Annotated in this window: 60 protein-coding genes and 1 riboswitch (2 of these 61 running past the window's edge); of the genes, 51 read left to right on the top strand and 9 right to left on the bottom strand. The window is 36.1% G+C overall.

The features are described from left to right. Positions 1 to 434, top strand: partial view of an acetate uptake transporter gene (locus LY60_RS04025; RefSeq protein ID WP_019227167.1) — the 3' portion only. The gene continues 127 nt to the left of window position 1, outside the view; the window shows 434 of its 561 coding nt (coding positions 128-561); the start codon falls outside the window, past its left edge; it ends in the stop codon at positions 432 to 434. 53 nt (positions 435 to 487) lie between these two features. On the opposite strand, the gene LY60_RS04020 is transcribed toward LY60_RS04025, so the two are convergent. Then, positions 488 to 1069, bottom strand: a complete 582-nt coding sequence (locus LY60_RS04020) for a CAP domain-containing protein (protein ID WP_145080337.1) — start codon at positions 1067 to 1069, stop codon at positions 488 to 490. Positions 1070 to 1292: 223 nt separating this feature from the next. After that, positions 1293 to 1368: riboswitch (cyclic di-GMP riboswitch) on the top strand. 44 nt (positions 1369 to 1412) lie between these two features. Between LY60_RS04020 and LY60_RS04015 the strand changes: the two genes are divergently transcribed. The 4 genes from LY60_RS04015 (at position 1413) to LY60_RS04005 (ending at position 4146) form a co-directional block, all read left to right on the top strand. Then, positions 1413 to 1610: a MerR family transcriptional regulator gene (locus LY60_RS04015; RefSeq protein ID WP_145080334.1), complete on the top strand. Its 198-nt coding sequence runs from the start codon at positions 1413 to 1415 to the stop codon at positions 1608 to 1610. A gap of 10 nt (positions 1611 to 1620) precedes the next feature. Continuing rightward, on the top strand, positions 1621 to 3090 hold the full coding sequence (locus LY60_RS04010) for a phosphodiester glycosidase family protein (protein WP_145080332.1): 1470 nt from the start codon (positions 1621 to 1623) through the stop codon (positions 3088 to 3090). A 322-nt stretch (positions 3091 to 3412) separates the two neighbouring features. Continuing rightward, a complete protein-coding gene (locus tag LY60_RS17960) occupies positions 3413 to 3568 on the top strand; it encodes a hypothetical protein (RefSeq protein WP_019227163.1) in 156 nt (51 codons plus the stop codon). 95 nt (positions 3569 to 3663) lie between these two features. After that, a complete protein-coding gene (locus LY60_RS04005) occupies positions 3664 to 4146 on the top strand; it encodes a universal stress protein (RefSeq protein ID WP_145080329.1) in 483 nt (160 codons plus the stop codon). A gap of 88 nt (positions 4147 to 4234) precedes the next feature. Here the strand turns inward: LY60_RS04005 and LY60_RS17955 are convergent, their stop codons facing one another. Next, positions 4235 to 4405 (bottom strand): hypothetical protein, encoded by a 171-nt coding sequence (locus LY60_RS17955; protein ID WP_019227161.1) that lies wholly within the window; start codon positions 4403 to 4405, stop codon positions 4235 to 4237. Positions 4406 to 4535: 130 nt separating this feature from the next. On the opposite strand from LY60_RS17955, the gene LY60_RS04000 reads away from it, so the two are divergent. From LY60_RS04000 to LY60_RS03990, 3 genes are all read left to right on the top strand, one after another. After that, complete coding sequence (locus tag LY60_RS04000; RefSeq protein WP_145080325.1) at positions 4536 to 5222, top strand: M48 family metallopeptidase; 687 nt, start codon at positions 4536 to 4538, stop codon at positions 5220 to 5222. A 176-nt stretch (positions 5223 to 5398) separates the two neighbouring features. Next, complete coding sequence (locus tag LY60_RS03995) at positions 5399 to 6754, top strand: uracil-xanthine permease family protein (RefSeq protein ID WP_145080323.1); 1356 nt, start codon at positions 5399 to 5401, stop codon at positions 6752 to 6754. A 354-nt stretch (positions 6755 to 7108) separates the two neighbouring features. Beyond that, positions 7109 to 8584: a sodium-dependent transporter gene (locus tag LY60_RS03990; protein WP_145080320.1), complete on the top strand. Its 1476-nt coding sequence runs from the start codon at positions 7109 to 7111 to the stop codon at positions 8582 to 8584. A gap of 73 nt (positions 8585 to 8657) precedes the next feature. Here LY60_RS03990 and LY60_RS03985 read toward each other — a convergent pair whose 3' ends face one another. Then, positions 8658 to 9038: a DUF2512 family protein gene (locus tag LY60_RS03985; protein WP_145080318.1), complete on the bottom strand. Its 381-nt coding sequence runs from the start codon at positions 9036 to 9038 to the stop codon at positions 8658 to 8660. A gap of 166 nt (positions 9039 to 9204) precedes the next feature. Here LY60_RS03985 and LY60_RS03980 point away from each other — a divergent pair, with 166 nt between their 5' ends. After that, entirely contained in the window at positions 9205 to 9372 is a 168-nt protein-coding gene (locus tag LY60_RS03980) for a CDIF630_02480 family spore surface protein (RefSeq protein ID WP_145080315.1), read from the top strand. Positions 9373 to 9418: 46 nt separating this feature from the next. Here LY60_RS03980 and nifJ read toward each other — a convergent pair whose 3' ends face one another. The 3 genes from nifJ to LY60_RS03965 form a co-directional block, all read right to left on the bottom strand. Further along, complete coding sequence (gene nifJ / locus LY60_RS03975; protein ID WP_145080313.1) at positions 9419 to 12943, bottom strand: pyruvate:ferredoxin (flavodoxin) oxidoreductase; 3525 nt, start codon at positions 12941 to 12943, stop codon at positions 9419 to 9421. 426 nt (positions 12944 to 13369) lie between these two features. Further along, entirely contained in the window at positions 13370 to 15970 is a 2601-nt protein-coding gene (clpB, locus tag LY60_RS03970; protein WP_145080310.1) for an ATP-dependent chaperone ClpB, read from the bottom strand. A 78-nt stretch (positions 15971 to 16048) separates the two neighbouring features. Beyond that, positions 16049 to 16897 carry a YitT family protein gene (locus tag LY60_RS03965; protein WP_145080307.1) on the bottom strand — a complete coding sequence of 283 codons (849 nt, stop codon included), beginning with the start codon at positions 16895 to 16897 and terminating at the stop codon, positions 16049 to 16051. A gap of 361 nt (positions 16898 to 17258) precedes the next feature. On the opposite strand from LY60_RS03965, the gene LY60_RS03960 reads away from it, so the two are divergent. Genes LY60_RS03960 through LY60_RS03920 form a run of 9 tightly spaced genes read left to right on the top strand, consistent with a single transcriptional unit; the run spans position 17259 to position 25873 of the window. Further along, positions 17259 to 17576, top strand: coding sequence for a hypothetical protein (locus tag LY60_RS03960; RefSeq protein WP_145080304.1), 318 nt, complete (start codon positions 17259 to 17261; stop codon positions 17574 to 17576). A gap of 1 nt (position 17577) precedes the next feature. Next, positions 17578 to 18609 carry a V-type ATPase subunit gene (locus tag LY60_RS03955; protein ID WP_145080302.1) on the top strand — a complete coding sequence of 344 codons (1032 nt, stop codon included), beginning with the start codon at positions 17578 to 17580 and terminating at the stop codon, positions 18607 to 18609. Positions 18610 to 18637: 28 nt separating this feature from the next. Continuing rightward, the gene (locus tag LY60_RS03950; protein WP_145080299.1) at positions 18638 to 20623 is read left to right on the top strand and encodes a V-type ATP synthase subunit I; all 1986 of its coding nucleotides are present in this window, start codon (positions 18638 to 18640) and stop codon (positions 20621 to 20623) included. A 50-nt stretch (positions 20624 to 20673) separates the two neighbouring features. Next, complete coding sequence (locus LY60_RS03945) at positions 20674 to 21117, top strand: ATP synthase subunit C (RefSeq protein ID WP_145080296.1); 444 nt, start codon at positions 20674 to 20676, stop codon at positions 21115 to 21117. 27 nt (positions 21118 to 21144) lie between these two features. Next, positions 21145 to 21453 (top strand): V-type ATP synthase subunit F, encoded by a 309-nt coding sequence (locus LY60_RS03940; RefSeq protein WP_145080293.1) that lies wholly within the window; start codon positions 21145 to 21147, stop codon positions 21451 to 21453. 8 nt (positions 21454 to 21461) lie between these two features. Then, entirely contained in the window at positions 21462 to 22100 is a 639-nt protein-coding gene (locus tag LY60_RS03935) for a V-type ATP synthase subunit E (RefSeq protein WP_145080291.1), read from the top strand. Then, on the top strand, positions 22093 to 23862 hold the full coding sequence (locus LY60_RS03930; RefSeq protein ID WP_019227146.1) for a V-type ATP synthase subunit A: 1770 nt from the start codon (positions 22093 to 22095) through the stop codon (positions 23860 to 23862). Before LY60_RS03935 ends, LY60_RS03930 begins: the two co-directional genes overlap by 8 nt. An 11-nt stretch (positions 23863 to 23873) precedes the next feature. Continuing rightward, positions 23874 to 25259: a V-type ATP synthase subunit B gene (locus tag LY60_RS03925; protein WP_145080288.1), complete on the top strand. Its 1386-nt coding sequence runs from the start codon at positions 23874 to 23876 to the stop codon at positions 25257 to 25259. Between the two features lie 2 nt (positions 25260 to 25261). Next, positions 25262 to 25873, top strand: a complete 612-nt coding sequence (locus tag LY60_RS03920) for a V-type ATP synthase subunit D (protein WP_145080285.1) — start codon at positions 25262 to 25264, stop codon at positions 25871 to 25873. Positions 25874 to 25980: 107 nt separating this feature from the next. Here the strand turns inward: LY60_RS03920 and LY60_RS03915 are convergent, their stop codons facing one another. Genes LY60_RS03915 through LY60_RS03905 form a run of 3 tightly spaced genes read right to left on the bottom strand, consistent with a single transcriptional unit; the run spans position 25981 to position 29177 of the window. Beyond that, on the bottom strand, positions 25981 to 26892 hold the full coding sequence (locus tag LY60_RS03915; protein ID WP_145080282.1) for a ribonuclease Z: 912 nt from the start codon (positions 26890 to 26892) through the stop codon (positions 25981 to 25983). Between the two features lie 53 nt (positions 26893 to 26945). Next, positions 26946 to 27914: a hypothetical protein gene (locus tag LY60_RS03910; RefSeq protein WP_145080279.1), complete on the bottom strand. Its 969-nt coding sequence runs from the start codon at positions 27912 to 27914 to the stop codon at positions 26946 to 26948. A 48-nt stretch (positions 27915 to 27962) separates the two neighbouring features. Next, the gene (locus LY60_RS03905; RefSeq protein ID WP_145080276.1) at positions 27963 to 29177 is read right to left on the bottom strand and encodes a nucleotidyltransferase; all 1215 of its coding nucleotides are present in this window, start codon (positions 29175 to 29177) and stop codon (positions 27963 to 27965) included. A 163-nt stretch (positions 29178 to 29340) separates the two neighbouring features. On the opposite strand from LY60_RS03905, the gene cobU reads away from it, so the two are divergent. The 33 genes from cobU to rpsU form a co-directional block, all read left to right on the top strand. Next, on the top strand, positions 29341 to 29934 hold the full coding sequence (gene cobU, locus LY60_RS03900) for a bifunctional adenosylcobinamide kinase/adenosylcobinamide-phosphate guanylyltransferase (RefSeq protein ID WP_145080273.1): 594 nt from the start codon (positions 29341 to 29343) through the stop codon (positions 29932 to 29934). Continuing rightward, positions 29916 to 30650: an adenosylcobinamide-GDP ribazoletransferase gene (gene cobS, locus LY60_RS03895; protein WP_145080269.1), complete on the top strand. Its 735-nt coding sequence runs from the start codon at positions 29916 to 29918 to the stop codon at positions 30648 to 30650. Before cobU ends, cobS begins: the two co-directional genes overlap by 19 nt. Before the next feature lie 2 nt (positions 30651 to 30652). After that, complete coding sequence (locus LY60_RS03890; RefSeq protein WP_145080266.1) at positions 30653 to 31258, top strand: histidine phosphatase family protein; 606 nt, start codon at positions 30653 to 30655, stop codon at positions 31256 to 31258. A gap of 42 nt (positions 31259 to 31300) precedes the next feature. Then, complete coding sequence (locus LY60_RS03885) at positions 31301 to 32497, top strand: acetate/propionate family kinase (protein ID WP_019227137.1); 1197 nt, start codon at positions 31301 to 31303, stop codon at positions 32495 to 32497. Between the two features lie 75 nt (positions 32498 to 32572). Further along, the gene (locus LY60_RS03880; RefSeq protein ID WP_145080263.1) at positions 32573 to 33076 is read left to right on the top strand and encodes a YceD family protein; all 504 of its coding nucleotides are present in this window, start codon (positions 32573 to 32575) and stop codon (positions 33074 to 33076) included. A 12-nt stretch (positions 33077 to 33088) separates the two neighbouring features. Next, positions 33089 to 33268, top strand: a complete 180-nt coding sequence (gene rpmF / locus LY60_RS03875; RefSeq protein WP_019227135.1) for a 50S ribosomal protein L32 — start codon at positions 33089 to 33091, stop codon at positions 33266 to 33268. 93 nt (positions 33269 to 33361) lie between these two features. Then, complete coding sequence (gene plsX, locus LY60_RS03870; protein WP_019227134.1) at positions 33362 to 34360, top strand: phosphate acyltransferase PlsX; 999 nt, start codon at positions 33362 to 33364, stop codon at positions 34358 to 34360. After that, positions 34357 to 34596, top strand: a complete 240-nt coding sequence (gene acpP / locus LY60_RS03865) for an acyl carrier protein (RefSeq protein ID WP_019227133.1) — start codon at positions 34357 to 34359, stop codon at positions 34594 to 34596. The genes plsX and acpP overlap by 4 nt, the downstream gene beginning before the upstream one ends. 146 nt (positions 34597 to 34742) lie before the next feature. Then, positions 34743 to 35456 (top strand): ribonuclease III, encoded by a 714-nt coding sequence (gene rnc, locus LY60_RS03860; RefSeq protein WP_145080260.1) that lies wholly within the window; start codon positions 34743 to 34745, stop codon positions 35454 to 35456. After that, entirely contained in the window at positions 35449 to 36525 is a 1077-nt protein-coding gene (locus LY60_RS03855; protein ID WP_145080257.1) for an elongator complex protein 3, read from the top strand. Before rnc ends, LY60_RS03855 begins: the two co-directional genes overlap by 8 nt. A gap of 8 nt (positions 36526 to 36533) precedes the next feature. Continuing rightward, positions 36534 to 40094 carry a chromosome segregation protein SMC gene (smc, locus tag LY60_RS03850; protein WP_145080254.1) on the top strand — a complete coding sequence of 1187 codons (3561 nt, stop codon included), beginning with the start codon at positions 36534 to 36536 and terminating at the stop codon, positions 40092 to 40094. 109 nt (positions 40095 to 40203) lie between these two features. Further along, the gene (ftsY, locus tag LY60_RS03845) at positions 40204 to 41133 is read left to right on the top strand and encodes a signal recognition particle-docking protein FtsY (protein ID WP_145080251.1); all 930 of its coding nucleotides are present in this window, start codon (positions 40204 to 40206) and stop codon (positions 41131 to 41133) included. Between the two features lie 224 nt (positions 41134 to 41357). Next, positions 41358 to 41705 (top strand): YlxM family DNA-binding protein, encoded by a 348-nt coding sequence (ylxM, locus tag LY60_RS03840; protein WP_145080248.1) that lies wholly within the window; start codon positions 41358 to 41360, stop codon positions 41703 to 41705. Positions 41706 to 41711: 6 nt separating this feature from the next. Continuing rightward, positions 41712 to 43070 (top strand): signal recognition particle protein, encoded by a 1359-nt coding sequence (gene ffh, locus LY60_RS03835; protein WP_145080245.1) that lies wholly within the window; start codon positions 41712 to 41714, stop codon positions 43068 to 43070. Between the two features lie 112 nt (positions 43071 to 43182). Beyond that, complete coding sequence (gene rpsP / locus LY60_RS03830; RefSeq protein ID WP_019227126.1) at positions 43183 to 43446, top strand: 30S ribosomal protein S16; 264 nt, start codon at positions 43183 to 43185, stop codon at positions 43444 to 43446. Between the two features lie 11 nt (positions 43447 to 43457). Then, a complete protein-coding gene (locus LY60_RS03825; protein ID WP_019227125.1) occupies positions 43458 to 43688 on the top strand; it encodes a KH domain-containing protein in 231 nt (76 codons plus the stop codon). A gap of 24 nt (positions 43689 to 43712) precedes the next feature. Beyond that, a complete protein-coding gene (gene rimM / locus LY60_RS03820) occupies positions 43713 to 44213 on the top strand; it encodes a ribosome maturation factor RimM (protein ID WP_145080242.1) in 501 nt (166 codons plus the stop codon). Further along, entirely contained in the window at positions 44210 to 44926 is a 717-nt protein-coding gene (trmD, locus tag LY60_RS03815) for a tRNA (guanosine(37)-N1)-methyltransferase TrmD (RefSeq protein ID WP_019227123.1), read from the top strand. Before rimM ends, trmD begins: the two co-directional genes overlap by 4 nt. A 101-nt stretch (positions 44927 to 45027) precedes the next feature. After that, on the top strand, positions 45028 to 45375 hold the full coding sequence (rplS, locus tag LY60_RS03810; protein ID WP_019227122.1) for a 50S ribosomal protein L19: 348 nt from the start codon (positions 45028 to 45030) through the stop codon (positions 45373 to 45375). Positions 45376 to 45419: 44 nt separating this feature from the next. Beyond that, complete coding sequence (gene ylqF / locus LY60_RS03805; RefSeq protein WP_145080238.1) at positions 45420 to 46280, top strand: ribosome biogenesis GTPase YlqF; 861 nt, start codon at positions 45420 to 45422, stop codon at positions 46278 to 46280. Between the two features lie 102 nt (positions 46281 to 46382). Beyond that, a complete protein-coding gene (locus LY60_RS03800; protein WP_145080235.1) occupies positions 46383 to 47015 on the top strand; it encodes a ribonuclease HII in 633 nt (210 codons plus the stop codon). 10 nt (positions 47016 to 47025) lie between these two features. Then, positions 47026 to 47448, top strand: a complete 423-nt coding sequence (locus tag LY60_RS03795; RefSeq protein WP_145080232.1) for an acyl-CoA thioesterase — start codon at positions 47026 to 47028, stop codon at positions 47446 to 47448. 93 nt (positions 47449 to 47541) lie between these two features. Further along, positions 47542 to 48207 carry a deoxyribose-phosphate aldolase gene (gene deoC / locus LY60_RS03790; RefSeq protein ID WP_145080229.1) on the top strand — a complete coding sequence of 222 codons (666 nt, stop codon included), beginning with the start codon at positions 47542 to 47544 and terminating at the stop codon, positions 48205 to 48207. Positions 48208 to 48292: 85 nt separating this feature from the next. Further along, complete coding sequence (locus LY60_RS03785) at positions 48293 to 49399, top strand: BMP family lipoprotein (protein WP_145080227.1); 1107 nt, start codon at positions 48293 to 48295, stop codon at positions 49397 to 49399. Between the two features lie 242 nt (positions 49400 to 49641). Beyond that, a complete protein-coding gene (locus LY60_RS03780) occupies positions 49642 to 51186 on the top strand; it encodes an ABC transporter ATP-binding protein (protein ID WP_145080224.1) in 1545 nt (514 codons plus the stop codon). Further along, on the top strand, positions 51164 to 52267 hold the full coding sequence (locus LY60_RS03775) for an ABC transporter permease (protein ID WP_145080221.1): 1104 nt from the start codon (positions 51164 to 51166) through the stop codon (positions 52265 to 52267). The genes LY60_RS03780 and LY60_RS03775 overlap by 23 nt, the downstream gene beginning before the upstream one ends. After that, positions 52264 to 53217, top strand: a complete 954-nt coding sequence (locus tag LY60_RS03770) for an ABC transporter permease (RefSeq protein ID WP_145080219.1) — start codon at positions 52264 to 52266, stop codon at positions 53215 to 53217. Before LY60_RS03775 ends, LY60_RS03770 begins: the two co-directional genes overlap by 4 nt. An 87-nt stretch (positions 53218 to 53304) precedes the next feature. Then, positions 53305 to 54801, top strand: coding sequence for a helicase HerA-like domain-containing protein (locus tag LY60_RS03765; protein ID WP_145080216.1), 1497 nt, complete (start codon positions 53305 to 53307; stop codon positions 54799 to 54801). A 15-nt stretch (positions 54802 to 54816) separates the two neighbouring features. Then, positions 54817 to 55245 (top strand): RrF2 family transcriptional regulator, encoded by a 429-nt coding sequence (locus tag LY60_RS03760; RefSeq protein WP_145080213.1) that lies wholly within the window; start codon positions 54817 to 54819, stop codon positions 55243 to 55245. Between the two features lie 19 nt (positions 55246 to 55264). Next, on the top strand, positions 55265 to 55621 hold the full coding sequence (locus LY60_RS03755; protein WP_145080210.1) for a YraN family protein: 357 nt from the start codon (positions 55265 to 55267) through the stop codon (positions 55619 to 55621). Between the two features lie 75 nt (positions 55622 to 55696). Next, on the top strand, positions 55697 to 57028 hold the full coding sequence (gene mtaB, locus LY60_RS03750) for a tRNA (N(6)-L-threonylcarbamoyladenosine(37)-C(2))-methylthiotransferase MtaB (protein ID WP_145080207.1): 1332 nt from the start codon (positions 55697 to 55699) through the stop codon (positions 57026 to 57028). 22 nt (positions 57029 to 57050) lie between these two features. Then, entirely contained in the window at positions 57051 to 57392 is a 342-nt protein-coding gene (locus LY60_RS03745) for a histidine triad nucleotide-binding protein (RefSeq protein ID WP_145080204.1), read from the top strand. A 105-nt stretch (positions 57393 to 57497) separates the two neighbouring features. After that, positions 57498 to 57671, top strand: the 5' portion of a protein-coding gene (gene rpsU / locus LY60_RS03740; protein WP_019227108.1) for a 30S ribosomal protein S21. Its footprint extends 12 nt past the window's final position; the window shows 174 of its 186 coding nt (coding positions 1-174); its start codon is at positions 57498 to 57500; the stop codon falls past the right edge of the window.

Genomic DNA, 57671 nt, shown 5'->3' with positions numbered 1-57671 from the left:
CAATGGGATTTGCATTGGGCGGAGCAGCTCAAATCATTGCAGGAATAATGGAGTTTTTGAAGAACAATACCTTTGGAGCCACAGCATTTACAGCTTACGGATTTTTCTGGTGGTCGCTTATATTTATTTGGATCAACCCTTTTGAAGGAATAAAAGCAGCCGATGAAAAAAGTATGGGATTTTACTTGCTGCTTTGGGGTATATTTACAGCATTTATGTTTATTGGAACTTTGAAACACAACCGTGCCACACAAATTGTATTCTTATCACTTGCAATACTGTTTTTAATGTTATCAATAGGAGATTTTACAGGAATCCACAGCATTAAAATTGCTGCAGGATGGGTTGGAATTTTCTGCGGATCATCAGCAATATATACTTCATTGGCTCAGGTTGTAAACAACGAATTTAAAAAGCAAATAATGCCTTTATAATATAATAAAAAAAACTGCGCTGTTGGCGCAGTTTTTTTTATATCTGTTAGCAATTATTTGTCATCTCCGGTAAACATTTGAGTCCAAAACGTTTTTCCGCTTGCGTCTGTCCAGTATCCCACACCTATATAAATAAATTCAGGTGAAAGTATATTTGCTCTGTGTGAAGGTGAACCCATCCACTGAGAAACAACTTCTTCAGGAGTGTCTTGTCCTGAGGCTATATTTTCACCCCATGCAGAATAAGTTACGCCATATTTTAACAACATATCTCCGGCCATCCCGTAAGTGGGAGACTGGTGTGCAAAATAATTGTTGTCTGCCATATCCTTCGATTTTAATCTTGCCACGTCGGATATTTTTGTATTGAAACTGAGTGCAGACAAACCGTTTTTTTGTCTTTCAACATTAACAAGCTCTGCTACTCTTTTTTCATAAGAAGAAGAACTTGAAGGAACAACTGAAGGATCTGCTGATGGATTAGCTGACGGTTCAGTGGTGTTGAAATTGTAGAAATTGTCTAGGTTGAAATTATTCGGGTTAAAATCGTTCCAGTTAAAGTTTGAAAATGCAAGTGCCTGCACTGGTGTCAATGCAAGAACTAAAGTTAAAGCAAATGCCGATACTTTTTTCATACATATTCTCCTCACTTAATATTAAGCTGGCAAAACAAATAATTACTACATGAAACTATTAAAAGTTTCATAGTTATTATTGCAATTAAAGACATAAATATAATGAGCAGTTGTTTGATAATTTGACTAATAGTGACAATTGTAATCATTATAATTTTAGAAAATTTACCTTAATTTACAAATTGTATTGACAACGTTCGCCAAGAAGACTATAATTATGACAAATTCATATTGGCAAAACAGGCGAAAGTCTGTGACGCAAAGCTAAAGGGCCTTTAAAATGGCAGCCAGCTGCAGTTTGCATTGCTATTGAATGGCAATGCTATTTTTTTTGAGGTGAAAAATGGACTTCATAACAATAAAGGATGCGGCATTTTTGTGGGGAGTTTCTCCAAGAAGAGTTCAATTATTATGTGCAAATAAAAGAATTGACGGAGCAGTAAAATTCGGAAGAGACTGGGCAATACCAAAAAATGCTGAAAAGCCTGCTGACGGGAGAATTAAGTCAGGTAACTATAAAAATTGGAGAAATAAAGAATAAGGAGATGAATATGAAATTTTTAAAATGTGTATTATGTTTAACATTAGCTTCTGTACTATTATGCAACAATCCAACTTATGCTGCAACAAGCTCGTACCAAAACACTAACATAAATGGAATAAACATTAATTATATTAACATACAAATGAATTCAAACATAAAGACGGTAGTGTTAAATGCAGGCAACCAGATGAATAGTTCTGATTCTCTTGAAAACATGGCAAAAAGCTCAGGAGCTTTTGCTGCAATAAACGGAACTTATTTTGAAGCTTACAATGGTACTCCTGTTCCATGGGGAACAATAATCAAAAATGGAAAAATAATTCACATTAGCAATGGCGGATCTGTTGCTGGAATTACTTCAGGAGGCAAATTAATCATAGACAGGCTTTCTTTTGATTTTGAAGTATACATAAACGGCAAATTCAGGTCAATACCGTGGAGAATAAATCATCCAAGCACTGAAGCAGATGCAATAACAATTTTTACTCCTGAATATGGTTCCACAGTCAAGCTTCAACCAGGAGCCAAGGCAGCCATAGTAAAAAACGGAAATGTTACTGAAATCTCCTCTACAGATTTTATAGTTCCAAGTGGCGGATTTGCTGTAGTATATAATCAATCAGTTGTTTATTTGCTTGATGAGCGTTTTAAGACAGGGGATGAAGTTTATTACAAGGCGATCATAAAAACAACATTTACAAATGCTGAAGACTGGAATGATGTTGTAAGTGCACTTGGTGCAGGTCCAAGCTTGATTATCAACGGAAACATTACTGCCGATGGCCCTGCAGAAGGATTTTTTGAAGCGAAAATCAACACAAACAGTGCAGCCAGGTCATTTATAGGAACAAAGTCCGACGGTACAATAACAATTGGAAACATGGGATCGGCTACAGTGAAGAGTGCAGCAGAAACTTTGAAGCAAATGGGATTTGTAAATGCCATGTGCCTTGATGGAGGTGGTTCAGTAGCTCTTTACTATCCTGCATCAAATGTTTCAACTTCCGGAAGAAAAATAAACAACGGACTTGCGTTTGTTGAGGAAAAAATTACAGGTATCACTGCAGTGCCAACATCTTCAAAGGTATTACTTGATGGAAATGATGTAAGTATTGAAGCTTATAACATTGATAACAACAATTATTTCAAGCTTAGGGACATTGCAAAGATTCTTGATGGAAGCGAGAAAAGCTTTAATGTTGAGTGGGACAACAGCAAAAATGCAATAAATATAGTGAAAAATAAAAAATACAGTGCAGTTGGTATGGAGCTTGCTTCATCTAATGAAAAAAGAAATAAGAGCGCTGTAAAATCAAGCTCTGAAGTTTATTTGAACGGGGAAAAAATCACTCTTACTGCTTACAATATTGACGGTAACAACTACTTTAAACTTCGCGACATTGCGGGAACATTGGATTTTGAAGTTATGTGGGACGCTGTTCAAAATGCGGTAATTATAGATACAACAATTGAATAGTAAATTGCCTGCACATTATGCAGGCAATTTTTTATATACTAGGAAAGTTCTCTTTCCTAGTATATAAAAAACGGGGATTGCAAAGGGCGGGACGCCCTTGCCGTCAAGGGGGGTGCTCAGCAAAAAATACGTTAGTATTTTTTGCGCCGAAGGGGGACATAGGTCCCCATAGCGGAGTTGCGGAGCAACTTTTTTATATGTAATAAAATTGGTAATGAGAAAATTTTATTATTTCAAGGTTTAAATTTCCAATGATGGGTAAAAATAAAATAGTACATTATTTCAAATATATTCATTAAATATCTCGGAAGGAGGAATTGAAATGGACAGCAATATGGAAGCTTACTGCACAGTATGCGGAAAGTTCACTTATTTTATTTATGATGGAGAAGACTGGGTGTGTCAGACATGTGACAGTGTAAATACAAATGCCATGAAAGGCGAAACAGACATGATGTTTGATCAATATAAAGACTGATTGGTATAATTACAGGAAAATAAGGTACATTTAAGTTTTAAAATTTTAATCCCGGGTATATATTAGTCAACATAAGAAATGAAGGAGTGTTGCTAATGAAAATACTAGTTCCAGTTGACGGTTCTACAGCATCCATAAACGCAGTTAAAAAATCTATTGAAGTGGCAAAAAAATTCAATGGGACAATAAAGCTTCTATCTGTTGTTCACATTGACAGTTTGCAAAACTACTTGAGATATAAAAAGCAATGGAGCCAGGTAGATGGTTCGGCAATATCAGAATTAGATCCCGAACAAAAAAAAATAGAAGACAAAATGAAGGAAAATTCTTGCAAGATATTGAATGCAATTGTTGAAAAGCTGGATTTTTCAAATATCCATACAGAAGAAGAAGTATTGATTGGCGAACCATATGAAGTAATACTTGAAGCAGCAAAAAATGAAAACTTCGATTTGATTGTAATGGGAAACAGGGGGTTTTCAAAAATAAAAAGGTTTTTTGTTGGTTCAGTTACACAAAGGGTAATTTCAGATTCTCCTTGCCCTGTGCTTGTAATTCATAGCAAATCAGATATTTAAGTTATACCTGATTTCTAATACTATATATTCTTTATCCCCTCGTAAAAAGGAACACAATGTGTTCCTTTTTATTTTGAATTGATAGCTTTCAGTCTTTTATGTTTTTTATTTCAGGTCTTCTTTTTTCATTTCCGCCCTCATGTACACCAATAATTTGTCCGTTAATTATGCCTACGTCAGCATTGTCCTTCGGCTCCATTTTTCGCAGTTCTGAATTACTTTTATCTCTGTCTCGCATTCTGTTTTTATTGTTTTTCATGATATGTTCCTTTCATAATTGTAGTCAGTTATAGTATTGATATTTAAGCAATGAATATTCGCTTTAAATAATTCATTGATGTGAAAAGAATTTAAGCTTATAATATATGTAAATATAAGAGGGGATATTTATGAATAAAATAACTTTAGAAAACATTGAAATAGAAATTGTCAAAAAAAATATAAAAAATTTAAATCTTTCAGTCAATCCTCCCTATGGAGATGTAAGGCTTTCAGTTCCAAACAAAATGAACGATGAGGCAGTTAAATGCTTTGCTATATCAAAGCTTGATTGGATAAAAAAGCAAAGGGAAAAATTCAAGGTTCAGGAAAAATGCAACATTGAATATAAATCAGGCGAACTTCACTGTCTTTTTGGCAAAAAATATGAGCTCAAAGTAGTTGAAAACAATGGGAGACAATTTGCAGAACTCAATGGTGAGCATATAGTTTTATATGTTAGAAAAGATTCATCGCTTGAAAAAAAAGAAAAAATAATTCAGGAGTTCTACAGGGAAAAACTGAAAAGTGTTGTGCCTGAATACATTGAAAAATGGGAAAATATAATAGGAGTCAACATAGAAAGCTGGGCAGTAAAAATCATGAAAACAAGGTGGGGAACATGCAATACAAGAAACAGAAAAATCTGGATAAATCTTGAGTTGGCCAAGAAAAGCAAAGACTGTCTTGAATATATTATTGTTCATGAACTGACACATTTGCTTGAGCGTTACCACAACAAAATATTTTACAATTACATGGACGAATTCCTGCCTCATTGGAAAAACTTAAAGATGGAGCTTAACGGAATGTCTTGAAAATGTTATAATTTATCATGAAATGAGAATGCTTATATTTAAAAAATTAATCTTTAACTCGGTACCGTGATACCATGAAGATGAATAGGCTTTATATAAGTGTATATAATAATCCTGACGTGAAAGGTCAGGATTTTTTATGCCTAAAACCGCATTAATAAATTTATGGAGGTAATATGTCAACTAAAAATAAAGTTTATGGATATTTGCCAGACGAGCGTCCCCCAATTATAGGACTTATATTTTTCGCATTACAGCAAATTGTGGTTATGTTTCCGGCAACAGTACTGGTTGCACTCATTACAGGCTTCCATGTTTCAACAACAATTTTTGCCAGCGGTCTTGCAACATTAGGATTTATACTTGTAACAGGAAGACAAATTCCTCTTTATTACGGCTCAAGCTTTTCTTATATTTCTGCAATAGCTTCAATTATGAGCGCTGAAGCATTTGCCGCATATTCTTTAAATGATAAAATCTCAATTGCACAATTCGGTATTATAATGTCAGGTTTTGTTTCCATAATAGCAGGATTTATAATCCAGCGTTCAGGAAAAGACAAAATTGACAGAGTTCTTCCACCATCAGTAACAGGAAGTATTGCAATTATAATAGGACTATCATTGGCTGCCAATGCAATGACAAATGCAGCATCTTATCCTGCATCTGTTGCAAAAAGCCAGGCAGTTCTGGCGGGAAGCTTGGCATGGGCGATTGCCATTGTGACTTTAATATCAACAATTCTTTATTCAGTGTACTTAAAAGGAAGTTTAAGCCAGCTTCCCATATTGTTCGGTCTTTTAACCGGATATGCTGCTGCAGCCATAATAGGACTGTCAACAGGGATTCATTTCATAATATTTGACACAGTTCAGTCATCAGGAATATTAAATCTCCCGATTTTCACGTTCCCTAAACCTTCAATAACAGCAGTTGTTGCCATAATGCCTATAGCAATTGCAACCATTCCTGAATCAACAGCACACGTGTACCAGCTTGATATTTATGTTAATGATCTTGCAAGGAAAAAGGGAATAACAAAAAAATATGATATAGATAACAAGCTGGGATTAAACCTTATGGGTGACGGTTTAGGAGACATTATATCAGGATTGGTCGGAGGACCTGCCGGAACAAATTACGGCGAAAACATAAGCGCCATGGCAATTTCAAAAAATTTTTCTGTATATGTTCTTATGCTTGCAGCTGTTTTTACAATGATAATTTCATGTATCACGCCGCTTATTAACATAATCTATTCAATACCTACAGCTGTAATCGGAGGATTGTCAATTTATCTCTTCGGAGTAATAGCTGCACAGGGTATTGCAATAATGATGGACAGAAAAGTTGATATGTTTAATTCAAAAAATCTAGCTGTAATAGCGGTTATACTGATTGTTGGTCTTGGCGGAAGCTTCGGTTTTGAAGGCGGTATGATTCCAATGTTTGGAATTCAGATTCCAGCCATTGCAACAGCTGCTGTCGTTGGCATAGCACTTAATCTCATGTTGTCCATAGGAAATATATGAAAAACAAACTAAAAACCTGCAAAGTTCTGCAGGTTTTTTTGTATGTCAGTTAAAGCCGAATTTTATTTTATGTTTTATCATAATTTTATTTTTATCGAAATAAATATATAAAACACCAATGCTTTGAGTTTAAATTCTACTAGACAAACTGCATTTTTTATACTATAATGTTAGCATGATTACGTTTTCCGTACATTATTTGTTATATGTATGGTAAATTTTAAAAATACTAAAAATTTTCTGCTGGAGGTGAACATCAGCTTCAATTTTTTAATTTATTTTCAAAGCATTAGAGCAACAGCGTAATGGGAAGAAATCATTTATAATATTTTAAAAAGGAAGGGATGAGTAATAATGAATAAAGAAAATAACAGAGGTCAATGGGCTAGTAACATAGGTTTCTTGATGGCTGCTGTAGGTTCCGCAGTCGGACTTGGAAACATTTGGGGATTCCCTTACAAAATGGGAGCTAGCGGAGGTTTTGCTTTCCTTATAGTTTACTTAGTATTGGTTATATTTGTAGGTTTTGCTACCATGTTGGGCGAGTTGGCGTTAGGAAGAAAAACAGGTCTTGGAGTTATAGGTACTTATAAAGTTTTAAGCCAAAAATTTGCTTGGGTAGGTTGGTTGGGATTCCTTTCTGGTTTCTTCATTCTATCTTTTTATAGCGTTCTTGGTGGATACACACTTAGATATGCACTTGGATTTTTAATGGAGCTATTCAGTGAAGATGCCGGCTTTGGAGGATTGGGAAGCGGAGCATTCTTCGGAAGCTTTATTATTAATGGCGGACAGAACATTTTATTCCATGGAATATTTATGGCTTTGACAGTACTCATCGTTATGGGCGGAATTTCCAGCGGTATTGAAAAGTTTACAAAAGTAGCTATGCCGGCACTGCTGGTAATGCTTGTAATAGTTATTATAAGAAGTGTCACACTTGAAGGTGCTTCTACAGGTTTGGCTTTCATGTTTGCTCCTAACTTTTCTGCTTTCCAGGAATTAGGATTTATGAAAGTTTTGAAGACAGCAGCAGGACAAATGTTCTTCTCACTGTCACTTGGTATGGGTTGTATGATTACTTATGGATCATACCTAAGCAAGAATGAAGATCTGGAGAAAAATGCCATGATTATCCCTATTGCAGATACTATTTTTGCTTTGATGGCAGGTTGTGCTGTAATGCCAGCTGTTGGAGCTTTCATGTATCAGGGAGTTGAAGGCATTTCTTTCGGAGCAGGCCCTGGACTATTGTTTGTAACTCTTCATCAGGTGTTCAGCGTTGGTATGGGAGGCTTCATAGGCAATCTGTTTGGTTTCATGTTCTATTTCCTAGTATTCATTGCAGCGGTAACTTCATCTATTTCACTGCTTGAAGTTTGTACAGCATACTTCATTGACAGAAAAGTTCAAAAAGGTGAAGAACCTAATCGTAAAAAACTTTCAACTATTGTTGGATTCTTGATATTCATCATAGGAATTCCTGTATGTCTTGATGGACTTGGATCAGGAGTTGCTGGTGGTGCTACTATTGATATTCCTGCTGTTGTGTTCGGTATGGATGAAGTCCGTATGGCATTTGACTGCTGGCTTGATTTCTACGATATGATTTCTGAAGGCGTATTCATGCCTCTTGGCGCAATCCTCATGTCTATAATGATTGGTTGGGTTCTCAAGACTGGTGTTATCAAAGAAGAAATTGAAAGCAGCGGAATAAAGATGAGAGCTTACGCTTTCTGGGATATCTGCTTTAAATATTTAGTTCCTATAGGAATTTTATTCGTATTGATAGGACAGATTGATGACTTCTTCGGAATGGGAATTTTCTAATTAACAATAATCAATGAAAAGAGCGGACTTTCCGCTCTTTTTTTCATCTCTCATGTTAATTAAATATTTACAATTATTCCATTGGTGGTTCTCTGTGAAAATTGTTGGGAGCAACTTTTTCATCTTTTATTAAGTATATGTGGAATAAATATTCTGCAACAGCTATTATGGCTGCAAATATTATCAGCCCTGTTGCGCTTGCATTGAAGTTATATGAAAATATGTCAACCACATATGCCACAGCTGCACCTAAAACTCCATCGCCAACAGATGCTATAATATTTCCTGTTGAGGGTAATATCACAAGATCTCCTAGAAGATAATTGAGCACTGTTCCTATGACTGCTACAAGGGAAATCATTGTTATGGAGTTTAAATCTACAAGAGTAAAAGCTACCCATGATGCAATAAAAGTTGTTATCAATTTAAATAATAATGCCATTACTGTTCTCATTTTTTTCTCCTTATTTTAATGTATTGCTACATTTATTTTTAGTAATATTTAATTAATTATTCATCCTTTCAAAAGAATTACAAATCACATATAAATAGTCAATTAATATGGAATAATAGTTTTGTTTTATTAAATAATAATAAAAATAAATTTATAAGGAGCAAGTATGGCTAAAAATAAATCTAAAGAAAAAAATATGGCAAAACCTATTGAAAACCATGATACTGCAGCATGGGCAAACCAATCAAATCTAAAAGCAGTGTCTAAAGTAAATATTCCTGATGAAATTCAGGTTAGAAACGCCAAAGAATATGTGGATTCAAATCAAAAGTAATTTAAATAGAAAAAGAAAGCCCTTTAAAACGGGCTTTCTTTTTTTACTAAAACACTTCGTGTTCTGCGAGCTGTTTATATCTTCTATATCTGTCAGCTGCATGTTCGCTTGAAATATCAAACATTTTTTCAGCTATTTCCGGGAATACATTCATAAGCTGTGAGTAACGAATTTCGCCATGAATGAATTCCTTGTAATCAGATGTTGGTTCTTTTGAATCAAGGATAAACGGATTTTTGCCTTGTTCCTTAAGTTCAGGATTAAATCTGTACATATGCCAGTATCCTGAATCAACAGCTTTTTTCTCTTCCATCATGCTTGTTCCCATGCCTGTTTTAATTCCATGATTGATGCAAGGGGAGTAAGCAATTATTAAAGATGGTCCTTTGTAGCTTTCAGCTTCCTTTATTGCCTTAATGGTTTGATTCATGTCGGCTCCCATGGCAACCTGGGCTACATAAATATACCCGTATGTCATGGCAATGAGACCTAAATCCTTTTTCCTGATTTTCTTGCCTGAAGCTGCAAATTTTGCAACTGCTGCTGCCGGAGTAGCTTTTGAGCATTGTCCTCCTGTGTTTGAATAAACTTCAGTATCCATTACAAGCATGTTTATGTCTTCACCAGATGCAAGTGCATGGTCCAATCCGCCGTATCCTATGTCATAAGCCCAGCCATCGCCTCCAACGGACCAAACTGATTTTTTAATCAACTGATCTTTTCTGTTTATTATTTCCTGAACAATAGGATTGTCGCTGTGATTGTTCTCATTTAATGCATCAAAAATCATCTGTGTTGCCTTCTTGGAACCTTCACCGTCATTAAAGTTATCCATCCAATTTTTAAATGCATTTTTAAGATTTTCGTCGATTGGTGACTGCATGGCTTTTTCAACAAGAGCCGCTAATTTTTCTCTAAGCTGCTTAACACCAACCTGCAATCCAAGACCAAACTCTGCAGCATCTTCAAACAGAGGATTTATCCATGCAGGTCCACGTCCTTCTTCATTTGTGGAATAAGCAGTGGCAGGTGCAGATGCTCCCCATATGGAAGAACATCCAGTTGCATTGGATATCATCATTCTGTCTCCGAAAAGCTGAGTGATAAGCTTTACATATGGTGTCTCACCGCATCCCGGACAAGCCCCTGAAAATTCCATCAAAGGTCTCATGAACTGGCTTCCCTTGACAGTGTATTTATCCATTACATTTTCCTTATATTTAACTGTAGTAGCAAATTCCCAGTTTTCAGATTCCATTTCCATTTCATGTTCAGCGGGCTTCATAATTAAAGCTTTGCCTTTAGCAGGGCAAATGTCAGCGCAGTTCGCACATCCTGTGCAGTCCATTGGAGAAACTTGAATTCTCCAGTGGTAATTTTCAAGACCTTTGCCAATTGTTTTGGCTGTCTTGAATGTATCAGGCTTTCTTTTTTCTTCTTCATCATCTAGTAAAAATGGTCTTATGGTTGCATGAGGGCACACATAGGAACATCTTCCGCACTGAATGCATTTATCAATCTGCCATTCAGGTATCATTGGAGCAATTCCGCGCTTTTCATAAGAAGTTGTTCCAGATGGGAATGTACCATCTTCCATTCCTGCAAAAGCGCTGACAGGAAGTTCATCACCTTCGTCTCTTGCCATAGGCCTTTGAATATTTTTTACAAAATCAGGCTCATCTTTAACAGGGAGATCTTCTTCCTTTGAGTCTGCCCATGAAGCAGGCACATTTACTTTAACTAAAGCATCAATGGATTTATCCACTGCTTTTTGATTCATCTCAACTATGTCAGAACCTTTTCTGCCGTACATGTCTTCAATGTTCTTTTTCAAGTATTCAAGAGCCTGGTCAACGGGAATTACATTGGCAAGCTTGAAAAATACAGACTGCATAACCATGTTGATTCTGTTTCCAAGTCCAATTTTTGAAGCTATGGCAAGGGCATCTATTATATAGAAGTTGATGTTATTTTTTGCTATGAAACTTTTTATGGATGCAGGAAGCTTTTCGTCAAGTTCATTTTCGCTCCATGGGCAGTTAAGAGCAAATGTTCCGCCTTTTTTCAGTCCTTTAAGTATATCATAGTGATATAAAAATGATTTGTTGTGGCAGGCAATATAATCCGCGTCAAAAACAAGATAAGGGGAGCGGATTGGATTTTTGCCGAACCTTAAGTGTGAAGTAGTTGTTCCGCCTGATTTTTTGCTGTCGTATGAGAAATATCCCTGTACATACAAATCAGTGTTGTCACCTATTATTTTTATGGCAGTCTTGTTTGCACCTACTGTTCCGTCTGAACCAAGCCCCCAGATTCTGCAGCTAATTGTTCCTTCAGGAGAAGTGTCTACAATGTCAGTTTCAGGCAGGGAAGTGAATGTTACGTCATCAACGATTCCAATTGTAAAGTTGTCCTTTGGCTCACTTTTCTTCAAGTTTTCAAATACTGCAATGATTTGGCTCGGCCTTGTGTCTTTTGAAGACAATCCATATCTTCCGCCAACTATTAGTGGAGGATTTTCATAATTTTGGAATGATTTGACTACATCAAGGTACAATGGTTCTCCTGTGGAACCGGGTTCCTTTGTTCTGTCAAGCACTGCAATTTTTTTAGCTGTTGTTGGTATTGCCTCAAGAAGATGTTTTTCAGAAAAAGGTCTGTAAAGATGAACCTGTACAACACCAACCTTATCATTTTTGGCCCTTAAGTAATCAATAGTTTCTTTTATGGTATCAGTTACCGAACCCATAGCAACAATCACATATTCGGCATTTTTATCACCGTAATAATCAAAAAGCTTATATTTTCTGCCTGTCAATTCACCTAATTTATCCATGTATGTCTGAACAATTTCAGGCGTTTTATCAAAAAACTGATTCTGACCTTCTCTTTGCTGAAAATAAATATCAGGATTCTGAGCTGTTCCTCTTGTTACAGGATGTTCGGGATTGAGAGCTCTGTTTCTGAATTCTTCAATAGCTTTGTAGTCAACCAGCTTACTAATGTCCTCATAATCTATTTTTTCTACTTTTTGAATTTCATGAGAAGTTCTGAAACCATCAAAAAAATGAATGAAGGGCAGTCTTGACTTTATAGCAGATAAATGTGAAACTACTCCCAGATCCATGGCCTCCTGGACGCTTGCTGAAGATAACAAGGCAGCCCCTGTCTGACGGCATGCCATGACATCCTGGTGGTCGCCATAAATAGAAAGAGCATGAGTTGCTACTGCTCTTGCAGAAACATGAAGAACTCCCGGAAGAAGTTCACCGGCCATTTTGTAAAGGTTAGGAATCATCAAAAGAAGTCCCTGGGAAGCAGTGTAGGTGGAAGAGAGACTTCCTGCCTGAAGGGCTCCTCTCATGGTTCCAACAGCACCGGCTTCAGACTGCATTTCAATTACTTTTACTTCCTGATCAAAAATATTTTTCATTCCATGTGATGACCATTCATCAACTCCTTCAGCCATTGGCGTTGAAGGAGTAATAGGAAAGATTGAAGCCACTTCAGTCAAAGCATATGAAGCGTAAGCAGCGGCTTTATTTCCATCCATTGATTCATATTTTTTCATAAAATTCTCCTTATTACAAATTTTCAATTATAAAGTATCTTTTCCTGTAACAAAACAAATATTCTGAAAATCAATTAAGAATGAAGAATTAAGAGTTAAGAATTAATGGAAAGGATTTGTGCAGAGCACAAATCCTGATCTTTTTTAAAATAAAAAAGTTGCTCCGCAACTCCGCTAGGGGGACATATGTCCCCCTTCGGCGCAAAAAATACTAACGTATTTTTTGCTGAGCACCCCCCTTGACGGCAAGGGCGTCCCGCCCTTTACAATCCCCGTTTTTTATATACTAGGAAATAGAACTTTCCTAGTATATAAAAAAATGGATTTGCGTATTTCGCAAATCCATACCTTTAATTTTTCATTCTTAACTCTTAATTCTTAATTTGATTTTCCTTCATTCTTCATTCTTAATTTGATTATTAGCTCTTAATTCTTAATTGTAAGTTTATTTCCGTCGTAATCAACCGTCATTTTTGTTCCGGGCTGAATGTCATGCTGTATTATCATCCTTGCAATCAATGTTTCAACATTTCGCTGAATATATCTCTTCAGTGGTCTAGCTCCATATACGGGATCATAGCCTTGGTCAACAATATATGTTTTTGCCCTGTCTGTAAGAGAAACAGTGAGCTGCTTGTCTTTTAACCTTCTTTGAAGGTCTTTGAACATCAAATCAATTATTGTGAATATTTCATTTTTTGACAGAGGCTTGTAAAACACAATTTCATCAAGTCTGTTCAAAAATTCCGGCCTGAACTGACGTCTCAACAGGCTGTTTACTTCATCCTTTGCAGAATCTGTTATTTCACCCTGAGAGCTTATTCCTTCCAATATATAATTGGAGCCAAGGTTTGAAGTAAGTATTATTATTGTATTTTTAAAATCCACAGTCCTTCCCTGAGAATCAGTAATTCTTCCGTCATCCAGAACCTGCAGCAATATGTTGAATACTTCAGGATGGGCTTTTTCAACTTCATCAAACAACACTACAGAATATGGCTTTCTTCTTACAGCTTCTGTAAGCTGTCCTCCTTCTTCATATCCCACGTATCCCGGAGGAGCTCCTATTAGCCTTGAAACTGAAAATTTTTCCATGTACTCACTCATATCAATTCTTATTATGTTGTGCTCATCATCAAACAAAGATTCAGCCAAAGCCTTAGCAAGTTCTGTCTTGCCTACACCTGTTGGCCCTAAGAACAAAAATGATCCTATTGGTCTGTCAGGGTCCTGAATTCCTGCCCTTGAGCGAAGTATTGCTTCAGTAACTTTTTCTACGGCTTCGTTTTGCCCAACAACCCTCTGATGGAGAATATCTTCAAGTCTCAGTAATTTTTCCCGTTCTCCTTCCATGAGCTTAGAAACGGGTATTCCTGTCCATCGTCCCACAATTCGGGCGATTTCTTCTTCTGTTACTTTGTCTCTTAAAAGAGTTGTATCACTCTTGGACTTTTCAGCTATTTGTTCCTCTTCTTCAAGGGATTTCAGAAGGGTGGGGAGTTTACCGTACTTTAACTCTGCAGCTTTGTTAAGGTCATAATTTCTTTCGGCTTTTTCAATTTCTGAATTTACCCTTTCAATTTCTTCACGGAGACCTTGAACTTTCGAAATGGCATTTTTCTCATTTTCCCATTTAGCTTTCATTTCCTTGAACTGAGATCTCATGTCTGCCAATTCCTTTTGAATTTCCTTAAGATGTTCGTCTGACAGCTTGTTGTGTTCTTTTTTAAGAGCAGCTTCTTCTATTTCATGCTGCATTATTTTTCTTGATATTTCGTCCAGCTCTGAAGGCATTGAATCCATTTCAGTCCTGATCATGGCGCATGCTTCATCTATTAGGTCTATAGCTTTGTCAGGAAGGAAGCGGTCTGTAATGTACCTGCTAGAAAGAACTGCAGCAGCAATCAATGATTGATCCTGGATTTTAACTCCGTGAAAAACTTCGTACCTTTCCTTTAGACCCCTTAAGATGGAAATTGTATCTTCAATTGTTGGTTCATCAACCAAGACAGGCTGGAACCTTCTTTCAAGAGCAGCATCTTTTTCTATGTACTGCCTGTATTCATTAAGCGTAGTAGCACCAATGCAGTGAAGTTCGCCTCTTGCAAGCATAGGCTTCAGCATGTTGCCGGCATCCATGGCACCTTCAGTCTTGCCTGCACCAACTATTGTATGAAGCTCATCAATGAATAAAATAATTCGGCCTTCACTTTTTTTGACTTCCTCAAGAACAGCCTTAAGCCTTTCTTCAAATTCACCTCTGAATTTTGCTCCGGCTACTAATGAACTCATGTCCAGGGAGAAAATTTTTCTTTCTTTCAGGTTGTCTGGAACATCCCCACGCACTATACGAATAGCAAGTCCTTCTGCAATGGCGGTTTTTCCTACACCTGGCTCACCAATGAGCACTGGGTTGTTTTTTGTTTTTCTGGATAAAATCCTGACAACATTTCGTATTTCTGAATCACGTCCGATCACAGGATCAAGCTTGTTGTTTTTTGCCAGTTCAACAAGATCAGAACCATATTTTGCAAGTACGTCATATGTTGATTCTGGGGAGTCGCTTGTTACACGGGTGTTGCCTCTCACGGAGGACAGGGAAGAGAGAAATTTGTCCTTTGTAAGACTGAACTCCTCATAAACTTTTTTTAAACTTTGTTTTGGATAATCAAGCATTGCAATAATAATATGTTCTACAGATACATACTCATCCTTCATTCTTTCAGCTTGATTTTCCGCTTCAGCCAATATTTTGTCCACGTCGGGAGCAATGTAAACTTTTCCGCTCTCACGGCCGGGGCCGGTAACTTTCGGCATAGCCTCTATAATTCGATTTACGCTTTTTTTAAAGACATCCTTATCTATGTTCATTTTAGTAAGAAGCTGTCCGATAAGGCCGTCTTCCTGACTTGCGAGAGCGTATAAAAGATGCTCTTGTTCAATCTGCATGTTTGAATTTTCTATTGCTTCTTTGTGAGCATCCTGGATAGCCTCCAATGACTTTTGAGTAAATTTTTGCGCATTCATTAAAATACCTCCTTATGCTTCTTTTGGTTTTATTTTAGATCTTAATTATTAAATGAAGATTAAATTTACTAATAAATGTTAAAATTTTGAAAATCCAAAACCGTAAACTTCCTGTACTGTCCTTACTATTACAAATACACCAGGGTCTATATGCTTCAGCTGATTTTTAAGAATAAAATATTCTTTTCTGTCAAGTATGGTCACTATGATTTCCTTTTCGTCACTGGTGTAGCCTCCTTCTGCTTTGTAGACAGTAACGCCTCTGTCAAGCTTATCAAAAATGTACTGTTTGATTTCTTCGTGTTTTTCTGAAATTATTACTACTTCGTTCTTAATGGAGAATCCGTCTATAAAGTAATTGACAACAAGTCCGTTTATGAACCATCCGAAAGCTCCAACAGTTCCTGTTTTAATACCATATGTAAAAAATGCAGATATAACAACCACAATATCAGCTGCCATCAGCCCTGTTCCCATGTTCATGTTGAAAAATTTACTGAATATTTTTGCAACTATGTCCGTACCACCGGTAGAAGCATTTTGATTGAACACAATGGAAAGTCCCATTGCTGAAATCACTATGCCGCATAAAAGGTTTAACAAAATTTCGTCAGTGACAGGCTTTGTTGCAGGATGAACACTTTCCATGATGTACATGAAAAATGAAAGGAAAAAAACTGAAAAAATTGTTTTTCCGCCGAATTCCTTTCCGAGAAAAATAAAACCTACTATTAATAATATAATGTTAAGTATAAAATTTATTAAAGAAATAGGAATTGAAATGTAGTTGCTGAGCACAATTGACAAACCTGAAACTCCTCCGGTTGCCAGATTTTCCGGCACCATGAAATAATATACGCCAAATGCCACAATTAGCGTTCCTAGGGCTATTAAAAAATATTCTTTTAAGATTTCTTTGTTTATCATATATGCCTCCTGTGTAAATATATCCATATTCTAATTCAATATTATTCAATTATCAAGAATATTCTATATAGTTTGTAAAATATTACTACTGATAAATTTTTCTTATCTGTCATAAAAAGGTATTTAATTCATTGCTTTTAAATTTATAAGTTTTTATTTTATTGTTATACATTTCACAATGAAAGAAAACGGAAGATATTTGATTTAAACGTAAGCTTTTTCTAGCATCTTAAAGCAATAAAATATTATTAACTAAAATATTCCTTAAATGTCCATAATCGTGAATGTTTTATATTTGCTGAACATATTAAAGGGTGATATAATGTCAAATGCTGTATAAAATTAAACAAGGAGTGATTTTTTGAACGAAATAATTAATCAAATTATCGAGATAGACTCTTTGGCTTTTGAGAACAAAACCAAGAACGAAAATTTTTTGCTCAAAAAAAAGCAGGAGTATGAAAGCACTCTTTCAAGTTATAAAAACGACAAACTTGAAGAGGCTAAGAAAAGAGCACAACAGTTGGCCGATGAAGCTGATGCATACGTAGCTGAAACAGATAAGGCTGAAAAGGAAAGAATCATTAAAATATCTGCTGATATAGACAAAAACTATAAGAAAGCAGAAAAATCTTTGGTAGAAGAAATATTTAACAAGTTATTTGTACTGGAGGGATAGTATGAACCCTAACATGGCATACTATGCTATTCAAACCAAAATTATTTCAAAAAAAGGCCGTATACTAAGAGGTCTTGATTGGGAAAAATTATTGGATTGCAAGTCGGTAGAGCAATTAAAATCGCTTTTGTTAGAAAACATGGAATTCAGCAAACTGCTTAATGAAGTTAAGAATGAAGAACTGAGCAGAGACAAGATGGAAGTCTTGTTAGGAAAGTTTAAAACTCTTGAAACTGAAGATTTGCTTCATTATTTTTCCGGTAGCTACAAGGATTTCATTGAATCTTTGCTGCTGGAAGGTGAACTGCAGGATTTAAGCTTGATTTTACGAAAAATCGCCAGGGAAGAAAGTTTAGAAGGAGTTGAAGCACGTTTTATTCATTCCGGTAAACATGAAACCCTGCCTTTTGACAAACTCATGTCTTCAAAAAATGTAGCTCAATTTACTGAAAATCTCAAAGGCACACCTTATTATTCGGGACTGAAAAACTTAACAAAAGATGATGCCATCAATCGTGAATTTCACATTGAAATGAAACTTTATGTGGAATTATATAAAAATTTAATGGAAGGTGCAAAGAAACTCGACAAAGAGGACACAGATGCAGCTCTTGGTATTATAGGGCTTAAAATTGATCTTCTCAATGTACAGTGGATTTACAGGGCATTAAATTATTATAAAATTTCACCGGAAGAAATTTTAAACTACAGTCTGGTGGGGGGAACCTCAATAGACTACAAGAAATTGAAGAAGTTGTGCTACAGCAAGTCATTGGATGAATTCTTCTTATTGGTAAAATCATATTTGAAACTGGACATATTTGACGATATTGGTGTTTCAGGAATTGATTTATCGGTAAATGCATATTTGTATGAATATCTGAAAAAGAAAAAATTTCATAATATCGGTGCAGCTGTTTCATATATCTATCTGATTGGTATCATTGTTGATGATTTTACTACAATTGTTGAAGGTATACAGTACAATGTACCAAAAGAAAAGCTTAAAAGTTATCTTGCTTTTAAGATGTAAGGATGAAAGGAAGGGAGGAACTTAAAGGATGTCCATAGAAAAAATGGTTCTTTTAAAGGTTGTGGGTTCAACTGAAGATATGAATCCAATCATTAAAGAACTTATATTAAACGAAAATGTGCATTTAAACTTAAACGTTGAAAACAGCAATGCATATGCAAACTACTATGTAATACACCAATATGAATCAGATATTCTAGGCTCCACAAGCCTGGGGCTGGAAAATTCCTGGGATGATGAAGTTAAGCACCTTGACGGCATGGGTATTGTTGAAAACCTTGCAAAAGGAATGGGTGTTAAATTAACCGTTGATAAAAACATTTTATCTGAAAATTACAAAATTAAAGATGTTTACAACGAATTGATGAACATTGAATCTTCACTTGGTGTAAAAGTTAAAGAAATAAATGACAAGAGAGAAATCATAAAAGAACTTCAGGCCTTCAGATTAAGAGTTGACAGTATAGGTGATAAAACTCTCGAACTGAATAAGTTATCTGACTTGAACTGCTTTGAGTATGAGATTGGAATGCTTTCAAAAGAAAATAAGTGGCGTTTGAAAAAAAATTATGAAAATCTCAGTGCCATAGTAATGAGAATAGGTATTATCAATGCTTCAGATGAGGATATGTACATGATTATGTATCCGAAACAATTCAAGGGAGAAACAGATAACCTATTAAAATCATTGAACTGGAACAGGCTTGAAAGACCTGAAGGGATTACAGGCACACCATTGGAAATGATAGGCCAGATTGATGAGCGCTTAAACAAGCTTAACAATGAAATAGATAGTCTTACTGCAGCCATTGAAGCTGAAAAGAAGACAAACTCAAACTCAATCAACAGACTTTACAACATTCTTAACCTTGAAGAAAGAATCAATGAGGTAACAGAAAAGGCTGAAATAGGAAACAACATATTTGCAGTTGACGTATGGGTTCAGGAAAGCGAACTTGAAAATGTTAAAAAAGATATTTCCAAGGTTTCCAAGAAATACATGCTCACTCAGAAGACAGCAGAAGAACTTGGAACTCAGGTTGTTCCGCCTACAAAGTTAAAAAACAACATTTTTGCAAAACCTTTTGAAACAATAGTAAAAATGTACAGTCTTCCTGCATACAACGAGCTGGATCCAACTCCGTTTCTTGCAGTCACTTTCTGCCTGGCCTTTGGTATAATGTTTGGTGATATAGGACAAGGACTTGTATATTTTCTTCTTGGCCTGGCATTAAAAAAGAAAATCGGTGATTTTGCAGGTATAGTCATGAGACTTGGCGCTACTTCAATTGTATTTGGTTTTGTTTATGGAAGTTTCTTCGGACTTGAAAAGCACGAATTGCCGTGGCTGCCAAGCTTGATACAAGGAGGACCGTTGAGTCCGGATAACATTCCTATGATACTTGTTGCCGGAATTGTATATGGCCTCTTTGCACTGACAGTTTCTTATATATACGGCATAGTCAACTCCATGATAAATAAAAATATCGAAGAAGGTATTTTCGGCAAAAATGGAATTTTCGGTTACATGTTCTTCATGAGCTTTGTACTGACAATTATAGCTTTGACAGGAATAATAAATGTTCCAGTAAGTGCACCTTTGATTGTCCTTTTAATAAGCATTGTTGCTATTGTCATGAAAGAACCTTTAGCAAACTTGGTTATGGGGCATAAACCTTTGTTCCATGAAAGTCCGGGAGCATATTTCACTGAAAGCATATTTGAAGCAATAGAAACTATTCTTGCAGCACTTTCAAACACTGTTTCTTTCGTACGTGTTGGGGCATTTGCTTTAAACCACGCAGGTTTATTCATGGCATTCCTCGTAATGTCTGAAATGGTTGAGAATATATTTGCTAAAATACTGATTTTGGTAATAGGAAACATATTGATCTTAACACTTGAAGGTGTAATAGTATTCATTCAGGGTCTTCGTCTTCAATATTATGAAATGTTCAGCAAGTATTTCAAAGGTGAAGGCGTCGAATTCAAACCACTGAAGTTAACAAGATAAAAAATAAAACAAAAACTTATAATGATAATAAAAGAAGGGAAGTAAAAATTATGCAAATTTTATTTTTAGTAGCTGCAGCAGCAGTATCAATCGGAACAATTATATATGGAAAAAGAGCAATGAAAAACGGTAAGACAGGAAGCATCAAAAAAGCAATTTTCACTACAGTATCAGCATTTGCTTTGATCATGATCGGAGCTATAGTATCAACAATGTTCGGAGGCAACGTATTTGCAGAAACAGCAGAAGCTACAACTGAAGCAGCAGCAGGCGCAGGCGGAATCGGTGAAGGTCTTAAGTATTTGTCAGCTGCTCTTTCAACAGGTATTGCAACAATAGCAACAGGTCTTGCAGTTGGATCAGTTGGTTCTTCAGCAATCGGAGCAATTTCAGAAGATTCATCACTTCTTGGTAAAACATTGATATTCGTTGGTATGGCTGAAGGTATCGCAATTTACGGTTTGATTATATCTATATTGATTCTGTTTGTATAATAAAATCAATAGAAAAGAGAACTTAATATGAAGTCATTTTTAATAAGTGATAACAGAGACACTTGGGTAGGCTTAAGACTTGCAGGCATCAACGGAACAATTGTGCGCGACAGGGATGAAGCCAACAAAGCTTTAAAAAATGCAATGCAGGATAAGGAAATTGGAATACTGATCCTTACTGAAAAAATAGTTGACATGCTTAATGATGTGGTTATGGAAATGAAACTTAAATCTAAAACTCCACTCATTATAGAAATCCCTGACAGACATGGATCTATAAGGGAATCAAATGCCATTGCGGATAACATACGAGAATCCGTCGGCATTCATATATGAGGTGATTTATGGTTACGATAGAACAAAAATTATTACTGTTTTCCAAGCTCATAAACAATTCCATGGACAAGAGTCTCAATGAAGAATTAAAGGAAATGGAAAAGCAATATGATTTGAAAATCAAGAAAAGCATGGATGAAGCAAATCAGATGGCAAAGTCCATCGAGGAAAGAGCTGCGAAAAAGGCTGAAATGAAAAAAACTGAAAGCTTGAGCAGATCAAAGGTAATCATAAAACGAGAGATTATAGTATTAAAAGAAAAATATTATTATACTTTCATGGAAACATTCAAAAAAAGATTATCGGATTTCATTGTTTCAGAAAAGTACAAAACATATTTGAACAGCTTGATTTCAAATTTGGAAAATTTATTGAAAAGCTATGGTGAATGCAGCCTGGTTATTCAATTGACAGAAAACGACAAACAAAGGCATGCAGATTTTATCCAAAAAGAACTTTCTAAAAATAAAAGCTGCAAAAACATAGAATTTAAAACAACAAATGATATTATGGGCGGCTTCATAGCAGTTATTCCCGACAAAGACATCAAAATGGATTTGTCAATAGACGCTGTTCTTGAAGACAACAAGACATATATCATGCAGACAATATTTGAGGCTTTAGAGGCAGGTGACTTAAATGAATAGAAACGAAGGTATTGTTAACTCAATAAACGGACCTGTTGTCAAAGGGCTCAATATGGGTTCATTCAAAGTAAACGAAATGGTTACTGTAGGAACTCAAAAGCTTATAGGAGAAGTTGTTTCTTTGGACGGAGACATTGCTACTGTGCAGGTATACGAAGAAACAGAAGGACTGAAGGCAGGGGAAAAAATTTATTCAACAGGAAGCCCTTTGTCTGTAACTTTAGGTCCAGGCATGATAGGCAACATTTTTGACGGAATTCAAAGACCGTTGAACAAAATTCAAAATATGTCACAGGACTTCATTCCGGAAGGAATTGGTCTTTTGACACTGGATGAAGAAAAAAAATGGGATGTTACAATTACAGTTAAGCCAGGAGATAAATTAAAACCCGGCGAAGTTTACGCAACTGTTCAGGAAACTCAAAGAATTCTTCATAAATTGCTTGTTCCAATCAATGTAAGCGGAACAGTAAAAGAAGTTAAACCAAACGGACAATACACTATAAATGATACAGTTGTTGTTCTCACAAAAGACAACACAGAACTTTTAAACCTTACTTTGTCAACAAAATGGCCTGTAAGAAAAGCAAGACCTATAAACAGAAGAATTCCAATATACAAACCTCTTATTACAGGACAAAGAGTTATTGACTCTTTCTATCCAATAGCTAAGGGAGGAACTGTTGGTCTTCCTGGAGGATTCGGTACCGGAAAGACTGTTACTCAGCATCAGCTTGCAAAATGGTGTGATGCCGACATAATAGTCTATATAGGCTGCGGTGAACGTGGAAACGAAATGACAGACGTATTGGAAGAATTTCCAAAACTTATTGACCCTCGTACAAACAGACCGTTGATGGAAAGAACTATTCTTATAGCAAACACATCTAACATGCCTGTTGCTGCCCGTGAAGCCAGCATATACACAGGAATCACTATGGCTGAATACTTCAGAGACATGGGTTATGACGTTGCTATAATGGCAGATTCTACTTCAAGATGGGCAGAAGCTCTTCGTGAAATTTCAGGACGTCTTGAACAAATGCCTGCGGAAGAAGGATACCCGGCATATTTGCCTTCAAGGCTTGCAGAATTTTATGAAAGAGCAGGCTGTGTTAAGACTTTAAATGATGACGAAGCAACAATTACAATAATCGGAGCAGTTTCACCTCCTGGAGGGGACTTCTCAGAACCTGTTACGGAAAACACTAAGCGTTTCGTTTCAGCATTCCTGGGACTTGATAAGAAGCTTGCTTATGCAAGACATTATCCGGCAATCAACTACCTTACAAGTTATTCAGGATATGTTGACATGCTATCAGAATGGTATGAAGAAAATGTTGCTCCTGACATGCTTGAACTAAGACATAAAATGATTGTTCTTCTTCAGGAAGAAGAGAAATTAAATGAAATTGTTCAATTGGTCGGAGAAGATGTTCTTCCTAATGACCAGGCGCTGGTACTTGAAACAGCAAGAATAATCAAAAAAGGATTTTTGCAGCAAAATGCAATGCACGCGGAAGACACTTACGTTGTGCTTAAAAAACAATATTTGATGCTTAAAGTAATAGATACATTCTATGAAGAAGCATTGGCCTGCGTTAAAATTGGCATTCCGATTTCTGTAATTAGAGGCGAGTCTGTTATTCAAGATATATTGAAAATCAAATATGAAATCCCGAATGATAAATTAGAGCTGCTTGATGAATTGATGAACAAGATTGTTGATGTTTACAGCAGCTTGAGATTAAAGTATGAATAGGGAGTGTTGATATGAAAAAGGAATATTTAAAAATACAAAAAATTGCAGGCCCGTTAATAGTTCTTACAGGCATTGAAGATGCTTCCTATGGTGAAACAATAAACATCAGGGTTGATGAAAATGAAACAAGAAAAGGGAAAATAATCAAAATCGAAGGCGACAAAATAATCGCTCAGGTTTTTGAAGGAACAACAGGAATATCAACAGACAACTCTTCTGTAAAGTTTCTTGCTGAACCACTTACAATTCCTTTGTCAAAGGAAATACTTGGAAGAACATTCAATGGCGTTGGGGAACCAATAGATAATGCGTACCAGGTAATATCACCGGTAAAACAAAATATTAACGGCAGACCAATAAATCCGGTTGCAAGAAGATACCCAAAGAACTTCATTCAGACAGGTATTTCTGCAATAGATTCACTTATGACACTCATTAGAGGACAGAAGCTTCCTATATTCTCAGGAAATGGTATGTCACACAATGAACTGGCAGCTCAGATAGTTAAACAAGCTAAAATAAAGGGAGCCACAAAGGACAATTTTGCAGTTGTTTTCGGTGCAATGGGAGTTCGTCACGACGATGCAGACTACTTCAGAAAAAGCTTTGAATCTGCAGGAGTTCTGGATCACGTTGTAATGTATCTTAACACAGCAGATGCTCCTATTATAGAAAGAATTTCGACTCCAAGATGTGCCCTTACTGCAGCAGAGTATCTTGCTTTTGAAAACAACATGCACGTGCTGGTTATTTTGACAGACATGACAAGTTATGCGGAAGCTCTTCGTGAAATTTCATCAGCAAAGGAAGAAGTTCCGTCACGTAAAGGATACCCGGGATATTTGTATTCAGACCTTTCTACAATTTATGAAAGAGCCGGAATGCTTAAGAGCTGTGAAGGTTCAATAACGCTTATACCAATATTGACAATGCCTAACGATGATATAACACATCCAATACCCGACTTAACAGGATTCATCACAGAAGGACAGGTAGTTCTTAACAGGGAATTGAACCATAAGGGAATATATCCGCCGATAGACATTCTGCCGTCACTTTCACGTCTAATGAAGGACGGTATAGGTGCTGAATATACAAGAGAAGACCATTCAGACCTGCAGAGCCAGATTTACGCTTCATATTCAAAGGTTCAGGACATACGAAGCCTTTCTCAGATAATCGGTGAAGACGATCTGGGAGAAACAGATAAATTATATCTGCAGTTCGGACGTGAGCTTGAAAACAAATTTATAGCTCAGGACAAGAATGAAAACAGAAACATAAATGAAACTCTTGACCTTGGATGGTATGTTTTGTCAATATTGCCTGAAACAGAACTTGATCGTGTGAAACCTGAAATGTTGTCTAAATATTACGTACACAACAGGGAGAGATAGTTATGGCAGTGATGGTTGCACCTACAAAATCTAACCTAATAAAAGCAAAGTCATCCCTTGAGCTTTCAAAAAAGGGATATGAGCTTTTAGATAAAAAAAGGAACATTCTTATAAAAGAAATGATGGTATTTGTAGACAAGGCACGAAGCATGCAAAATGAAATTTATGACGTAATGGTTGAAGCTTATGCAGTATTGCAAAAAGCAAACATGACATTGGGTGTAAAAAATGTTGAAGACATAAGCTATGGCATACCCACTGACGAACACTACGACATTCTTTTAAAAAGCGTCATGGGCGTGGACATTCCCACACTGAAGTACAAGGAAGATGACATTCTTCCTGCCTATGGCTTTTATTCAACAAATGCATCTCTCGATGAAGCAAGACAGATGTTTTGTAAAGCAAAGCTTAAAATGTACGAACTGGCAGAAATTGAAAATTCAGTTTTCAAGCTTGCCAAGGAAATACAAAAAACACAAAAAAGAACAAATGCCTTGCAGCATGTTCAAATACCAAAGTACAGAGAACAGGTAAAATACATCCAGGAAGTCTTGGAAGAAAAGGAAAGAGAAGACTTCTTCCGTCTGAAAAGATTGAAAGGAAAGAAATAAATACAATTAAGAATTAAGAATTAAGAATTATTGGTTGGGATTGTGCTGCGGCACAATCCCTTCTTTTAATTCTTCAGCATAACTCTTCATTCTTAATTAATATTTTGCTATTCTGCTGGTTTGAATTCTTTATGCATCAAATCAATGCCGATGTGGGTGTTTGGAAATATAACTTTTGCAAATTTTATGTATTCACCGGGATTTGGCATGGCAGGGCTGAAATGAGTGAGCCAAAGCTCTTTTACATTGGAATCACGTGCAATTTCAGCAGCTTCCGAAAAAATCATGTGCATTTTTTCTGATGTTTTTTCTTTCTGCTCATCATCTCCGTACATTCCTTCGCATATGAACAAATCTGAGTTTCTCACAATTTTATTTATCCAATCAACAGGTCTTGTGTCAGTTACATAGGATATTTTAATGGGGGTTCTTTCTTCTCCTAAGACCATGTCAGGAGTAATTGTTTTGTCCATGACTTTTACACTTTCTCCGCCATGCAGAGTTTTCCAGAAGTTTACTGGAATATTCAATTGTCGTGCCTTTTCAGGGTTGAAGTGAGGCTTTAACTTAAGCTCAAGACTGTAACCAACGCAGTTCATGTGATGTTTAAGAGGTATGGATGTTATATTCAGCCCTATCTGCTCAAATTCAACTGGTTTTGTATCATGAAGCTCTGACATTCTCACTTCAAATGGAAGATAACCGCACACAACCAGCAATGAGTTTATAATATTCATACTTCCTCTTGGACCTATAATGTCTAAGGGTTCTGTTCTTCCGCTGTTTCCAATTGTCAGCAAAAGTCCCGGAAGTCCGGTTACGTGATCTGCATGGCAGTGGGTGAGCAGTATCACATCAATTTTACTAATGCTGATTTTCCCCTTGTGAAGAGAAACCTGTGTTCCTTCTCCGCAGTCAATAAGAATTTTTCTTCCGTTATATTCAATTACGCATGATGCCAGAAATCTGTCGGGAAGAGGAATCATGCCGCCTGTTCCTGTAATTATAACATTTATCATTTTATCACCTTGTATATATGCTGTTACCATTATACATATTATTTGTTGTATAATCAATATATATTCCCTGCAAAAATGAACATGAGCGTGCATATGAGTGAAGACATGACGCCTTGCATGAATTTATAAAATATGTAGCTTTTAGCGTCAAAATCAAATTCATCCACTACGGCCATTGTCTGAAAGATTACTGACATTCCAGAAAAGCTTATGAGAAAATTAATTACTATGAGTTTTATTTCAAGAGGAACAAATGATGAAGATGTAATGATGCTGCAGCCGTTTGTAAGTTCCAGGCACCCAATCAAAAGAGAATAAATGATGTCACTTATGTACATTTTAAGATTAAGTAAAGCTGCAATGCTTTCCAGACTGTCACTTAAAAAGTGTGATATAACCGAAAAAATAACAATGACTCCGCCCACTGATAATATGCTTGAAACTGATTTGTAAATAGCAGTGCTGAAAGCTTTGTTAAAAGACATGACTGGTTTTCTCAAGGCGCTTATGTTCATTCCAAGCCTAGACTCTTTTTTTGACATCATCATTCCTATTGCCAGAGCACCGAGAAAATGCGGAATTGCAATGAAACGGTACAGATGAAAATCACCCAGCATTGAAAATGATACAGCTCCTGCAATGAATTGAAAACTGCAGTCATTTGCAAATACGGTCAGATAATTAGCTTCTTCTTCATTTATTCGTTTGCCTCCTGCCATTATGTTCACAGCCATGGCTCCTGAAGGGTAGCCTGATATGAAACTTATGAAAAATGGAATGAGAGCAAACTTGCTTTTAAAAAGTTTAGTTGACAAATAAGACATGCGCCCGAACAAACTGTACAAGAAGTTGTACTGAAGCAGGATGTTTGACAATACAGACATTGGAAACAAAAATGGAACTATGTTGTTAACCCAAATGTTAAGTCCTCTGAAAGCTCCTTCAGACACAATGTCAGGTTTTAGTATAAATAAGCTTATAAAAACTAAAATAAGAACAGGAATAAAGTTTCGCTTCAACATAATACAACCCCCATAACACATTTTATTGCATTCAGGGGGAAATATGAATTATTTATCATTTATATATACAGCATTTTCCTTGTATTCAACATTTGTCTCACGGTTTCTGAAAGGCAGGTAGTACAAGTTTGTTGATTTGTTTGTGAGGCGGAACAGGGGAATGTCTTCAGCAGCTAATCTGTTTTTTTTGTAGTCTGAAAAACGGTTTATTGCTGCAGTGTTAAATGTTCTTGCATGTTTTATTACATTTCTTCCCACATTGTTAAAAGCTAATACCTTAACATATTCATGATTATTAGGCAACATAAAATATTTTATGTCATTATGTTTAATGTCTAAAATTATATTAAGCATAGCACGCCTTAACTTGGAATATGTGTAACGCTTGGATTTAAGGCTCATGATGAAATCATCCATTGTTGAATGTTTGTAGACATTGTCATATATTTTATTGTTGAGGCCTTCTGAAACTTCAAATATTTCACTAAGTCCATCAGCACCCAGATCAATTATCTTGTAGTACAAAATATCCACATAATTATCAAGACTATTAAACCCATTGAATTTTTCGTAAAAATCCTCAATTAATTCTATGCTTTTTTCTGTGGCACTTATGTTTTGAGAAGAACGAGATAAAATTGCTTTTCTGATTGCAGTGGCGCTGTCAAAGAGTCCTGATATATCTTCATCGTTATGATTTTTCCCCATGCGCCTTACAGGGTAAAAGTCCCACTTTAAGTCTTGCTTCATGACGCTTTTCATGTATTCAACAGCCAGCACATTGTTTGGGGAAAGAACCGTATCACGTGATTCTTCTCCAAGGATTAATTTCAATGCATTTGTCATGGCGGCTGGAAATGATATTCCTTTTTTTATTTCTTCTTTCAAAATTTTAACATATGTATCTGAAAGCTGTGTCTTGGCAATTTTTAAAAGCATTTTGGGGTCTTCATTTTCGCAGCCAAAGCTCAAAGACGTTACATGAAGCTTTTTTAATTCATTTACTGCTGCAAAAGCAAACATTTCTGCATTCTGGCATGAAAAAGGCATGGGAAGTTCAATGACGATGTCGGCTCCTGCATGGACGGCTGCCTCAGCACGTCTGAATTTGTCTATTATTGCCGGTTCTCCGCGCTGCACGAAATTTCCGCTCATAACAACAGCAACTGCATCGCAGCCTGATAATTCACGTGCTTTATTCAGCTGATATTCATGACCCATGTGAAAGGGGTTGTATTCTGCTACAATACCGGTTATTTTCATAGTTCACCTTTAATCGTTTTACTATATATTAATTTTATTTTATGATAAAGTCAAACAAAACAGGAATTAATTCATACATTTTTTTGCAGAAATTTGTTTGATTTTTGCATTTTAAATGTTATAATACTAGAGTTAATGGTAAAAATTATAAAATGGTGAAATTATGAGCGTGACATTTGTAATAGGCGGAGCAAGAAGCGGTAAAAGCACATTTGCAGAAATGAAAGCAAAAGAATATGCTGAAAACGTGCTGTACCTGGCTACGGCAGTAGTTACTGACCAGGCTATGGCTGACAGAGTAAGAAAACATAAAGAGCAGCGTCCAAAATCATGGAGCACTCTTGAAATGTACAGGGATTTTAAAAATCTTGTTAATTTCCCGGAGTTTACGAATTCTGATGCCATAATGATTGACTGCATCACAACACTGATTGGTAACTTCATGTTTGACAGCAAGCTTGACTTTGATCTTTGCAGCATTGAAAAAGTCAATGAACTTGAGGAAAAAATAACTCTTGAAGTTATGTCATTGATTGAAGTATGCAACTGTAACAACAAAAAACTCATTATTGTTTCAAACGAAACAGGTATGGGAGTTGTTCCTTCTTATTATATGGGAAATTATTTCAGAGATATAAGCGGGAGAATCAACAGCAAAATAAGCCACAGGTCAGATTTCATGTATTTTATATTTTCAGGCATTCCCATCAAACTTAAACATAAGGGAGAAATGGTAAAATGGCCTCAGGATTTCTAACTTTGATTTCATTTTTTACCCGCATTCCTGTGGGAAGAAAAATCACATACGATGAAAATAATTTCAAAAGAGCATTGTCCTTGTACTCTCTTATGGGAGCAGTCATAGGAATTTTGCTTGTTGCAGTTTACTTTTTATTCGGCAGGACATACATAGCTTTTTTAAGAGGTCTTGTTCTTACAATCGGATATGTTGCAATAACCGGAGGCATTCACCTTGATGGAGCTGCCGATACCTCTGACGGACTGTTTTCAGGAAGGACAGGAGAACGGGTATTTGAAATCATGAGTGATTCTCACATAGGAGCATTTGGAGTTATATGTCTTATTGTGATACTTCTTTCGCAGTTTGTTTTGTTTTCTTTTGCTGACATGTTCACATGTTTCTTGATGCCGGTTGTGGGAAGAGCATGCCTTGCTGTCTCATGCCTGGGTAAAAAATATGCAAAAAAAACAAAAGGAATGGGTACAACATTCATAGAGTCCATGGATATGAAAACAGTGGCTGTCAATTTGATATTTTTGGCTATTTTTGTTGTTATAACCCCTTACAGGATGATATTTGCAGTATCATGTTTTGCGACAATCGCAGCAACACTTTTCACAGCGGGGTGGATTGAAGACAAAATTGGCGGAATGACAGGGGATACATGCGGTTTTATCATTGAAACAAGCCAAATAATTTTTATGATATTAGTACTTTTTTTAAAAGGATAATTATGATATACTTAGTTCGGCATGGGGAATCCCTGTCCAATATAACAAAAAGATACAGCGGCATAACTGATGTGGAACTGTCAGAAAACGGCAGGGATCAGGCGCTTATAGCTGCAATGAATTTAAAAGATGCTCATATTTCAAATATATTCTCAAGCCCTCTTAAGAGAGCATTTGATACTGCAAAAATCATTTCAATAGAAAACAATTTTGACATAAATAAAATTGCTGTAGAAAAAAAACTTATTGAAGTGAATTTTGGAATTTTTGAAAATATGACATGGGAAGAAATGCGGGAAAATCACCTGGAAGAAACTGAAAAATGGATTTCTTTAAGACATAAATATAAATTTCCTCAAGGGGAATCATATGAAGACATAATAAAAAGAGTATCTGGTTTTTTTGATAAGGTTCCTGACAATTCCGTTGTGGTAACTCACTTCGGCGTAATACAGTCGGCTTTGCTCTACCTTAAAATTGCCGACGATAAAGATTTGTGGAAATATGAAATATCAAACTGCGATATTGTGGTATTAAACAATAACAAATTTGAAAAAATAATTAAATGCTGTCCGGAAACGGCATCAGCAAATGACAAAAGTTTTTAAAATCTTTTGATTTTATATATAAATAACTCATGGAGGAATAAAATGAATGTATTAGTAATTAACTGCGGAAGTTCATCATTAAAATACCAGTTAATAAATATGAATGATGAAAGTGTATTGGCTAAAGGTCTTGTTGAAAGAATAGGTATCGAAGGCAGTGTTTTAAAACATGAAAAAACAGGAATGGATAAGGTTGTTATCCAGGAACCTATGAAAGACCACAAGGATGCAATCAATCATGTGTTGACTGCTCTTGTTGATGCTAACTACGGAGCTGTTAAGTCATTAGATGAAGTTGATGCTGTTGGACACAGAGTTGTACACGGCGGAGAAAAATTTGCAGATTCAGTACTTATTACTGATGAAGTTATAAAGGCTATGAAGGAATGCATTGAACTTGCACCTCTTCACAACCCACCAAACATAATCGGTATTGAAGCTTGCCAGGAATTGTTGCCATCAGTACCTATGGTAGGAGTATTCGACACAGCTTTCCACCAGACAATGCCTCCTGTATCTTACATATATCCGCTTCCATACGAATTATATGAAGAACTTGGAATCAGAAGATATGGATTCCACGGAACATCTCACAAATATGTTTCTGAAAGAGTTGAAGCTTTAACAGGCAAAGAACTTGAAGGAATGAAAATAATCACTTGCCATTTAGGTAACGGAGCAAGTCTTACAGCTATAAAAGATGGAAAATCATTTGACACAAGTATGGGAATGACTCCTCTTGAAGGACTTGTAATGGGAACAAGATGCGGAGACATAGACCCTGCAATAGTTACATTCCTAATGAACAAGAAAAATATTTCAGCTGAACAAGTTGATAACCTCATGAACAAAAAATCAGGAGTTCTTGGAATTTCAGGCGTAAGCAGCGACTTCAGAGACATTGAGGGTGCAGCAGATGAAGGAAATACAAGAGCACAGCTTGCTTTGGACAAATTTGCGTACACAGTTAAGAAATATATAGGTTCATATGCTGCAGCAATGGGCGGCGTTGATGTATTGGTATTCACAGCCGGTCTTGGTGAAAACTCTGCTCCTGCAAGAAAACAGGTTTGTGAAGGACTTGAATTCCTTGGAGTTGAAATAGATGATGCAAAAAACAACACAAGAGGAAAAGAAGCAGAAATTTCCAAAGATAACTCAAAAGTTAAAGTATATGTTATTCCTACAAACGAGGAATTGATGATAGCAAGAGACACAAAAGCACTTGCACACAAATAAAAGTGTAAAATAAATTGCTTGACAAAAGATTTAATTTCTCTTATAATTAACTCTGCGAATGAAAAGGGTGGTACTATGTTAATTCGAGTAAATAAGTTTTTATCATCTGATGCATTATCTTTTAATGTTAATGAAAATTTTGTCATAGATGACGAAGATTTTTTAGCAAAAACACATCTTGATAAGAACATTGAATTCAGCGGAGATATTTTCAAGGTTGAAGACAGTGTTTTGTTAACGGGCACAATCAAGTACACCTTTGCGGATGTTTGTGCAAGGTGCCTGGAAGACTTTGACAATACTGTTGTAACAAAGTTTGAAGCGGTTATTGTGTCAAAATTAAGCGAAGATGAAGAATCTGATGAAATTCAGCTAGTAATTACAGACGGATGTGTTAATTTGGACGAAATTATAAAACAGATGATTTATTTGTCCATGCCTATGAAGTCCTTGTGCAAACAAGACTGCAAAGGTATATGCCCGACTTGCGGAGTAAATTTAAATTTAGAAGAATGCAAATGCGAAAACAATTTAACAGATCCGCGATTTAATAAATTAAAAGACCTGTTGAAGGATTAAGGAGGTGTTACAATGGCAGTACCTAAGAGAAAAACTTCCAAAGCTAGAAGAGATAGAAGAAGAACTGCGAAATCTAGATTAACAGTTCCAAATACTATAGAATGCCCACAGTGTCATGAACCAAAGCTTCCTCACAGAGTATGTGGAGCTTGTGGATTTTATAACGGCAAAGAAGTTATGAGCGTTGAGTAAAAAGTAGTGCGAATGCACTATTTTTTTATTGCAAAACAAATGCGTCTACGTTATACTAGTCTATGAGAAAAATATAGGAACAAGAGGTGCTATATGAAAGTCGCAGTAGACGCCATGGGTGGTGACAATGCGCCTGAGGCTATTGTCAAGGGCAGCATACTTGCCAGAGATGAGTACAACTTAAGTGTTATACTTTCCGGAAAAGAAAAGGAAGTAAAACAATTACTTGAAAAGTACACATCAAGCTTTAACAAAATTGAAATTATTAATGCAGAAGAAGTTATCACTAACGATGACAAGCCTGTAATGGCAATCAGGCGAAAGAAAGATTCATCATTGGTGGTAGCATGCAATGCAGTTAAAAATAAAGAAGCTGATGCTGTTGTTTCTGCCGGAAGCACAGGAGCGCTGTTAAGCGGAGGAACACTCATTGTCGGAAGAATTGAAGGTATTCAAAGACCTGCAATAGGCTCGCTCATACCAAACATGAGCGGAGGTTTTGCACTTTTAATTGATTCCGGCGCAAATGTGGATTCAAAACCCGAATTTCTATATGATTTCGCTATGATGGGAGACATATACCTCAAAAAAGTCATGAACGTTGAAAATCCCCGTATTGCCCTGGCCAACATCGGAGCAGAGAAATCAAAGGGAGACAAATTAACTGTCGAAACTTATGAACTTCTTGAAAACACAAAATTACCAATGAATTTTATCGGTAATATTGAAGCAAGAGAAATACTTCAGGGAAAAGCGGATATAATAGTTTGTGACGGCTTTGTTGGTAATATGATTTTAAAAACTTTAGAGGGAACTGTGCTGGAACTTATGAAGGGACTCAAGAATGAACTTATGTCATCAACGAGGACAAAAATAGGCGCAGCACTTATAAAGCCTGCATTGATGAATTTCAAAAACAAATTTGATTATTCAGAACATGGAGGAGCACCTTTATTGGGAGTAAAAGCTCCTGTAATAAAAGCTCATGGAAGTTCCGACGAAAAAGCAATTAAAAATGCCATTCGTCAGGCTAAAATGTGCTGCGAGAGCAATGTAAATGAATTGATTGAAGAAAGTATAACAAGGAGGTGATTGATGTGTTTGAAAGAATTAAAGAGCTTATAGCTGATAAATTAGGTGTTGATCCTGAAGATATAACACTGGAAACATCTTTTACAGATGACCTGGAAGCTGATTCTATAACATTGTTTGAATTGGTAATGGCTATCGAAGACGAATTTGATATCGAAATTGATGACGAGAGCATTGAACAAATCAATACAGTGGGAGATATTGTCAATTACTTAGAAGAAAGCATTGATATGTAATTATATTTATTTTATAATAATATATTGAGAACATAATTTAGGGACGCAGAAATGCGTCCTGTATATTAAATTAAGTTATAATTATTTATTATATTTATGAAACTTTTCGTGAGCATAATAAACAATTATAATCATTGGGAGGAACAGTGATTATAGATATTAAGGAACTAAACGAATTTGAGGAAATAATCGGTTACAGTTTTAAGAACATTGAAATATTGGAAAAATCTCTTACACACAGCTCCTATTCAAATGAAGATAAATCATACAGCAAGGTAAACAACGAAAGGCTTGAATTTTTAGGTGATGCTGTATTAAGTATTACTGTAAGCCGCTTCATTTTTGACAAATTTCCGGAATATCCGGAAGGAGACCTTACAAAATTAAGATCTCAGGTTGTGTGCGAAGATACATTAAGCCTTGTTGCAGCAAATCTTCAAATTGGAAGATTCCTTCTCCTTGGAAAGGGTGAGGAAGCATCAGGAGGACGAGAAAGAAAATCAATACTTGCCGATGCTGTAGAGGCAATAATTGCAGCAATTTACATTGACGGAGGATACAGAAAGGCAGAGGAATTTGTTCTTGACAATCTCACAAAGTATATTCAGCTGGCGGTGAAAGGAAAAATAGTCACAGATTTTAAATCATATCTTCAGGAATATTACCAGAGCAAAAGTCAGTCGTGCAAAATCAGATATGTGGTGACAAAAGAAGAAGGACCTGACCATGAAAAGATGTTCCATGTAAATGTCCTTGTTAACAAGACCGTTGTTGGTAAAGGAACAGGTAAAAGCAAGAAGCTTGCTGAACAAGATGCCGCTAAAAATGCATTGAAGTCAGAAGGTCAGTTAAATGAATAAAAAAATGAAAATAATTCCTGTGTTTGTTCCTCATATTGGATGTCCTAATGACTGTGTGTTCTGCAATCAGAAAAAAATTACAGGCATGGGCACAGTTGCCCCAAGCGGCAAATATGTCAGAGATATTGTGGAAGAATACAGAAAAACAATCAATGAAGACACATACACAGAGCTGGCATTTTTTGGGGGATCTTTTACGGCAATTGATATAAATCTGCAGGAAGAGCTTCTTGCTGCAGGTAAACATTACAAGGACATGGGAGTTGTTGATTCTATAAGGTGTTCTACAAGACCTGATGCCATTACAGACGATATTTTAATATTGCAGAAAAAATACGGTATGGACATCATAGAACTTGGAATTCAAAGTCTTGATGACGAGGTTCTTAAGAAATCAAACCGTGGTCACAGCAGAAATGATTCAATAAATGCCAGTATGCTCATAAAAAAACACGGATTTGTTCTGGGTCATCAGATTATGCCTGGACTTCCGGGAAGCACAAGAAAAAAGGATATAAAAACTTGTCTTGATTCCATAGCAATGCATCCTGACATGGTTAGAATTTACCCCACCCTTACAATCAAGGACACGGAACTTTTAAACATGTATGAGGAAGGTGCTTACAAGCCCCTCTCTTTGGAAGAAGCCGTTGATATTTCAGCAGAAATTTACAGCCATTATGCTGTAAACAACATAAATGTTATAAGAATAGGCCTTCAAAACTCAGATTCCATCAATGAAGGGGAAGATGTGGCTGCAGGTCCGTTTCATCCTGCCTTCAGGCAGCTGGTTGAAGAAAAATTATATTTGTCTTCTTTAATTGCAGCTTTAAAAAATGAAGAACTTAATGACAAACATATAATAATAGAGGCTGATGACAAGCTCATGAGTTTTCTTGCAGGACAAAAAAAGTCAAACGTTAAAAAACTCATGGAAATTTTTCATCTAAAGCAAGTTTCATTTAAAAAATTAAACAATTCTGACGAAATAATAATATATGACAAAAATAAGAAAATAGGAAGTTTTGACAAAAGCCTTATTTTTCAAAACTATCTAGATCTGCAATAGGGGGAAATATGTTTTTAAAAAAGGTATATGTCAATGGATTTAAATCTTTTGCAGAAAAAACTGAAATTGTAGTTGAACATGGAATAACTGCAGTTGTAGGTCCAAACGGAAGCGGCAAAAGCAACATATCCGATGCAATCAAATGGGTTCTTGGAGAGCAAAGTGCCAAGTCTTTAAGAGGGGGCAAAATGGATGATGTTATTTTTGCAGGAACTGAAAAGAGAATGCCTCTGGGATATGCAGAAGTAAACCTGATTTTTGACAACGAGTCAGGAATTATTCCTGTGGAATACAAGGAAGTTAGCATCAAAAGAAAGCTTTACAAAACAGGCGAAAGCGAATATTACATAAACAAGCAGCAGTGCAGGCTTAAAGACATCAAGGAACTGTTCATGGACACGGGTATAGGAAGAGACGGCTATTCATTTATAGGACAAGGCCGTGTTGAGGACATCTTAAGCCCTAACTCTGAAACAAGAAGACAGGTTTTTGAAGAAGCCTCAGGTATTGTAAAGTACAAGTCAAGGAAGGAAGAATCTGAAAGAAAGCTTGAAAAAACAAGCGACAATCTTGACAGAATCGAAGATATAATCCATGAGCTTGAAGAGCGCATTGAGCCTCTTCACGAACAAAGCAAGCGTGCAAAGCAGTACATTGACATCAAAAACAATTTAAAGATGTATGAGCTTAACTATCTGGCCCATGAATACGAAAAGCACAACGAGCAGCTCAAAGCCCTTGAAAATCAAAAGAACATTGCAATTGAGGAAAAACAAAATCTCCAAAAAAGAAGGGATGCCATTGCTGAAACAATTGTATCTCAAAAGGAAAAAATAAGCGACCTTCAGTTAATAATTAAGGAGCTTGAAGCTGAAAGAGACATAAAAGCCAAGGAATTTGAAAGCTGTCAGAGCCTGTGTCAGGTTCATCGTGAAAAGAAAATACTTTACAAGAGCAACATTGAAAACATAGAAAAAGAAATAGAAGAGACAAACAAAAGAAATGCAGCTCTAAATGAAAGTATAGAATTGTTGTGTGCAGAAAAAAATGACCTTGAAGAAACATTGAACAAAGACACTGAAAAGTTCAACTTAATGAATGAGGAAATCAAGGAATACAAAGCTAAAATTGACGATGTTGTAGCAAAAATCGAGGAACAAAAAAGCAGCCTTTTCGAGCTTCACAAAGAAATAAACAAACTGAACAGCCAGAAAAGCACTATTGATTCATTCATTTCTAACGATGAAGAAAGAATTGAACATCTTGCTAAAGAAGTGTCCACAGAAGAAGAAGACATGAAAAGTAAGCTTGACATAATCACAAAGCTTAAGGAAGAGCAGGAAAGTACAAAAGAATACATAGCTGAAAAAAGAACCGAGCTGGATAAAGAATCCGGTAATCTCAGTAAAAAGGAAAATGAAAGAGAATCTCTTAATCAAGACATCAAAAAGACTGGTGAAGACCTAAGCAGCGCCAGGTCCAAAATGAACATACTTTCAAACATGGAAGCTTACTATGACGGATACTACAAAAGTATCAAGACTGTAATGAACAACAAGGACAAGGAACCTGTTTTAAAATCCATACTTGGAACAGTGGCAGACATTATTAAGACTGAAAAGGAATATGAAACTGCAATTGAAATAGCTCTTGGTTCAGCAATTCAAAATATAATTGTAAAAACTGAGCAGGAAGCAGGCAATATAATTGATTATCTTAAAAGAAACAAGGTGGGACGAGTTACATTCCTGCCAATAAACATGCTTCAGGAAAGAGGATTGTCTGCAAAAGAGCAGGAAGTTCTCAAGGATAAAAGCGTAATCAATACTGCTGATTTGCTTGTAAACACAAATCCGGAATTTGAAAGAGTAATTAAGTTTCTGCTTGGCAGAATCCTGGTTGTTGACAACCTGGACAACGGATTTAAAATTTCAAGACGTCTTGGGAACTCATTAAAAATAGTCACACTTGCAGGAGATGTGATCAATGCAGGGGGTTCCGTAACAGGTGGACACATAAGCAGCAACCAAAACCTTTTGGGAAGAAAAAGAGAAATTGAAGAATTGAAGGAAGCTGCAGAAAAATATTCCGCTCTTTTAAATGATAAGAATGATAAATTAAACAATGCTATAAAAGCAATCAAAAATATAAGCGAAGCAATCAGTGATATTAAGGCAACAATAAACGACAAAACAAATTTAATTGGAATGAACGCTTCAAAGATAAACATGCTTCAGGAACAAGCGGACAAGACTGCTTCGGCCATAAAAAAATACACTGAAGAAATGCATTATATACAGGAAGAAAGTACAAAATACAAAGAAGACCTTAAGAAAATATTTTTACAGACGGAAGAGCTTAAAAAACAAGTCGAAGAAAAAGAAAAGGCAATTGAAGCAATTTCTCTGGAAAATGAAGCAAATAAAACAAAGTATGATGAATACAACGCTGTTATTTTAGGTCAGAGAGATCATGTTGCTGAAATAATTCAGCAAATAAAGCTGAAGGAAGAAAAAATCAACAACATACAATCTGAAATTGAAAGAAACAACATGCTTAAATTTTCAAAGGATGAAAATTTGAAAAGCATTTACACAGAAATCCTTACTGCTGAAAATGCAATTGCTGATTTTAGCAAAAAAGCAGAAACACTCAAGGAAGAAATAAACAAGATTAATGAAGTTTTCAAAACGAACAAGGAAAATCTTGATATTAGCCAAAATGAAATATACGAATACCAGAATAAAATAAATGAAGCAAACAAAACAATCACAGAAATTCTTGATGATGAAAACAAGATGAATGTGAAAATTGAAAGAGAAATTTCAAAGGTTGAAGAAATATCCTCGAAACTTTGGGAAGACTATGAATTAAACTACGCCATGGCTTTAAAGTATAAGGATGACTCCATAAGTCAGTCAAGACTGTACAGTGAAGTTAATGCATGCAAAAAAGCAATTAAGGACCTTGGAAACATAAACATAGACGCAATTGAAGAATATGAGGAAGTTAAGGAAAGGTATGACTTCCTTAAAAGTCAGCAAAAGGACCTTGTAGATGCCAAGGAACAGTTAAATAACGTTATAAAAGAACTTGAAGTTCAAATGCGTGATAAGTTCGTTGAGGAATTTGCCAGCATCAGAGTTAAGTTTAATGAAGTGTTCAAGAAACTTTTCAACGGAGGAAACGGAGACGTGTATCTGGAAGACGAAGACGATGCACTCAACAGCAACATTGAAATAACGGTCCAGCCTCCAGGAAAGAAACTCAGCAAAATAACTCTTTTATCAGGAGGAGAAAAGGCTCTTACGGCCATTGCACTTTTGTTTGCAATTTTAAAGACAAAACCAACACCATTCTGCATCCTTGACGAGATTGAAGCAGCACTTGATGATGTAAACATAAATCGCTTTTCTCAATATTTGAAGGAATTTTCAAGAGAAACTCAGTTTATAGTAATAACTCACAGAAAAGGAACAATGGAATGCGCAGACACTCTTTACGGTGCCACTATGGAAGAAAAGGGTGTTACAAAGCTGGTGTCACTGAAGCTGTCAGACGCCATATAACAATTAAGAGTGAAGAATTAAGAATTAATAATTAAATGTGGAGATTTATGTGAAGCATAAATCTCTACATCAATTATCAGTATTCATTATTCATAAAAAAGGAGAACACATGGATAAGGAAAAAGAAAAGAAGGGCTTTTTTGCCAGGTTAAAAGAAGGCCTTTCAAAAACAAAAAAAAACCTAACTGAACAAATTGAAAATATTGTATTTGCACACAGAAAAATCGATGATGAATTTCTGGAGGAGCTTGAAGAAATTCTTATTACTTCTGACATGGGAATGGAAACTACCATGGACATCATTGAATATATCAAGCAGGAAGTAAGAAAAAACAAGCTTGAAGACACTTCTGAAATTAAAAATGTTATAAAAAAATATCTTGTGAACATGCTTGAAGAACACGAAGACAAAGAACCAACTGAAAATCAGCAAAGAGTAATACTTATTGTAGGAGTTAACGGAGTTGGTAAAACAACTTCCATTGGTAAATTAGCATACAGGTTCAAGGAGCAGGGCGAAAAAGTAATTGTTGCAGCAGCAGACACATTCAGAGCAGCAGCAGTTGAGCAGCTGAAAGAGTGGTGTACAAGGGCTGATGTAGAAATAATTGCTTCAGAAAACGGCACTGATCCCGGAGCTGTTATATTTGATGCCATTCAGGCTGCTAAGGCCCGCAAAAGCGACATACTTATTTGCGACACAGCAGGAAGACTTCACAACAAGAAAAATTTAATGAATGAATTGAGCAAGATTTTCAAAATAGTAGACAAGGAATTTTCGGAGGCGAAAATTGACGTATATCTTGTAATAGATGCTACAACAGGTCAAAACGGCATCATTCAAGCGAAGCTTTTCAGCGAAACTTGCAGCATAAATGGCCTTATTCTCACAAAGCTTGACGGCACAGCCAAGGGCGGAATTGCATTCCCTATAGTCAATGAACTTAAGATACCTATAAAGTATGTTGGAGTAGGAGAAAAAATCGACGACCTTCAGGACTTCAATGCAGAAGACTTTGTGAATGCCATCTTTGAATAATCAATGAAGAGTGAAAAATGAAGAATGAAGAATTATTGATTGAAATCAGGCTTTTGCCTGATTTCTTCGTTTAATTCTTAATTCTTAATTCTTAATTCTTAATTCTTAACTCTTAATTCTTCATTTAGAAAATTTTTTAAAAAATTTTCTAAAAACAGTTGACAAAGAAGACAAAGTGAGGTAAAATTCACTGTCAAGCAAAATACTTTACAGTAGGTGGTTATATGTCAGAGAAAAATTTTTTATATAGCATCCTGTACGATTATTATGGAGATTTGCTTAAAGACAATCAGGCAAACATAATAGACCTTTATTACAATCAGGACCTGAGCTTATCTGAAATTGCCGAAGACATGAACATCAGCAGGCAAGGTGTCCACGATGCATTGAAAAAGGCTGAAAAGAGTTTGACAGAGTATGAAGAAAAAATGAAACTTCATTACAAGTATGACAGATATTATAAAGCAGCTGAAAATATTTTAAGGCTGTGCTCACTCATAAATGACGAAAAATACAAAGATACTGTTGAAAATATAGTTAACGAAGCCGGAAAAATATTAAACGAAGGGTAGAATCGAATGTTTGAGAATTTATCTGATAAACTGCAAAGCACGCTGCAAAAGCTAAAAGGCAAAGGAAAGCTTTCTGAAAAAGATATAGACCTTGCAATGAAGGAAGTTAAGATGTCCTTGCTTGAAGCAGATGTAAACTATAAAGTTGTTAAAACATTTGTTAATAACGTAAAGGAAAGAGCATTAGGCTCAGAAGTAATGGAAAGCCTTACACCGGGACAACAGGTTGTGAAAATTGTTCACGATGAACTTGTTAAGACCATGGGACAGCAGGGTGAAAGCAAACTTAAATTTAATCCTAATGACATAACATACTTTATGATGTGCGGTCTTCAAGGTGCAGGTAAGACTACTGCAACCGGAAAGCTTGCAAGAAAACTTAAAAAAGACGGAAAAAAACCACTGTTGGTTGCCTGCGACATATACAGACCAGCTGCCATTAAACAGCTTGAAGTTGTTGGAGAAAGCGTAGGAGTTCCTGTTTTCCAGATGGGCGATAAAACAAGCCCTGTAACAATAGCCAAAGAAGCGACGAAATATGCCATGAAGCACGGCATTGACGTTGTGATAATAGATACCGCTGGTCGTCTGCACATAGATGAAAGCCTAATGGATGAGCTTGTTCAAATAAAACAGACAGTCAAACCGGAAGAAATATTGCTCCTTTTGGATGCAATGACAGGTCAGGATGCTGTAAAGGTTGCTGAAACATTCAACCAGTACCTTGACATAACGGGAGTAATCCTTACAAAGGTTGACGGCGACGCCAGAGGCGGAGCTGCATTGTCCATAAGAAATGTTGTGGAAAAACCTATTAAGTTCCTGTCAGTGGGCGAGAAAATGGATCAGCTTGAAATTTTCTATCCTGACAGAATGGCTTCAAGAATCTTAGGCATGGGAGATGTCCTTTCAATAATTGAAAAGGCACAGGATGCTTTTGATGAAAAACAAGCCATAGAAATGCAGAAGAAGCTAAAGAAACAAGACTTCAATCTTGATGACTTCTTGCAGCAGCTTCAGCAGATGAAAAACATGGGACCTCTTGAAGATTTGCTTGGAATGATTCCGGGCATAGGACAGAACAAAAAGCTTAAGGATTTGAAAATCAATGAAAAAGAACTGGTTTTCACTGAAGCCATAATACAGTCCATGACAAAGAAAGAAAGAGCAAACCCAAACATCATCAATGGAAGCAGAAGAAAAAGAATTGCAGCGGGAAGCGGCACATCAGTTCAAAGAGTTAATCAGCTCTTGAAACAATATGATGATATGAAGAAAATGATGAAAAAATTCTCCGCCATGGAGAAAACTATGGGCAAGAAAAAAGGTTTAGGCGGTATGGGCAGATTCAAGATGCCGTTCTAAAGATGGCTAACCCAATTTTTCATAGTGTTTTTTCTGAAAAATGATGTATTACAGTTGTTGGAATTAGGATTTTCCTTTTTCATATATAAAAAGATTATAAGGAGGTGACAATATGTCAGTTAAAATTAGATTAAAAAGAATGGGTTCTAAAAAGAAACCTTTTTACAGAATAGTAGTTGCTGATTCTCGTTCTCCAAGAGATGGACGTTTCATTGAAGAAATAGGATTCTACAATCCAGTTTCTGAACCAAAAGAAATAAAAATCAACGATGAAAGCGCAATAAAATGGTTGAACAACGGAGCAAAACCTACAGATACAGTTAGCATGTTATTCAAGACTAACGGTATTTATGAAAAAAGAGATGAAAATAAATAAGAGGTGATATAATGGGTGAATTAGTAGAATATATAGCAAAATCACTAGTTGATAATCCCGATCTTGTAACGGTCAATGAAGTTGAAGGCAGTCAATCACTGATAATAGAATTAAAAGTTGCTCCTGATGACATGGGTAAGGTAATCGGAAAACAAGGCAGAATCGCAAAGGCTATAAGAACTGTAGTCAAAGCTGCTGCCACAAAAGAAAACAAAAGAGTTATAGTTGAGATTATTCAGTAGTTCCATGTAAGGACAGAGGTAAAGATGAAAGAATATATAAAAGTTGGAAAAATAGTAAACACTCATGGAGTCAAGGGATGTTTGAAATGCATACCATTGACCGATGATATGGAAAGATTTGATGAACTTGAGTATGTCTATACTGAAAAAGACAACAAAAAGCGAAAAATCAAAAATGTGTGGTACCGCAAAGGATTGGTTTATCTGGAGCTTGAAGATATCAATGATATGGATGCTGCAGAATCTCTAAGGAACACATTTATTTCCATATATGAGGACCAGCTTAGAGAATTGCCTGAAGGTTCTTACTATTTGTTTGACCTTGAAGGCATGGAGGTATATTCTGATTTAGGAGAATATATCGGAAAGATAAGTGAAATTTATCAGACCGGAGCAAATGATGTCTATGAAGTTGTAGACAAAAATAAATCATATTTGATACCTGCTGTCAAGGAAGTTGTCAAGGAAGTCAGCGTTAAAGAAAAGAAAATGGTTATACATGTCATTGAGGGGTTGCTGGAATGAAATTTGACATAGTTACATTATTTCCAGAGCTTATTGATATTTATACAAAAAACGGAATCATCGGCAGAGCTGTTGAAAACAGCCTGTTTAACATTGGATATGCCAATCTTCGGGATTATTCTGAAGACAAGCATAAAAAGGTAGATGATTATCCCTATGGCGGTGGACCCGGCATGCTTATAAAGCCTGAGCCCATGTTTAACGCCCTAGATGCTATAAAAAAAGATAATTCATATATTATTTATTTATCACCAAAAGGCAGTTTGTTTAATCAAAATAAAGCAAAAGAACTATCCAAAAAAGAGCATATTGTGCTCATTGCAGGGCATTATGAAGGCATAGACCAAAGAATCATCGACAGATATGTGGATGAGGAAATATCTATGGGAGATTATGTCCTTACAAGCGGCGAGCTTCCTGCACTCATGCTTATTGATGCAGTCGGAAGATTGTTGCCTGGAGTCTTGGGATGTGATGAATCTTCTGTTGAGGAATCTCACAGCGGAAGTTTACTGGAATATCCGCAATACACCAGACCGGAAAAATATAAAGACATGGAAGTTCCGGAAATTTTATTGTCCGGGCATCATAAAAATATAGAAGAATGGCGTTTATATAAGGCAATTGAAATTACCTTAAAAAGACGTCCTGATATGATAAAGGACAGCAGCATAATTGAAAAATACAACAAATTATCTGTGAAATACAAATAAAGGTTGTATGTGTTCAAGCTCTGTGATATAATGCACTAGAGTATACGGCGGTCCTCTGTACAAAGAGTAACAAGAACGCTTAGGCGAAGGGAGGTATACAAATGGACTTAATTAAATCTATAGAAAACGAACAGCTTAAAGGTGATGTTACACCTTTCAATGTTGGAGATACAATAAAAGTACACGTTAAAATAAAAGAAGGTAACAGAGAAAGAATCCAGGTTTTCGAAGGCGTTGTTATTAGAAGACAACATGGAAGCAACAGAGAAACTTTTACAGTAAGAAAAATTTCTTACGGAATCGGAGTTGAAAGAACATTCCCTGTACATTCACCAAAGATTGAAAAAATCGAAGTAACTAGACGTGGTCAAGTTAGACGTGCTAAATTGTTCTACCTGAGAGAAAGAACTGGTAAGGCAACTAAAGTTAAAGAGTTGAAGAATTATTAATTGAGGGCGGATGTCCTCAATTTTTTTTGAAAGAAGAGGTATATATGAATATAAATTGGTATCCGGGTCACATGAAAAAAACAAAAGATCTGCTTCAGGAAAACATAAAGCTGGTCAATATTGTAATTGAAGTAATAGATGCGAGAATTCCTGCAAGCAGCAAAAATCCGGACTTTGACAGTTTGTTCAGGGATAAGAAAAGGCTCATAGTTTTAAATAAATACGACCTTTCAGATCCAAACATAAACAAACAGTGGGAAGAGTATTACAGAAGCAAGGGTTGGAGCGTTGTTCTTTACAACTCAACAAACAACAAGGAATTAAAGAAACTGGAAGCAGCAATTGCTGAAGCTTCAAAGGAAATTGTAGAACGATATAAAAGTAAAGGAATTCTTAACAGGACCATAAAAGCAATGATAGTCGGAATCCCAAATGTGGGCAAATCAACTCTCATAAATTCCCTTTGCAAAAGAAAAAGTGCCAAGACAGGAAACATGCCGGGCATCACAAAGGGCAAGCAGTGGATACATCTTGCCGGCAACATTGATCTTTTAGATACGCCTGGAATACTGTGGCCGAAATTTGAAGATAAAATTGGTGCTTTGAATCTTACATTTACAGGAGCCATAAAGGATGAAGTGCTTGAGCTAGAAGAAATTTCATTGAAGTTTGTTGAAAAAATGATTGAAATGGGTAAAGTCAATGCAATACTGGAAAAGTACCAAATTGAAGCAGGAAATAAGCCCCTTGATATTTTAGATAACATTGCATCTAAAAAAGGATACATTCTACCTAACAAGGACATTGATTATTTGAGAGTTGCAAATCTGTTGTTGAATGATTTCAGAGCAGGAAAATTAGGAAAAATTACTTTAGAAACACCAGGAAATACAATTAAGAGTTAAGAATGAAGAATGAAGAATTAATGAAAAAATCAGGCGGAGCCTGATTTTAACCATCATTCTTAATTATTAATAATTCATTCTTAATTTTTAGATGGAGGGCTTATGCTTACAATTGAAAAAGAAATTTGGGACAAGGGCTTCAATTATATTGCTTGCATCGATGAAGTAGGCAGAGGATGTCTTGCAGGAAGCGTTGTTGCATGTGCTGTTATAATGCCTAAGAACTTATTGATAGAAGGCGTAAATGATTCTAAAAAACTCACTGCCAAAAAAAGAGACAAGATGTACGACCTCATCATGGATGCTGCTGTTGCTGTAGGAATAGGAGAAATGGACTGCACAACAGTTGATGAGATAAACATAAAAAATGCCACAAAGCTTGCCATGATGCAGGCCATAGCAAATTTGAGGGATAAAGAAGGGAATGCTGTAATTCCTGATTATCTTCTCATTGATGCTGAAAAGCTTGATCTTCCCATACCTCAGTCAAACATAATACATGGAGATGCAAGATGCCACGGAATTGCTGCAGCATCTATAATTGCAAAGGTGACTCGCGACAGGCAAATGGAAGAACTGGACAAAGAGTATCCTCTTTACAGTTTTTCTAAAAACAAGGGCTACGGCACAAAGGATCATGTTCAGGCACTTCTTAAGTTTGGACCAATTAAAATTCACAGAAAAACTTTTTTGAAAAAAATTCTTAATACTGACGAACAGTTGAATTTCTTGTAAAGGAGTATTTATGGAAAATACATATATTCACAAAGTTCAATATTATGAAACAGATCAGATGGGAATTGTTCATCACTCAAATTACATAAGATGGTTTGAAGAAGCAAGAATTTATTTTTTGGAACAGTCAAATCTTAATTATGAAAATTTTGAAGCCGAAGGAATAATTAGCCCTGTTACAGCAGTTGAATGCAAGTACAAGTCACCTGCCAGGTTCGGTCAGTCGGTAAATATTAGTGTAAAACTCCAAAACTTCAATGGAATTACATTTTCTATCACTTATGAAGTAACGGACTTTGTCACTGGCGAAATAAGGGCTGAGGGAAGCAGCAGTCACTGTTTTTTAGGAAATGGCGGAAAGCTCATTTCTCTTAAAAAAGAAAGCAAAAAATATTATGACATGTTTTCACTTCTTGTAAATAAACATGAATAATCATAGTAAGATTATTAGTCAGTGACTTTAAATTGACTAATTAGCTTTTTTATGCTAGACTGTAATGGTAAAAAGATAATAAGGAGTAAACAAATGGAACAGATTGAATTGATGAAACATATTGATCACACACTTTTGAAAGCGTTTGCAACGTGGGAAGACATACAAATTCTCTGTGAAGAAGCAATAGAATACAAGACAGCAACTGTATGCATACCACCAACTTATATAAAACGAATCCGACAAAAATACCATGACAAAATCAATATTTGCACAGTTATAGGTTTCCCTTTGGGATATTCGTGCCTTGAATCAAAAATAACGGAATGTGAACAGGCAATCAAGGATGGAGCAGATGAAATCGACATGGTCATAAACATAAGCCATGTTAAAAACAAGGATTATGACAAGGCAAAAGAAGAAATTGAAGCAGTTAAAAAAGCAGCAGGCGAAAAAATAGTTAAGGTTATAATTGAAACATGCTATCTTACAGAAGAAGAAAAAATAGCAATGTGCCATGCTGTTACACAAGCTTCTGCAGATTATATTAAGACATCCACGGGTTTTGGCACAGGAGGTGCAACCATTGAGGATGTAAGGTTGTTTAAAAAACACATAGGTAAAAATGTGAAAATAAAGGCTGCAGGAGGAATTAAAACACTTGATGATTTAGAAGCATTTATCAATGAAGGGTGTTCCAGAATCGGAACCAGCTCAGCGATTAAATTGATAAAAGGCGGTAATGTTAAAGAATATTAACAGGGGGGAGGATATTGTTGTTGTAAATTTTTATTGATTTATTAAATTTATTTAAATTAAAAAACAATAAAATAAGGAGATTATTATGAAAACTTGGAGAAAGATAGCCTCATTAATATTGGCTACAGCAATGGTATTTGCAATGACAGCATGTACAAAGGACCAAGGAAATCAAGCCAGCAGCGACAGTGCATCGGGAAAATATGAAATAGCACTTATTACAGACGTAGGAACAATTGACGACAAATCATTCAATCAGGGAGCTTGGGAAGGCGTAGTTGCTTACGCAGAAGAGAATAAGCTTACATACAAGTATTACAAACCTTCTGAAAAATCAGACGACGCTTATCTTACTTCAATTGATCTTGCTGTTAAAGCAGGAGCAAAAATAATTGTGTGCCCTGGATATTTGTTTGAAAAGCCTGTATACAATGCTCAGGATAAATATCCTGACATAAAATTCATAATTCTTGACGGATATCCTCATACAGGAGACTACACCCCAGTAGTAAAGGAAAACACATTATCTATATTCTATACAGAACAGGAAGCAGGATTTTTGGCAGGCTACGCAGCAGTTAAAGACGGCTATACAAAGATGGGCTTCATGGGCGGAATTGCAGTTCCTGCAGTTATCCGTTTCGGATTCGGATATGTACAGGGAGCTGATTATGCAGCTAAGGAACTGGGACTTGCTGATGGTTCAGTTGAAATCAAGTACACATATGTAGGAAACTTTGATGCAACACCGGAAAACATGGCTAAAGCAGCATCATGGTACAACGAAGGAACAGAAGTTATATTTGCATGCGGCGGAGCCGTAGGAAATTCAGTAATGAAAGCAGCAGAAACAGCAAAAACAAAAGTTATAGGCGTTGACGTTGATCAGTCTTCAGAATCACAAACAGTTATAACTTCATCAATGAAAAATCTGACAAAATCAGTTTACGATGCATTGACTGAATATTACGGCGGAAAATTCAGAGGCGGAGAAATTTTATATCTTGATGCAGGTGTAGGAGGAGTTCAGCTTCCTATGGAGTCTTCAAAATTTGAAAAATTTACTCAAAAAGACTACGATACTATTTACAATAAAATAATAAACAAAGAAATAAAAATACTTGGAGATCAGGACGCTGCAGATGCATCTAAACTTGAAACGACAAAAGTAGTGGTAGATTTAATAGATTAATTTGCATATTCAATTGTAAAAAGTGTCTTCACTAAAATTTAATAATGAAGACACTTTTTTGATATGATAGGAAAGTTCTTTTTCCTATCATATCAAAAACGAGGATTGCAAAGGGCGGGACGCCCTTGCCGTTAAGAGGGGTGCGGAGTCTAAAACGCGTATGCGTTTTAACGCCGAAGGGGGACATAGGTCCCCCTAGCGGAGTTGCGGAGCAACTTTTTGATATTGAAGAAGGAGAAATTATGGATTATGTGATCGAGATGAACAATATCACTAAAAGATTTGGAGACTTCAAAGCTGTGGATGATGTTACTCTCAAGGTTGAACGCGGAGAAATACATGCCCTTTTGGGAGAAAACGGAGCAGGCAAATCTACATTGATGAGCGTGCTGTTTGGTTTGTACACTCCTGAAGCCGGAGAAATAATCATTGACAAGAAAAAAGTAAAAATAAACAACCCCAATGATGCCAATGACTTAGGAATAGGCATGGTGCACCAGCATTTCAAGCTTGTTCACAACTTTACCGTCCTTGAAAGCATAGTCTTGGGCAAGGAAGATACAATAAACGGTTTTTTAAAAATGGATGAAGCAAGAAAAAAAGTCGAGAAATTAAGCGACCGATACAAGCTGAAAATTGATCCCGATGCATATATTTCAGATATTACAGTAGGAATGCAGCAAAGAGTTGAAATACTTAAAATGCTTTACAGAGACAACGACATATTGATTTTTGATGAGCCTACGGCAGTACTCACCCAGCAGGAAATTGAAGAGCTAATGAAAATTATGAGGGAATTGACTGAAGAAGGAAAATCCATAATATTCATTACACACAAGCTGAATGAAATAAAGGAAGCAGCAGACAGGTGCACAGTGCTTAGAAAGGGTAAGTACATTGGAACTGTGGATGTAAAAACAACCTCTAAAGAACAGATGTCTGAAATGATGGTTGGAAGAAAAGTAAGCTTCATAATAGAAAAATCAGATGTAAAAAATCTAAGCCCTGTTCTTGAAGTGAAAAACATGACAATCACTAACAAGTTTACCAAGAAAAGCGTTGTAAAAAATGTTTCCTTCGATGTTAAAAAGGGAGAGATTCTTTGTATAGCCGGAATTGACGGTAACGGACAGTCTGAACTTGTGCAGGGAATAACAGGCCTTATGGCAATAAACTCAGGACACATATTTTTAAACGGCAAAGATATTACAAAAAAATCAATACGTCACAAATGCATTGAAGGAATTGCTCACATACCTGAAGACAGACAAAGATACGGACTTGTGCTTGACTACAGCCTAAAGGAAAACGCTGTTTTACAAACATATTACCAGACGCGTTTTCAGAAAAATGGAGTCATAAAGTTTGAGGCTGTTAGAAATTATGCGAAAAAACTCATCAGCCAGTATGACATAAGAAGCAGTCAGGGCGAAGATTCAATTGTAAGGGGAATGTCTGGCGGAAATCAGCAAAAGCTTATTGTTGCAAGAGAAATAGACAGGAATCCTGAAATAGTCATAGCTGTGCAGCCAACAAGGGGACTGGACGTCGGGGCAATTGAATATATCCACAATCAGCTCTTGTCTCAAAGAGAAGATGGAAAGGCTGTACTGCTTGTATCATTTGATCTGGATGAAGTTATGAATGTAAGTGATAGAATCCTAGTAATGTTTGAAGGAGAAATCGTTGGAGATTTAAATCCTAAAAATACAACTGTGCAGGAGCTTGGTCTTTACATGTCAGGTTCAAAAAGGAGTGATAGCTATGAAAGCAAAAGCAAAGCTTAATTTTATAAACTCAGCTTGGGGTGTAAGCTTCCTATCAGCTGTTATGGCCATTGCCATAGGCCTTCTTTTTGGCCTTGTAATACTTCTTATAAGTAATGCCTCTGAAGCATTGTCAGGATTCACTGCAATAATTCAGGGAGGTTTTGCTGACGGTGCTAAGGGAATAGGAGATGTGCTGTACAATGCAACACCCATAATAATGACAGGCCTTTCCGTGGGTTTTGCCTTTAAAACAGGACTGTTCAACATAGGTTCGTCAGGACAGTTTACCATGGGAGCTTTTGCTGCTGTGTATGTTGGAATAAAGTGGACATTTCTATCAGGAAGCAGCCACTGGATTGTTGCTCTGCTTGCAGCATGTATTGCAGGAGCTCTGTGGGGACTCTTGCCCGGAATACTTAAAGCAGTTGCTAACGTCCACGAAGTAATTTCTTCCATAATGATGAACTACATAGGAATGTACTTTGTTAACATGCTCATAGTTTCAAACATACATGACAAAATCAAAAATCAAAGCCTTCCTGTTCTAAAATCTGCAATAATTCCAAAAGCAAATCTTGACAGGATTTTTGGAAGCCAGAATATAAACATAGGAATTTTAATAGCTGTCTTAATGGTTGTAATCATATATTTTCTTATAAATAAAACAACTTTCGGCTATGAGCTCAAGGCATGCGGCTACAGCAAGGATGCAAGCAAGTATGCAGGAATAAATGCCAAAAGAAACATAATTCTTTCAATGGTTATTGCAGGAGCTCTGTCAGGATTAGGAGGAGGTCTTTTGTATTTGGCAGGTTCAGGAAAATATCTTCAGGTTGTTGACATCCTTGCTCCTCAGGGTTTCAACGGGATTTCAGTTGCACTTCTTGGAATGTCAAATCCTATTGGAATTTTATTTGCTGGTCTTTTCATTGCCCACATAACAGTAGGCGGAGTGAATCTTCAGCTTTATTCATTTGCCCCTGAAGTAATAGACATAATCATTGCTGCGATTATTTACTGCGGAGCATTTGCTCTTCTTTTTAAAAACATAATTTTCAAGTTCAGCAAGAAAAAAGAAAAGGAGGATGAAAGCATATGAACACCGTATATTTCATTTCCCAACAGACCATGTTTTTTGCAATACCTCTTCTCATTGTTGCCCTGGGAGGAATGTTTTCCGAAAGAAGTGGTATTGTAAACATTGCTCTTGAAGGAATAATGGTTATGGGAGCTTTCATAAGTATTTCTTTCATAAGCATTTTTCAGGATAGATTAAGCGGACAGATTCTTCTGATACTTGCAATTTTAGTTGCAGGACTTTCAGGTGCAATATTTTCGCTGCTTCACGCCTTTGCATCTATAAATATGAAGGCTGACCAAACAATCAGCGGGACGGCGCTGAACATGTTTGCTCCTGCATTTGCAATATTTGTTGCCAGAATGGTGCAGGGGGTCCAGCAAATTCAGTTTTCGGATACATTCCATATTGCAAAAGTACCTATTTTAGGAGACATTCCGTTAATAGGACCAATTTTATTTCAAAACTGCTACATAACAACTTTTATAGGCATTGCTATAGCCATAATTTCTGAAGTTGTAATAAACCACACAAAATTTGGCCTGAGGCTTCGGGCATGCGGAGAATTTCCACAAGCTGCAGATTCAGTTGGAATAAATGTATATAAAATCCGATATGCAGGTGTTATTATTTCCGGCACACTTGCCGGCATAGGAGGGCTGGTTTTTGTAGTACCAACATCAACAAACTTCAATGCAACGGTAGCAGGCTATGGATTCTTGGCATTAGCCGTGCTTATATTCGGACAATGGAGAACAAAAAAAATATTTGTTGCAGCATTTTTCTTTGGTATTATGAAGACATTTGCATCAGCATATTCAGGAATTCCTTTTTTAAAAGGTCTTCCCATTTCCAACGAGGTTTATAAAATGATACCATACATTGCAACTCTTATTGTGCTTGCATTTTTCTCCAAGAGCTCACAGGCACCCAGGGCTGAAGGTATTCCATACGACAAGGGAAGCAGATAAAATCGCTACGGCGATTTTTTTATGTTGTAAAATAGTATGCATATTGGTAAAATAATATAAATAAATCATAAGATGAAAGGAGAAATTATGTTTTCTGATAATAAAATATGGATAGGAAAAAGCGAAAATCGTGTTTATCTTGAACCTAAAATGGCCAACCGTCACGGTCTTGTTGCAGGAGCCACCGGAACAGGCAAGACAATTACTTTAAAAGTTCTGGCAGAATCATTCAGCGAAATGGGTGTGCCGGTATTTCTTGCTGATGTAAAAGGTGACCTGGCAAGCCTTGCTACTGCCGGTACAGACAGTGAAAATATGCAGGAAAGAATAAAACGATTTGAAATAGATAATTTCTCATACAAATCTTTCCCTGTACAGTTTTGGGATTTGTTCGGCGAAGGGGGGCTGCCTGTTAGAACTACCGTTTCCGAAATGGGTCCTCTTCTTTTGTCCCGTATACTAAATTTAAATGACACACAGACCGGAATTATGAACATTATTTTCAGGATTGCAGATGATAAAGGTCTATTGCTTCTCGATCTGAAGGATTTAAGAGCAATGGTCCAATATGTGGGAGATAATGCAAAGGAATATACACTTGACTACGGAAACATATCTTCTCAAAGCATTGGAGCCATTTTAAGAAACATGATTGCCCTTGAAGACCAGGGAGGAGAATATTTCTTTGGTGAACCTGAACTTGATTTCAATGACTGGATGAAAGTTGACTCACAAAACAAAGGCTATATAAATATCTTGCACAGTCCTAGACTGTTTTTAAATCCTTCTTTGTATTCAACATTTTTGTTGTGGATGTTGTCAGAGCTTTTTGAAAATCTTCCTGAAGAAGGAGATTTGGAAAAACCAAAAATGGTTTTTTTCTTTGATGAAGCTCATTTGTTGTTTGAGGATGCCCCAAAGATATTGCTTGATAAAATTGAACAGGTGGTACGACTCATACGCTCAAAAGGAGTCGGAGTATATTTTATAACTCAAAGCCCTACGGACTTGCCTGATGATGTTCTATCTCAGCTTGGAAACAGGATTCAGCACGCCTTAAGAGCATATACTCCTGCTGAAAGAAAAAAAGTTATTGCAGCTGCTGAAACTTTCCGCCAGAACCAGAAATTCAACACAGTTGAAGCAATAACAGAACTTGCCACAGGAGAAGCTTTAATTTCCATGCTTGATGAAAAAGGAAGACCTTCTGTTGTTGAAAGAGCTTTTGTACTGCCTCCTCAAAGCAAGTTCGGAACAATTGATGATTTATTAAGAAATCAAATTATTAAAGGCTCAAAATTATATAGCAAATATTCAGAGGAAGTGGACAGAAAATCAGCATTTGAAGTTATTAGGGAAGAAAAAAGAATACAACAGGAATACATTGACAGTGAAAAAGAAAGAATAGAAAAACAAAAAATAAGAGAACAAAAAGAAAAAGAAGAAAAAAAGTATCAAAAAAACATTAAAAAATCCAACAGGATGACACCTACCGAAAAGGCTGCAAATTCAGCTATGAGTGCCATCGGAAGAGAAATAGGAAAGTCGCTCATAAGAGGAATTCTTGGTTCCTTGAAAAGATAGCGGCAGGGTGAAATTATGAAAATATCAACAAAAGGCAGATATGGTCTGCGTGCTGTAATGGATCTGTGTATCAATTCAAACGGTGATTATGTTTCATTGATAAGCATTGCGGAAAGGCAGAATATATCAAAAAATTATCTGGAGCAGGTTTTTTCTGCTCTTAGAAAAACAGGAATTGTAAAAAGTGTAAAAGGTTCACAGGGAGGTTATCTTCTTAACGGCAAGACATCAGAGGTTACCATTGGAAATATACTAAGAGCACTTGAAGGTGATTTGTCAGTGGTTAAGGAAGAACAAAGCAACAGTAAAATTGAACATTGCATTAAAATGAATTTATGGGACAAAATAGACCAGAAACTGTACGAGATAATTGACAACATGACTCTGGAGGACCTAATAAACGAATACAACAAGGGTACGGATTCCATGATGTACTATATTTAAGGCCATTTGCGAGGTTCCTATGGACCATAAGAACAAGGGATATGAATATGAAAAAATTGCTGAAAAATACTTGATGGAAAATAATTTTATAGTTAAGCACAAAAATTTTTTATGCCGTCTAGGAGAAATAGATATAATCGCAGAAAAAGACGGTGTTACCCATTTCATAGAAGTTAAGGGCAGAATAAATACAAAGAACGGCTATCCAAGAGAAGCTGTTACTCCTTACAAACAAAGAAGAATTATATCTGCAGCAAAATATTACCTCATGCAAATTGGAAGGGATGATATTTTTTGCCAGTTTGACGTTGTGGAAATAATTAAGGAAGAAAATTCAATTAACATTGTAGAAAATGCTTTTTGGCTTTCATCTTGAAAGTTTTGACCAAGTATGTTAATATCTAAAAGTTCCTTAATCAAATGAAGGACATATCATATTAGGAGAAGAAATTTGAACAACAAAGATACAAATAAAAAATATACAGTTTCATTTACTACATTAGGCTGCAAGGTAAATCAGTTTGAAACTGAAGCAATGTCAGAACTTCTTGAAAAAGAAGGCTTTGAAGTTGTTCAGGAAAATGTCAGCGACATATATATAATAAACACATGTGCAGTTACAAATGAAAGTGAAAGAAAATCAAGACAATTTATAAACAAGGCAAAAAGAATTAATCCAAATGCAATTGTTGTAGCTGTTGGGTGCAGCGTCCAGCTTCACGGTGAAAAAATAAGCAAGGACACAACTGCTGACATTATAATAGGAACAAAGAACAAAGGAAACATCGGTAAATTATTAAAAGAAAAATTATCCCACATGGAACAGGATTCAGAAGTTATTATTGAAAGCTTCCATGGACAGGAATGTTTTGAAGAATTAAAAATAAGCTCAGTCCATGACAAAACAAGAGCAAACATAAAAATACAGGACGGCTGCAGCCAGTTTTGCTCTTACTGCATTATTCCATATGTGAGAGGGCCTATAAGGAGCAGAAATCACGAAGACATAGTTAAGGAAGTTAAAGACATTGCAGCAAACGGCTACAAGGAAATTGTGCTAAACGGCATACACATTTCTTCATACGGCAAGGAAATAAAGGAACAGGATGCCCTTATAAAGCTTATAGAAGACATGAATAAAGTTGAAGGAATAGAAAGGATAAGACTTGGTTCACTTGAACCCAATCTTATAACAGAAGATTTCATCATACGATATTCATCCCTTGAAAAAACCTGTGACCACTTTCATCTGTCGCTGCAAAGCGGAAGCAATTCTGTTCTTGAAAGAATGAACAGAAAATACACAGCCGAGCAGTATAAAAATAATGTGGAGCTTATAAAAAAATATATGCCAGATGCCGGAATTACAACTGACATAATTGTGGGCTTCCCCGGAGAAACTGATGAGGAATTTAATGAAACAATGGAATTTGTAAAAAAAGTCCGTTTTTCCAGAATCCATGTGTTCAAATATTCCATAAGAGAAGGTACAAAAGCTGCAGAAATGACTGATCAGGTTGACGACATTGTTAAATCTGAAAGAAGCAGGGTTTTAATTGAGCTAGGAGAAGAAGTATCCAATGAGTTCATGAAAAAATATGTGGGAAAAGATGTTTCTGTACTTGTCGAAACTGAAAAAACAGAAAATTTATTTGAAGGATACACAACAAACTACTTGAAAGTTTTGCTAAAAAGTGATATTAATATTAGAAACACAATAGTTGATGTTCATGTGAAAAATGTAGGGAATGATTATTTGACAGGTGAATATTCTGCTATTTGATTATTATATGAGAGGTGAAAAAATGGATTGCATATTTTGCGCAATTGCAAACAAAGAAATACCGTCACAAATAGTATTTGAAAATGATAATTTAGTAGCCTTCAGAGATTTAAATCCTCAGGCGCCTGTACATATACTTGTAGTACCCAAAATGCATATTTCTTCAATGAATGAAATTACAAGTGAAAACAGTCATATAACAGCAGAAATATTCGAAGTTATAAATAAAATTGCTGAAAAGGAAAATATTAAAGATTCTGGATACAGAGTTATCAGCAATTGCGGCGAAGACGGATGCCAGTCTGTAAAGCATCTGCATTTCCACTTAATTGGTGGAAAAAAATTGTCAGAAACTTTATCATAAATTTCTTGCATTTACTTATTCTATGTTATATAATAAATGAGTGCTATTTCAAACTCGCTGGTGTCTTGGACATACAGTAGTAGAAGACGAGGGGAGGGTAGCAAAATGACAGAGGTAAAGGTTAGAGAAAACGAGTCGATCGATAATGCTCTTAGAAGATTTAAAAGACAATGTGCACTTACAGGTGTTATGTCTGAAGTAAGAAAAAGAGAGCACTATGAAAAGCCAAGCGTTAAGCGTAAAAAGAAGGCTGAAGCAGCTCGTAGAAAGAAAAACAAA

This window comes from Sedimentibacter saalensis, assembly GCF_007830175.1.
Taxonomy (GTDB): Bacteria; Bacillota; Clostridia; order Tissierellales; family Sedimentibacteraceae; genus Sedimentibacter; species Sedimentibacter saalensis.
The sequence above is the reverse complement of the archived record's forward strand: the minus strand, read 5'-3'. Positions and strand labels throughout refer to the sequence as shown.

Bases quoted from the DNA above. Each gene is read 5' to 3' on its own strand.
- LY60_RS04020 (WP_145080337.1), bottom strand. From the start codon at position 1,069: ATGAAAAAAGTATCGGCATTTGCTTTAACTTTAGTTCTTGCATTGACA.
- LY60_RS04015 (WP_145080334.1), top strand. From the start codon at position 1,413: ATGGACTTCATAACAATAAAGGATGCGGCATTTTTGTGGGGAGTTTCT.
- LY60_RS04010 (WP_145080332.1), top strand. From the start codon at position 1,621: ATGAAATTTTTAAAATGTGTATTATGTTTAACATTAGCTTCTGTACTA.
- LY60_RS17960 (WP_019227163.1), top strand. From the start codon at position 3,413: ATGGACAGCAATATGGAAGCTTACTGCACAGTATGCGGAAAGTTCACT.
- LY60_RS04005 (WP_145080329.1), top strand. From the start codon at position 3,664: ATGAAAATACTAGTTCCAGTTGACGGTTCTACAGCATCCATAAACGCA.
- LY60_RS17955 (WP_019227161.1), bottom strand. From the start codon at position 4,405: ATGAAAAACAATAAAAACAGAATGCGAGACAGAGATAAAAGTAATTCA.
- LY60_RS04000 (WP_145080325.1), top strand. From the start codon at position 4,536: ATGAATAAAATAACTTTAGAAAACATTGAAATAGAAATTGTCAAAAAA.
- LY60_RS03995 (WP_145080323.1), top strand. From the start codon at position 5,399: ATGTCAACTAAAAATAAAGTTTATGGATATTTGCCAGACGAGCGTCCC.
- LY60_RS03990 (WP_145080320.1), top strand. From the start codon at position 7,109: ATGAATAAAGAAAATAACAGAGGTCAATGGGCTAGTAACATAGGTTTC.
- LY60_RS03985 (WP_145080318.1), bottom strand. From the start codon at position 9,038: ATGAGAACAGTAATGGCATTATTATTTAAATTGATAACAACTTTTATT.
- LY60_RS03980 (WP_145080315.1), top strand. From the start codon at position 9,205: ATGGCTAAAAATAAATCTAAAGAAAAAAATATGGCAAAACCTATTGAA.
- nifJ (WP_145080313.1), bottom strand. From the start codon at position 12,943: ATGAAAAAATATGAATCAATGGATGGAAATAAAGCCGCTGCTTACGCT.
- clpB (WP_145080310.1), bottom strand. From the start codon at position 15,970: ATGAATGCGCAAAAATTTACTCAAAAGTCATTGGAGGCTATCCAGGAT.
- LY60_RS03965 (WP_145080307.1), bottom strand. From the start codon at position 16,897: ATGATAAACAAAGAAATCTTAAAAGAATATTTTTTAATAGCCCTAGGA.
- LY60_RS03955 (WP_145080302.1), top strand. From the start codon at position 17,578: ATGAACCCTAACATGGCATACTATGCTATTCAAACCAAAATTATTTCA.
- LY60_RS03950 (WP_145080299.1), top strand. From the start codon at position 18,638: ATGTCCATAGAAAAAATGGTTCTTTTAAAGGTTGTGGGTTCAACTGAA.
- LY60_RS03945 (WP_145080296.1), top strand. From the start codon at position 20,674: ATGCAAATTTTATTTTTAGTAGCTGCAGCAGCAGTATCAATCGGAACA.
- LY60_RS03940 (WP_145080293.1), top strand. From the start codon at position 21,145: ATGAAGTCATTTTTAATAAGTGATAACAGAGACACTTGGGTAGGCTTA.
- LY60_RS03935 (WP_145080291.1), top strand. From the start codon at position 21,462: ATGGTTACGATAGAACAAAAATTATTACTGTTTTCCAAGCTCATAAAC.
- LY60_RS03930 (WP_019227146.1), top strand. From the start codon at position 22,093: ATGAATAGAAACGAAGGTATTGTTAACTCAATAAACGGACCTGTTGTC.
- LY60_RS03925 (WP_145080288.1), top strand. From the start codon at position 23,874: ATGAAAAAGGAATATTTAAAAATACAAAAAATTGCAGGCCCGTTAATA.
- LY60_RS03920 (WP_145080285.1), top strand. From the start codon at position 25,262: ATGGCAGTGATGGTTGCACCTACAAAATCTAACCTAATAAAAGCAAAG.
- LY60_RS03915 (WP_145080282.1), bottom strand. From the start codon at position 26,892: ATGATAAATGTTATAATTACAGGAACAGGCGGCATGATTCCTCTTCCC.
- LY60_RS03910 (WP_145080279.1), bottom strand. From the start codon at position 27,914: ATGTTGAAGCGAAACTTTATTCCTGTTCTTATTTTAGTTTTTATAAGC.
- LY60_RS03905 (WP_145080276.1), bottom strand. From the start codon at position 29,177: ATGAAAATAACCGGTATTGTAGCAGAATACAACCCCTTTCACATGGGT.
- cobU (WP_145080273.1), top strand. From the start codon at position 29,341: ATGAGCGTGACATTTGTAATAGGCGGAGCAAGAAGCGGTAAAAGCACA.
- cobS (WP_145080269.1), top strand. From the start codon at position 29,916: ATGGCCTCAGGATTTCTAACTTTGATTTCATTTTTTACCCGCATTCCT.
- LY60_RS03890 (WP_145080266.1), top strand. From the start codon at position 30,653: ATGATATACTTAGTTCGGCATGGGGAATCCCTGTCCAATATAACAAAA.
- LY60_RS03885 (WP_019227137.1), top strand. From the start codon at position 31,301: ATGAATGTATTAGTAATTAACTGCGGAAGTTCATCATTAAAATACCAG.
- LY60_RS03880 (WP_145080263.1), top strand. From the start codon at position 32,573: ATGTTAATTCGAGTAAATAAGTTTTTATCATCTGATGCATTATCTTTT.
- rpmF (WP_019227135.1), top strand. From the start codon at position 33,089: ATGGCAGTACCTAAGAGAAAAACTTCCAAAGCTAGAAGAGATAGAAGA.
- plsX (WP_019227134.1), top strand. From the start codon at position 33,362: ATGAAAGTCGCAGTAGACGCCATGGGTGGTGACAATGCGCCTGAGGCT.
- LY60_RS03855 (WP_145080257.1), top strand. From the start codon at position 35,449: ATGAATAAAAAAATGAAAATAATTCCTGTGTTTGTTCCTCATATTGGA.
- smc (WP_145080254.1), top strand. From the start codon at position 36,534: ATGTTTTTAAAAAAGGTATATGTCAATGGATTTAAATCTTTTGCAGAA.
- ftsY (WP_145080251.1), top strand. From the start codon at position 40,204: ATGGATAAGGAAAAAGAAAAGAAGGGCTTTTTTGCCAGGTTAAAAGAA.
- ylxM (WP_145080248.1), top strand. From the start codon at position 41,358: ATGTCAGAGAAAAATTTTTTATATAGCATCCTGTACGATTATTATGGA.
- ffh (WP_145080245.1), top strand. From the start codon at position 41,712: ATGTTTGAGAATTTATCTGATAAACTGCAAAGCACGCTGCAAAAGCTA.
- rpsP (WP_019227126.1), top strand. From the start codon at position 43,183: ATGTCAGTTAAAATTAGATTAAAAAGAATGGGTTCTAAAAAGAAACCT.
- LY60_RS03825 (WP_019227125.1), top strand. From the start codon at position 43,458: ATGGGTGAATTAGTAGAATATATAGCAAAATCACTAGTTGATAATCCC.
- rimM (WP_145080242.1), top strand. From the start codon at position 43,713: ATGAAAGAATATATAAAAGTTGGAAAAATAGTAAACACTCATGGAGTC.
- trmD (WP_019227123.1), top strand. From the start codon at position 44,210: ATGAAATTTGACATAGTTACATTATTTCCAGAGCTTATTGATATTTAT.
- rplS (WP_019227122.1), top strand. From the start codon at position 45,028: ATGGACTTAATTAAATCTATAGAAAACGAACAGCTTAAAGGTGATGTT.
- ylqF (WP_145080238.1), top strand. From the start codon at position 45,420: ATGAATATAAATTGGTATCCGGGTCACATGAAAAAAACAAAAGATCTG.
- LY60_RS03800 (WP_145080235.1), top strand. From the start codon at position 46,383: ATGCTTACAATTGAAAAAGAAATTTGGGACAAGGGCTTCAATTATATT.
- LY60_RS03795 (WP_145080232.1), top strand. From the start codon at position 47,026: ATGGAAAATACATATATTCACAAAGTTCAATATTATGAAACAGATCAG.
- deoC (WP_145080229.1), top strand. From the start codon at position 47,542: ATGGAACAGATTGAATTGATGAAACATATTGATCACACACTTTTGAAA.
- LY60_RS03785 (WP_145080227.1), top strand. From the start codon at position 48,293: ATGAAAACTTGGAGAAAGATAGCCTCATTAATATTGGCTACAGCAATG.
- LY60_RS03780 (WP_145080224.1), top strand. From the start codon at position 49,642: ATGGATTATGTGATCGAGATGAACAATATCACTAAAAGATTTGGAGAC.
- LY60_RS03775 (WP_145080221.1), top strand. From the start codon at position 51,164: ATGAAAGCAAAAGCAAAGCTTAATTTTATAAACTCAGCTTGGGGTGTA.
- LY60_RS03770 (WP_145080219.1), top strand. From the start codon at position 52,264: ATGAACACCGTATATTTCATTTCCCAACAGACCATGTTTTTTGCAATA.
- LY60_RS03765 (WP_145080216.1), top strand. From the start codon at position 53,305: ATGTTTTCTGATAATAAAATATGGATAGGAAAAAGCGAAAATCGTGTT.
- LY60_RS03760 (WP_145080213.1), top strand. From the start codon at position 54,817: ATGAAAATATCAACAAAAGGCAGATATGGTCTGCGTGCTGTAATGGAT.
- LY60_RS03755 (WP_145080210.1), top strand. From the start codon at position 55,265: ATGGACCATAAGAACAAGGGATATGAATATGAAAAAATTGCTGAAAAA.
- LY60_RS03745 (WP_145080204.1), top strand. From the start codon at position 57,051: ATGGATTGCATATTTTGCGCAATTGCAAACAAAGAAATACCGTCACAA.